Annotated in this window: 56 protein-coding genes and 1 pseudogene (2 of these 57 only partly in view); 35 read left to right on the top strand and 22 right to left on the bottom strand. The window is 72.6% G+C overall.

Annotation, left to right across the window (positions count from 1 at the left end):
* On the bottom strand, positions 1 to 314 hold the 5' end (the start) of the coding sequence (locus EV371_RS26095; protein WP_130464384.1) for an IclR family transcriptional regulator domain-containing protein. The gene continues 373 nt to the left of window position 1, outside the view; the window shows 314 of its 687 coding nt (coding positions 1–314); the start codon lies at positions 312 to 314; the stop codon falls past the left edge of the window.
* Positions 315 to 363: 49 nt separating this feature from the next.
* Here EV371_RS26095 and leuC point away from each other — a divergent pair, with 49 nt between their 5' ends.
* From leuC to EV371_RS26080, 3 genes are all read left to right on the top strand, one after another.
* Entirely contained in the window at positions 364 to 1,818 is a 1,455-nt protein-coding gene (gene leuC, locus EV371_RS26090) for a 3-isopropylmalate dehydratase large subunit (protein WP_130464383.1), read from the top strand.
* A gap of 14 nt (positions 1,819 to 1,832) precedes the next feature.
* A complete protein-coding gene (leuD, locus tag EV371_RS26085) occupies positions 1,833 to 2,420 on the top strand; it encodes a 3-isopropylmalate dehydratase small subunit (protein WP_130464382.1) in 588 nt (195 codons plus the stop codon).
* A 174-nt stretch (positions 2,421 to 2,594) separates the two neighbouring features.
* Positions 2,595 to 3,185, top strand: coding sequence for an HU family DNA-binding protein (locus EV371_RS26080; RefSeq protein WP_130464381.1), 591 nt, complete (start codon positions 2,595 to 2,597; stop codon positions 3,183 to 3,185).
* A gap of 337 nt (positions 3,186 to 3,522) precedes the next feature.
* Here EV371_RS26080 and EV371_RS26075 read toward each other — a convergent pair whose 3' ends face one another.
* The 5 genes from EV371_RS26075 to cofC all read right to left on the bottom strand — a co-directional run bounded on the left by EV371_RS26075 (position 3,523) and on the right by cofC (position 9,560).
* A complete protein-coding gene (locus tag EV371_RS26075; protein WP_130464380.1) occupies positions 3,523 to 4,485 on the bottom strand; it encodes a bifunctional NUDIX hydrolase/histidine phosphatase family protein in 963 nt (320 codons plus the stop codon).
* Positions 4,473 to 6,002 (bottom strand): CYTH and CHAD domain-containing protein, encoded by a 1,530-nt coding sequence (locus EV371_RS26070; protein ID WP_130464379.1) that lies wholly within the window; start codon positions 6,000 to 6,002, stop codon positions 4,473 to 4,475. Before EV371_RS26070 ends, EV371_RS26075 begins: the two co-directional genes overlap by 13 nt.
* A gap of 104 nt (positions 6,003 to 6,106) precedes the next feature.
* Positions 6,107 to 8,437 carry an RNA degradosome polyphosphate kinase gene (locus EV371_RS26065; protein WP_486484793.1) on the bottom strand — a complete coding sequence of 777 codons (2,331 nt, stop codon included), beginning with the start codon at positions 8,435 to 8,437 and terminating at the stop codon, positions 6,107 to 6,109.
* Between the two features lie 51 nt (positions 8,438 to 8,488).
* Positions 8,489 to 8,686: a cold-shock protein gene (locus tag EV371_RS26060; protein WP_207230610.1), complete on the bottom strand. Its 198-nt coding sequence runs from the start codon at positions 8,684 to 8,686 to the stop codon at positions 8,489 to 8,491.
* 178 nt (positions 8,687 to 8,864) lie between these two features.
* Positions 8,865 to 9,560 (bottom strand): 2-phospho-L-lactate guanylyltransferase, encoded by a 696-nt coding sequence (gene cofC, locus EV371_RS26055; RefSeq protein ID WP_486484792.1) that lies wholly within the window; start codon positions 9,558 to 9,560, stop codon positions 8,865 to 8,867.
* A gap of 245 nt (positions 9,561 to 9,805) precedes the next feature.
* On the opposite strand from cofC, the gene EV371_RS26050 reads away from it, so the two are divergent.
* From EV371_RS26050 to EV371_RS26025, 6 genes are all read left to right on the top strand, one after another.
* Complete coding sequence (locus tag EV371_RS26050; RefSeq protein WP_130464375.1) at positions 9,806 to 10,528, top strand: 1-acyl-sn-glycerol-3-phosphate acyltransferase; 723 nt, start codon at positions 9,806 to 9,808, stop codon at positions 10,526 to 10,528.
* A complete protein-coding gene (locus tag EV371_RS26045; RefSeq protein ID WP_130464374.1) occupies positions 10,525 to 11,523 on the top strand; it encodes an NAD(P)H-dependent glycerol-3-phosphate dehydrogenase in 999 nt (332 codons plus the stop codon). Before EV371_RS26050 ends, EV371_RS26045 begins: the two co-directional genes overlap by 4 nt.
* A gap of 72 nt (positions 11,524 to 11,595) precedes the next feature.
* Positions 11,596 to 12,717 (top strand): cystathionine gamma-lyase, encoded by a 1,122-nt coding sequence (locus EV371_RS26040; protein ID WP_130464373.1) that lies wholly within the window; start codon positions 11,596 to 11,598, stop codon positions 12,715 to 12,717.
* 196 nt (positions 12,718 to 12,913) lie between these two features.
* Positions 12,914 to 13,462, top strand: a complete 549-nt coding sequence (locus EV371_RS26035) for a hypothetical protein (protein WP_130464372.1) — start codon at positions 12,914 to 12,916, stop codon at positions 13,460 to 13,462.
* A gap of 91 nt (positions 13,463 to 13,553) precedes the next feature.
* Complete coding sequence (locus EV371_RS26030; RefSeq protein ID WP_130464371.1) at positions 13,554 to 14,630, top strand: ROK family protein; 1,077 nt, start codon at positions 13,554 to 13,556, stop codon at positions 14,628 to 14,630.
* A 176-nt stretch (positions 14,631 to 14,806) separates the two neighbouring features.
* Positions 14,807 to 15,652, top strand: coding sequence for a DUF998 domain-containing protein (locus EV371_RS26025; protein ID WP_130464370.1), 846 nt, complete (start codon positions 14,807 to 14,809; stop codon positions 15,650 to 15,652).
* Between the two features lie 19 nt (positions 15,653 to 15,671).
* On the opposite strand, the gene EV371_RS26020 is transcribed toward EV371_RS26025, so the two are convergent.
* The 3 genes from EV371_RS26020 to EV371_RS26010 form a co-directional block, all read right to left on the bottom strand.
* A complete protein-coding gene (locus tag EV371_RS26020) occupies positions 15,672 to 15,899 on the bottom strand; it encodes a DUF397 domain-containing protein (RefSeq protein WP_130464369.1) in 228 nt (75 codons plus the stop codon).
* A 1-nt stretch (position 15,900) separates the two neighbouring features.
* Positions 15,901 to 16,746: a Scr1 family TA system antitoxin-like transcriptional regulator gene (locus EV371_RS26015; RefSeq protein ID WP_130464368.1), complete on the bottom strand. Its 846-nt coding sequence runs from the start codon at positions 16,744 to 16,746 to the stop codon at positions 15,901 to 15,903.
* 246 nt (positions 16,747 to 16,992) lie between these two features.
* Positions 16,993 to 17,220 (bottom strand): hypothetical protein, encoded by a 228-nt coding sequence (locus tag EV371_RS26010; RefSeq protein WP_130464367.1) that lies wholly within the window; start codon positions 17,218 to 17,220, stop codon positions 16,993 to 16,995.
* 149 nt (positions 17,221 to 17,369) lie between these two features.
* Here EV371_RS26010 and EV371_RS26005 point away from each other — a divergent pair, with 149 nt between their 5' ends.
* The gene (locus EV371_RS26005; protein ID WP_207230609.1) at positions 17,370 to 17,612 is read left to right on the top strand and encodes a hypothetical protein; all 243 of its coding nucleotides are present in this window, start codon (positions 17,370 to 17,372) and stop codon (positions 17,610 to 17,612) included.
* 40 nt (positions 17,613 to 17,652) lie between these two features.
* Here EV371_RS26005 and EV371_RS26000 read toward each other — a convergent pair whose 3' ends face one another.
* Both EV371_RS26000 and EV371_RS25995 read right to left on the bottom strand, forming a co-directional pair.
* The gene (locus tag EV371_RS26000; protein WP_130464366.1) at positions 17,653 to 18,795 is read right to left on the bottom strand and encodes a tetratricopeptide repeat protein; all 1,143 of its coding nucleotides are present in this window, start codon (positions 18,793 to 18,795) and stop codon (positions 17,653 to 17,655) included.
* Positions 18,795 to 20,144 carry an AAA family ATPase gene (locus EV371_RS25995; RefSeq protein WP_130464365.1) on the bottom strand — a complete coding sequence of 450 codons (1,350 nt, stop codon included), beginning with the start codon at positions 20,142 to 20,144 and terminating at the stop codon, positions 18,795 to 18,797. The genes EV371_RS26000 and EV371_RS25995 overlap by 1 nt, the downstream gene beginning before the upstream one ends.
* Before the next feature lie 619 nt (positions 20,145 to 20,763).
* Here EV371_RS25995 and EV371_RS25985 point away from each other — a divergent pair.
* On the top strand, positions 20,764 to 21,858 hold the full coding sequence (locus tag EV371_RS25985) for a D-alanine--D-alanine ligase (protein ID WP_130464363.1): 1,095 nt from the start codon (positions 20,764 to 20,766) through the stop codon (positions 21,856 to 21,858).
* Positions 21,859 to 21,931: 73 nt separating this feature from the next.
* Here the strand turns inward: EV371_RS25985 and EV371_RS25980 are convergent, their stop codons facing one another.
* Positions 21,932 to 22,585, bottom strand: coding sequence for a DUF3515 family protein (locus EV371_RS25980; protein WP_130464362.1), 654 nt, complete (start codon positions 22,583 to 22,585; stop codon positions 21,932 to 21,934).
* Positions 22,586 to 22,819: an Lrp/AsnC ligand binding domain-containing protein gene (locus EV371_RS25975; protein WP_101370271.1), complete on the bottom strand. Its 234-nt coding sequence runs from the start codon at positions 22,817 to 22,819 to the stop codon at positions 22,586 to 22,588.
* A gap of 90 nt (positions 22,820 to 22,909) precedes the next feature.
* Here EV371_RS25975 and EV371_RS34645 point away from each other — a divergent pair, with 90 nt between their 5' ends.
* The 3 genes from EV371_RS34645 (at position 22,910) to EV371_RS25965 (ending at position 24,518) form a co-directional block, all read left to right on the top strand.
* Entirely contained in the window at positions 22,910 to 23,038 is a 129-nt protein-coding gene (locus EV371_RS34645; protein ID WP_486484791.1) for a hypothetical protein, read from the top strand.
* Positions 23,035 to 23,973: a thiamine-phosphate kinase gene (locus tag EV371_RS25970; protein ID WP_130464361.1), complete on the top strand. Its 939-nt coding sequence runs from the start codon at positions 23,035 to 23,037 to the stop codon at positions 23,971 to 23,973. The genes EV371_RS34645 and EV371_RS25970 overlap by 4 nt, the downstream gene beginning before the upstream one ends.
* Positions 23,974 to 24,047: 74 nt before the next feature.
* Positions 24,048 to 24,518, top strand: a complete 471-nt coding sequence (locus EV371_RS25965) for a GNAT family N-acetyltransferase (protein WP_349338732.1) — start codon at positions 24,048 to 24,050, stop codon at positions 24,516 to 24,518.
* A 143-nt stretch (positions 24,519 to 24,661) separates the two neighbouring features.
* Here EV371_RS25965 and rpmB read toward each other — a convergent pair whose 3' ends face one another.
* Positions 24,662 to 24,853: a 50S ribosomal protein L28 gene (rpmB, locus tag EV371_RS25960; protein WP_101370273.1), complete on the bottom strand. Its 192-nt coding sequence runs from the start codon at positions 24,851 to 24,853 to the stop codon at positions 24,662 to 24,664.
* Positions 24,854 to 25,132: 279 nt separating this feature from the next.
* Here rpmB and EV371_RS25955 point away from each other — a divergent pair, with 279 nt between their 5' ends.
* Together EV371_RS25955 and recG are read left to right on the top strand one after the other, a co-directional pair.
* Entirely contained in the window at positions 25,133 to 26,770 is a 1,638-nt protein-coding gene (locus EV371_RS25955) for a DAK2 domain-containing protein (protein WP_130464360.1), read from the top strand.
* Between the two features lie 139 nt (positions 26,771 to 26,909).
* Positions 26,910 to 29,102, top strand: coding sequence for an ATP-dependent DNA helicase RecG (recG, locus tag EV371_RS25950; RefSeq protein ID WP_130466223.1), 2,193 nt, complete (start codon positions 26,910 to 26,912; stop codon positions 29,100 to 29,102).
* 97 nt (positions 29,103 to 29,199) lie between these two features.
* On the opposite strand, the gene EV371_RS25945 is transcribed toward recG, so the two are convergent.
* The gene (locus tag EV371_RS25945; RefSeq protein ID WP_130464359.1) at positions 29,200 to 30,330 is read right to left on the bottom strand and encodes a cell wall anchor protein; all 1,131 of its coding nucleotides are present in this window, start codon (positions 30,328 to 30,330) and stop codon (positions 29,200 to 29,202) included.
* A gap of 375 nt (positions 30,331 to 30,705) precedes the next feature.
* On the opposite strand from EV371_RS25945, the gene rsmD reads away from it, so the two are divergent.
* The 8 genes and pseudogenes from rsmD (at position 30,706) to mutM (ending at position 36,481) form a co-directional block, all read left to right on the top strand.
* Positions 30,706 to 31,287, top strand: a complete 582-nt coding sequence (gene rsmD / locus EV371_RS25940; protein ID WP_130464358.1) for a 16S rRNA (guanine(966)-N(2))-methyltransferase RsmD — start codon at positions 30,706 to 30,708, stop codon at positions 31,285 to 31,287.
* Positions 31,284 to 31,769 carry a pantetheine-phosphate adenylyltransferase gene (gene coaD, locus EV371_RS25935; protein WP_130464357.1) on the top strand — a complete coding sequence of 162 codons (486 nt, stop codon included), beginning with the start codon at positions 31,284 to 31,286 and terminating at the stop codon, positions 31,767 to 31,769. Before rsmD ends, coaD begins: the two co-directional genes overlap by 4 nt.
* 252 nt (positions 31,770 to 32,021) lie before the next feature.
* Positions 32,022 to 32,519 (top strand): ATP synthase subunit B family protein, encoded by a 498-nt coding sequence (locus tag EV371_RS25930; RefSeq protein WP_130464356.1) that lies wholly within the window; start codon positions 32,022 to 32,024, stop codon positions 32,517 to 32,519.
* A gap of 157 nt (positions 32,520 to 32,676) precedes the next feature.
* Positions 32,677 to 33,240 carry a YceD family protein gene (locus EV371_RS25925; RefSeq protein ID WP_130464355.1) on the top strand — a complete coding sequence of 188 codons (564 nt, stop codon included), beginning with the start codon at positions 32,677 to 32,679 and terminating at the stop codon, positions 33,238 to 33,240.
* 8 nt (positions 33,241 to 33,248) lie between these two features.
* Positions 33,249 to 33,422, top strand: a complete 174-nt coding sequence (gene rpmF / locus EV371_RS25920; RefSeq protein ID WP_089254967.1) for a 50S ribosomal protein L32 — start codon at positions 33,249 to 33,251, stop codon at positions 33,420 to 33,422.
* Between the two features lie 114 nt (positions 33,423 to 33,536).
* On the top strand, positions 33,537 to 34,514 hold the full coding sequence (locus EV371_RS25915) for a phosphate acetyl/acyltransferase (RefSeq protein WP_130466222.1): 978 nt from the start codon (positions 33,537 to 33,539) through the stop codon (positions 34,512 to 34,514).
* 181 nt (positions 34,515 to 34,695) lie between these two features.
* Positions 34,696 to 35,418: pseudogene (gene rnc / locus EV371_RS25910) on the top strand (ribonuclease III); the annotation flags it as partial.
* A 208-nt stretch (positions 35,419 to 35,626) separates the two neighbouring features.
* A complete protein-coding gene (gene mutM / locus EV371_RS25905; protein WP_130464354.1) occupies positions 35,627 to 36,481 on the top strand; it encodes a bifunctional DNA-formamidopyrimidine glycosylase/DNA-(apurinic or apyrimidinic site) lyase in 855 nt (284 codons plus the stop codon).
* A gap of 291 nt (positions 36,482 to 36,772) precedes the next feature.
* On the opposite strand, the gene EV371_RS25900 is transcribed toward mutM, so the two are convergent.
* Both EV371_RS25900 and EV371_RS25895 read right to left on the bottom strand, forming a co-directional pair.
* On the bottom strand, positions 36,773 to 37,576 hold the full coding sequence (locus EV371_RS25900) for an endo alpha-1,4 polygalactosaminidase (protein ID WP_486484790.1): 804 nt from the start codon (positions 37,574 to 37,576) through the stop codon (positions 36,773 to 36,775).
* A 183-nt stretch (positions 37,577 to 37,759) separates the two neighbouring features.
* On the bottom strand, positions 37,760 to 39,091 hold the full coding sequence (locus tag EV371_RS25895; RefSeq protein ID WP_130464353.1) for a CAP domain-containing protein: 1,332 nt from the start codon (positions 39,089 to 39,091) through the stop codon (positions 37,760 to 37,762).
* A gap of 416 nt (positions 39,092 to 39,507) precedes the next feature.
* On the opposite strand from EV371_RS25895, the gene EV371_RS25890 reads away from it, so the two are divergent.
* From EV371_RS25890 to EV371_RS25875, 4 genes are all read left to right on the top strand, one after another.
* Positions 39,508 to 39,702 (top strand): hypothetical protein, encoded by a 195-nt coding sequence (locus tag EV371_RS25890; RefSeq protein WP_101370286.1) that lies wholly within the window; start codon positions 39,508 to 39,510, stop codon positions 39,700 to 39,702.
* A gap of 393 nt (positions 39,703 to 40,095) precedes the next feature.
* Positions 40,096 to 43,674 (top strand): chromosome segregation protein SMC, encoded by a 3,579-nt coding sequence (gene smc, locus EV371_RS25885; RefSeq protein ID WP_130464352.1) that lies wholly within the window; start codon positions 40,096 to 40,098, stop codon positions 43,672 to 43,674.
* Positions 43,675 to 44,298: an HAD-IA family hydrolase gene (locus EV371_RS25880; RefSeq protein ID WP_130464351.1), complete on the top strand. Its 624-nt coding sequence runs from the start codon at positions 43,675 to 43,677 to the stop codon at positions 44,296 to 44,298.
* An 84-nt stretch (positions 44,299 to 44,382) separates the two neighbouring features.
* On the top strand, positions 44,383 to 44,814 hold the full coding sequence (locus tag EV371_RS25875; protein ID WP_165436835.1) for a protease inhibitor I42 family protein: 432 nt from the start codon (positions 44,383 to 44,385) through the stop codon (positions 44,812 to 44,814).
* A gap of 3 nt (positions 44,815 to 44,817) precedes the next feature.
* Here EV371_RS25875 and EV371_RS25870 read toward each other — a convergent pair whose 3' ends face one another.
* The 4 genes from EV371_RS25870 to EV371_RS25855 all read right to left on the bottom strand — a co-directional run bounded on the left by EV371_RS25870 (position 44,818) and on the right by EV371_RS25855 (position 47,679).
* Positions 44,818 to 45,195 carry a hypothetical protein gene (locus EV371_RS25870; protein WP_130464349.1) on the bottom strand — a complete coding sequence of 126 codons (378 nt, stop codon included), beginning with the start codon at positions 45,193 to 45,195 and terminating at the stop codon, positions 44,818 to 44,820.
* 11 nt (positions 45,196 to 45,206) lie between these two features.
* Positions 45,207 to 46,760 (bottom strand): hypothetical protein, encoded by a 1,554-nt coding sequence (locus EV371_RS25865; RefSeq protein ID WP_130464348.1) that lies wholly within the window; start codon positions 46,758 to 46,760, stop codon positions 45,207 to 45,209.
* Positions 46,760 to 47,062, bottom strand: a complete 303-nt coding sequence (locus EV371_RS25860; protein WP_130464347.1) for a type VII secretion target — start codon at positions 47,060 to 47,062, stop codon at positions 46,760 to 46,762. Before EV371_RS25860 ends, EV371_RS25865 begins: the two co-directional genes overlap by 1 nt.
* Positions 47,063 to 47,160: 98 nt before the next feature.
* A complete protein-coding gene (locus EV371_RS25855) occupies positions 47,161 to 47,679 on the bottom strand; it encodes a DinB family protein (protein ID WP_130464346.1) in 519 nt (172 codons plus the stop codon).
* A 395-nt stretch (positions 47,680 to 48,074) separates the two neighbouring features.
* On the opposite strand from EV371_RS25855, the gene EV371_RS25850 reads away from it, so the two are divergent.
* Entirely contained in the window at positions 48,075 to 48,944 is an 870-nt protein-coding gene (locus tag EV371_RS25850; RefSeq protein WP_130464345.1) for a Scr1 family TA system antitoxin-like transcriptional regulator, read from the top strand.
* Complete coding sequence (locus EV371_RS25845) at positions 48,944 to 49,153, top strand: DUF397 domain-containing protein (RefSeq protein ID WP_130464344.1); 210 nt, start codon at positions 48,944 to 48,946, stop codon at positions 49,151 to 49,153. The genes EV371_RS25850 and EV371_RS25845 overlap by 1 nt, the downstream gene beginning before the upstream one ends.
* A 35-nt stretch (positions 49,154 to 49,188) precedes the next feature.
* Here EV371_RS25845 and EV371_RS25840 read toward each other — a convergent pair whose 3' ends face one another.
* Positions 49,189 to 50,952 (bottom strand): DUF7800 domain-containing protein, encoded by a 1,764-nt coding sequence (locus tag EV371_RS25840; protein WP_130464343.1) that lies wholly within the window; start codon positions 50,950 to 50,952, stop codon positions 49,189 to 49,191.
* Between the two features lie 163 nt (positions 50,953 to 51,115).
* Here EV371_RS25840 and ftsY point away from each other — a divergent pair, with 163 nt between their 5' ends.
* From ftsY to EV371_RS25815, 5 genes are all read left to right on the top strand, one after another.
* A complete protein-coding gene (ftsY, locus tag EV371_RS25835; protein WP_130464342.1) occupies positions 51,116 to 52,342 on the top strand; it encodes a signal recognition particle-docking protein FtsY in 1,227 nt (408 codons plus the stop codon).
* A gap of 89 nt (positions 52,343 to 52,431) precedes the next feature.
* Positions 52,432 to 53,220 (top strand): aminoglycoside phosphotransferase family protein, encoded by a 789-nt coding sequence (locus tag EV371_RS25830; protein WP_101370291.1) that lies wholly within the window; start codon positions 52,432 to 52,434, stop codon positions 53,218 to 53,220.
* A 169-nt stretch (positions 53,221 to 53,389) separates the two neighbouring features.
* Entirely contained in the window at positions 53,390 to 54,787 is a 1,398-nt protein-coding gene (locus EV371_RS25825; protein ID WP_130464341.1) for an ammonium transporter, read from the top strand.
* Positions 54,788 to 54,812: 25 nt separating this feature from the next.
* On the top strand, positions 54,813 to 55,151 hold the full coding sequence (locus EV371_RS25820; RefSeq protein WP_196205300.1) for a P-II family nitrogen regulator: 339 nt from the start codon (positions 54,813 to 54,815) through the stop codon (positions 55,149 to 55,151).
* 14 nt (positions 55,152 to 55,165) lie between these two features.
* Positions 55,166 to 56,112 carry the 5' end (the start) of a [protein-PII] uridylyltransferase gene (locus EV371_RS25815; protein ID WP_349338720.1) on the top strand. Its footprint extends 1,540 nt past the window's final position, so only the first 947 of its 2,487 coding nucleotides appear in the window; the start codon lies at positions 55,166 to 55,168; the stop codon falls past the right edge of the window.

Here is a 56,112-nt window from a genome sequence, read left to right as displayed (position 1 = left end):
ATCCGCTCGTCGGCGCGGCGCAGGTAGAGTTGGGCGCTCTCGCCGGTCGCGTCCCGGAGCGCCGACAGCAGCGGCTCGGCTGCGGTCAGCAGCACGTCGGGGGCGGCGTTCGCCAACTCACCGAGGCGCGGCCCGGGGCGCCAGCGTCCGTGGGTGTCCCGGACCAGCATCCGGTGGATCTCCAGGGCCTGGGCCAGGCGATGGGCCGTGGCCCGGGGCAGCTTGGTGCGATCGACGAGTTCGGCCAGGCTGGCGCCGTCTACGCAGGCGGCCAGGATGACCACCGCCTTGTCGAGAACGCCGACACCGCTCATACTGTGTCCCACAAGCCGAAACCTACCTCCCAGAATTTAGGATGTCCAGATGGTGGGAGTCACTCCAGAGCCGTCCTCGCCCAGGACCTTGGCCGAGAAGGTCTGGGATGCTCACGTGGTGCGATCCGCTGACGGTGAGCCGGATCTGCTCTATATCGACCTACACCTGCTCCATGAGGTGACCAGCCCGCAGGCCTTCGACGGGCTGCGGATGGCGAACCGCAAGGTCCGTCGGCCCGATCTCACGCTCGCGACCGAGGACCACAACACCCCGACCGGCTACGACGACCCGTCGTTCCGGTCCCGGCGAGGTGACCTGCTCACCATCGCCGACCCGACCTCGCGGACCCAGATCGAGACGCTGCGCCGCAACTGCGCGGAGTTCGGCGTCAAGCTGCACCCGCTCGGCGACGAGAACCAGGGCATCGTGCACGTGATCGGGCCGCAGCTCGGGCTGACCCAGCCGGGGCTGACCATCGTCTGCGGCGACTCGCACACGGCCACCCACGGCGCGTTCGGTGCGCTGGCCTTCGGAATCGGGACCAGTGAGGTCGAACACGTCCTGGCGACCCAGACCCTGCCGCAGATCCGCCCGAAGACCATGGCGGTGACCGTGACCGGCGAGCTGGCCCCCGGGGTCACCGCCAAGGATCTGGTGCTGGCGCTGATCGCCCAGGTCGGCACCGGTGGCGGTCGTGGCCACATCGTGGAGTACCGGGGCGAGGCGATCAGCCGACTCTCCATGGAGGGCCGGATGACCATCGCCAACATGTCCATCGAGTGGGGCGCCAAGGCCGGGATGATCGCGCCGGACGAGACCACCTTCGCCTACCTCAAGGGGCGGCCGAACGCCCCGCAGGGGGCGGACTGGGACGCCGCCGTCGAATACTGGCGGAGCCTGCCGACCGACCCGGGCGCGAGCTTCGACAGCGAGGTCGTGCTGGACGCCAGCCGGATCAGTCCGTTCGTCACCTGGGGCACCAATCCCGGGCAGGGCACCGCGCTCGACGCTGCCGTGCCGGACCCGGAGGACTTCGTCACCGACGCCGAGCAGACGGCCGCCCGGCGGGCCCTGGAGTACATGGACCTCAAGCCCGGCACCCGGCTCCGGGACGTACCGGTGGACGTGGTCTTCGTCGGCTCCTGCACCAACGGCCGGTTGGAGGACCTCCGGGCCGCCGCCGACGTGCTGCGCGGGCACCGGGTGGCCGACGGGGTACGGATGCTCGTCGTGCCCGGGTCGGCGGCGGTCCGCGAGGCGGCCGAGCGGGAGGGGCTGGACCAGGTCTTCACCTCTGCCGGCGCCGAGTGGCGGTTCGCCGGCTGCTCGATGTGCCTCGGCATGAACCCGGACACCCTCAAGCCGGGCCAGCGCTCGGCCTCGACCTCCAACCGCAACTTCGAGGGCCGGCAGGGCCGGGGTGGGCGTACCCACCTGGTCTCGCCACCGGTCGCCGCCGCCACCGCCGTGGTCGGCCGACTGGCCGCGCCGGCCGACCTGTGAAGGGCTGACCCGAGATGGAAAAGTTCACCGTGCACACCGGTACGGCGGTCCCGCTGCGCCGGTCCAACGTGGATACCGATCAGATCATCCCCGCGGTGTACCTCAAGCGGGTGACCCGGACGGGCTTCGCCGACGGCCTCTTCAGCGCCTGGCGGGAGGACCCGGCATTCGTACTCAACGATTCTTCATATTCCGAGGCGTCGATTCTGGTGGCCGGCCCCGAGTTCGGCACGGGCTCCTCCCGGGAGCACGCCGTGTGGGCGCTGCGCGACTGGGGGTTCCGGTCCGTCATCGCCCCCCGGTTCGGGGACATCTTCCGGGGGAACGCGCTCAAGGAAGGTCTCCTGCCGGTCGAGCTTGAATTGAAGGCCGTCGAGGCTTTGTGGGAGTTGGCGGAGTCCGACCCGACCGCCCCGATCACGGTCGACCTGACCGCCCGAGAGGTCCGGGCCGGGGACGACACCTGGTCCTTCCCGATGGACGACTTCAGCCGCTGGCGGCTGATGGAGGGCTTGGACGACATTGGACTGACCCTCCGGCACGAGGCGGACATCACCGAGTACGAGGGCCGGAGATCACCCTTCCGGCCCGTGGTCGCATAGGTCGAACCGCCGACCGCACAGTCGATTTCGCCCCCGCCGGTTCGTCCGGCGGGGGCGAATCCGTTGCGACACAATGGGTTTTTTCGAGCAGATGTTTGTGTCCCGGTGGCACAGGGCATACCGTGCGCGCAGAATGGCTCGCGTTGAGTCCAGTTGCACATTGGGAGGGAAGTCGTGAACAAGGCCGAGCTCATCGAGGCTCTCGCCGCTCGTCTGGGAGACCGGAAGACGGCGACGTCGGCGCTCGACGCGGTCCTCGCCGAGGTCCAGGCGGCGGTCACCAAGGGCGATCGGGTGGCCATCACCGGGTTCGGGGTGTTCGAAAAGCGCGTGCGCGGTGCTCGAACAGCCCGCAACCCCCGTACCGGTGAATCGGTGAAGGTGAAGAAGACATCGGTTCCGGCCTTCCGGCCGGGCGCCGGGTTCAAGGAGATGGTGGCGAGCGGCAAGGCCCCGAAGAACACCGTGGCGGCGAAGAAGGCCACCACGGGTACGACGGCCAAGTCGACCACCGCGAAGAAGACGACGACCAAGAAGGCGGCACCCGCCAAGGCGACCGCCACCAAGGCGGCGGCGAAGAAGGCGGCACCGGCGAAGAAGGCCACCGGCGTCAAGAAGGCCACCACAGCCAAGAAGACGACGACGGCGAAGAAGACGGCGGCAGCCAAGAGCACGTCCACCCGGGCCACGGCGAGCAAGAAGGCCACCACGGCCAAGAAGGCTCCGGCCAAGAAGGCTCCGGCCAAGAAGGCCGCCAAGCGCTGATCCGGGTACGGTCAGGGCGCCTCCGGCTCGTCCGGGGGCGCCCTTCACGTTGCCCCGGACGGGAATCCCGACAGGTCCCCGAACGGAAGCCCCCCGAACGGGGCGTTAACCCCGCTCAGCGGCCCTTGGACGGCCTGAAGGCCCGGCTCGGACCCGACTGGGGGCCCCGGGGGCGGTCGTCCCGGCAGAATCCAGCGGAGCGGGAGACGGTCCCGGCGCGAGTCACGCGGTCAGGGTCGGGTCACGCGGTCACGACCCGGGTCACGCGGTCAGGGTCGGGTCACGCGGTCAGGGTCCGGGTCGGGGGCCACGTTCTCCCGACCGCTGACGGGTCGCCTCAGGGTGCGACGGTGGGCAACCGGTCCGCGCCGTCGAGCCGGCTCGCGGCGACCGGCCGGTCGCCGCTGAAGGCGAGCAGCCAGCCGGTGCCCTTCCCGGTCCGGAAATCCCGCGCCGACGCGGGAAGGACGACCGCCGGTCCGTTCGCATCGCTCCGGGCGGACGATGCGGCGGCCAGCCGGGTCAGCGCCTGCGGGATCACCTTGCCCTGGCTACAGACCACCGCCGGTTCCCCGGCCCGGGCCAGTTCGAACAGGGCTCCGGCGGCGGCCAGCGCGTTCTCCTCGGCGTCCTGCCCCGGCCTCGGCTCGTCATACGCGGAATCCACCTCGACCGGCAGGTCCAGCAGCTCGGCGAGGGGTTGCAGCGTCTGCACGCAGCGCCGGGGCGCCGCCGAACGCAGGCGTACCGGGCGGATCAGCGCGAGCAGTCCGGCCAACTCCCGGGCCTGGGCCAGACCCGAGTCGTCCAGCGGGCGGGCGGTGTCCGGACCGGACCAGGTGCCCCGGCTGCCCGCCGGTGCGTGCCGGACCAGTCCGAGCACCACGCTGACCGGGGGCAGGGCGGCGAACTCCGCCAGCACCCCGACGTCGTGCGGATAGCTGACCAGTCGGGCGGCCTCGGGCGGTGGCAGCCAGCGGACGTCGTCGACCTCGGTGTCCGGCTGGAAACCGCCGCTGCCGACCGCCCGCATGGACCAGAACTCGACCGTCTTCGGCGTACCGTCGCGCATCCGGTAGTGCACCGGCGAGAGCCGTACCTGAGGCACGGCGCGTACGTCCGCCTCCTCGGCCACCTCCCGCACCGCGGCGGTCAGCGGATGTTCCCCCGGATCCAGCTTGCCCTTTGGCAGCGACCAGTCGTCGTAGCGGGGACGGTGCACCACGCACACCCGGACGCCGTCCTCGCCGTGGCGCCAGACCACGCCACCGGCCGCCCGGACCGGTGTCACCCCAGCCATGCCGTCCGCCGTCTTCCACTCGCCCGGCGCCACGCGTCCGGGAAGGCAGCCCGGGCGGCGCGGACGGCGGCCCGTTCCCGTTCCACCAACCGGCCGGCGGTGACCGCGACGGCGTGGTCGCCCTTCGTCTGTTCCGCGATCGAGAGCCAGGTCTGCGCGGCGACCACCGCGTCCTGGTGCTCGCCGAGCAGGTCCTGCACCTTCGCCAGCGCCTTGGCCAGTTTCGCCGCGTCGCCGCCGAGCACCCCGGCGACGGCGTCGACGGCGTACCGGGCCCGCTTGCCGTTGACGCGTACCGCGTGCCACCGCTCGTCCGGGAGGTCGGGGTCGAGGTCGGCTGCGCCGTCGGTCTCGTCGTCGCCGTCGGTCAGCCGGTGCCAGGGTCGGGCGACCAGCCGGGGCAGCACCTCGGCGGCGGGTCGGTCGGCCCTGGCGGTCAGCTGCGGCGCCCGGGCGGCGTCGACCAGCGCCTCGACCAGGGCGTGGTAGCGCGCCGAGCCCAGCGCCTCGTCGACGGCGGTGAGCGCCGCGGCGTGCCGGTCGGCGAGCACCGTGTCGATCCGTCGCACCGCCGCCGGGTCGAGCGGACTGAGCGGGTCGGCCCCCGCCGTCCGGGACAGCCGGGCGGACAGCACTTCCGCGTCGCGGGCCTGCCCCAGCACCCCCGCCAGCCACTTCAGCTCGTCCCGCAGCGGCCTGGCCCACGCCGTGCGGACCAGCGGCCGGAAGGTCCGCAGGTCGCTGCGGAGTCGTCGGCAGCCGACCCGCATCTGGTGTACGGCGGTGTCGTCGTCGCCCACCGGCGCCCGCAACCGGACCAGCGGATCGTGCGCGAGCAGCCGGTTGACGTTCCGGCGGACCGCCACGGCCACCACGTCACCGGCGCTGGGCCGCTCCGGCAGCTCACCCGGCGGCACCAGGTCGGGCGGGGCCTCGGCCGTCGCACCGAGGGCCCGGACGTGCTTCGGGGTGAAGTCACCGGCCCGGGCGCCGGCCCCGGTCAGCGCCGACTCCACCGCGTCGAGCAGTTCCCGTCCGCCGTCCCTGCGCTCCACCTCGATCTCGCGGAACGTCGACCGGACCCGCTTGCCGTCGCGTACCTGCACCGAGTCGTCGGCGAGTTCCGCCAGTACCCGGTCGGCACGGTCGCGCAGCTCGTACGCCCGCCGGACGGTGCGGACCACCGTGGCCGGTCGGAGTTCCACGCCCCGGGTGTACACGGTGACCAGCGCCACCAGGTCGGCCGGGACGCTCTTCGGCCGGCCCGCCCGGGAGATCTCGTGCCGCAGGCCGGGACCGCCGGCCGGGAGCTTGACCGTCCAGGGCAGCTCGTCGCCCCTGCGGTGCCGCAACGACACCCCGGACCGGGCCAGCCGCAGGTCGTTGGTGTCGAGGTAGGTCGCGGTGAGCGTCACCGGAGGCAGTTCGACCACCCGTACGCCGTCCGGCACGACTCCGGTGAGGTCGGGCAGGGCGAACTCCGGGTCGACGTCGTACTTCCGCTCCTCCTCCAGCATCGGCCAAGCCTAGTCCGGAATGTCGGCTCGGCCGACGGCCCGCCGCCGGCTGCGGGTCACCGGGCGGGTCACCGGGCGGGTCACCGGGCGGGTCACCGGGCGGGTCACTTGGCGCCGGTGACCCGGCGCAGCAGCGACTCCTGGAGGTTCACCAGCCGTGCGCCCGGAGTGCCCGCGTGCCTGGTCCAGCAGCCGTCCCCGGCCAGCTCGAACGCCGAGACCTCCGGGCTCATCGCGGTGGTCAGCAACGCGTCCAGGTCGGCCCGGGCGGCCGGGTCGGTCACCTGGACCAGCGCCTCCACCCGGCGGTCCAGGTTGCGGTGCATCAGGTCGGCCGACCCGATCCAGAACTCGACGCCGCCGTCCGATCCGGCGGCTGAGCCGCCATCGGGTCCGGCGGCCGAGCCGCCGTCTGCGGTGACCCCGCTGCCGAACCGGAACACCCGGGAGTGTTCCAGGAAGCGGCCGAGGATCGAGCGCACCCGGATGTGCTCCGACAGCCCCGGCACACCCGGTCGCAGCGTGCACATTCCCCGGATCAGCAGGTCGACACGCACCCCGGCCCGGGACGCCCGGTAGAGCGCGTCCACGATCGCCTCGTCGACCAGCGCGTTCACCTTGAACTGGACCAGGGCCGGCAGGCCCGCCCGGGCCCGGTCGATCTCGCCCTCGATCCGCTCGATCAGGCCGCGCCGGATGCCCTGCGGCGCCACCAGCAGCCGCCGGTACGACGTCTGCCGGCTGTACCCGGTCAGCACGTTGAACAGGTCGGTGAGGTCGGCCCCGATCTCCGGGTCGGCGGTGAGCATGCCGAAGTCCTCGTAGAGCCGGGCGGTCTTCGGGTGGTAGTTGCCGGTGCCGATGTGGCAGTACCGCCGGATCCGGTTGCCCTCCTGCCGGACCACCAGCGCGGTCTTGCAGTGCGTCTTGAGCCCGACCAGGCCGTAGACCACGTGGCAGCCGGCCCGTTCCAGCACCCGGGCCCAGCCGATGTTGGCCACCTCGTCGAACCGGGCCTTGATCTCCACCAGCACCACCACCTGTTTGCCGGCGGCGGCGGCGTCGATCAGCGCGTCGACGATCGGGGAGTCCCCGCTGGTGCGGTAGAGGGTCTGCTTGATGGCCAGCACGTTCGGGTCGGCGGCGGCCTGCTCGATGAACCGCTGCACGCTGGTCGAGAAGGAGTGGTACGGATGGTGCACCAGGATGTCGCCGTCGCGCAGTGTGGCGAAGACGCTGCGCGGCACCTCACCCTCAGCGAGCCGGGGATGGGTGGCCGGCACGAACGGCGGATCCTTCAGCTCGGGCCGGTTGGACTCGTTGTAGACCTGCCAGAGCGCGGTCAGGTCGAGCAGCCCCGGCACCAGCAGCACGTCCTGGCTGTCCATGTCCAGTTCCCTGACCAGCAGGTCGAGGACGCGGTCGGAGACGGAGGCGGCCACCTCCAGGCGTACCGGCGGGCCGAAGCGGCGCCGGGCGAGTTCCCGCTCCAGGGCCTGCAGCAGGTCCTCGTCCCGGTCCTCGTCGACCTCCACCTCGGCGTTGCGGGTGACCCGGAACAGGTGGCACTCCACCACCTGCATGCCGGAGAAGAGCTGGTCGAGGTGGGCCGCGATCAGGTCCTCCAACGGCAGGAACCGCTGACCTGGCACGTCCCGCTCGACCCGGACGAACCTGGGTACGTTGTTCGGCACCTTCACCCGGGCGAAGAGTTCCGAGCCGCCGTCGGAGTCACGCACCACCACCGCCAGGTTGAGCGACCGGCTGGAGATGTACGGAAACGGGTGCGCCGGGTCGACGGCGAGCGGGGTGAGCACCGGAAAAATCTGCTCCCGGAAGTACCTGCGCAGCCGCTGCCGCTCCGGTGTGGGCAGGTCGTCCCAGTGCAGCAGCGCGATGTTCTCGGTGGCCAGCTTCGGCATCACCTCCTCGACGAAGCACGCCGACTGCCGGGCGACCAGTTCGGCGGCGCGTTCGGAGACCAGTTCGAGCTGGGTGCTCAGCGGCATCTGGTCGCCGCCCCGGACCGGCAGCCCGGCCTGTAGCCGCCGCTTCAGCCCGGCGACCCGGACCATGTAGAACTCGTCCAGGTTGTTGGCGAAGATGGCGAGGAACTTGGCCCGCTCCAGCAGCGGGGTGTCCGGGTCCTCGGCCAGGGCCAGCACCCGGGCGTTGAAATCCAGCCAGGACAGCTCCCGGTTGAGGAACCGGTCCGGCGGCAGCGGCGCGTCCGGTTCCCCCGCCGGCTCGCGCGCGGCGCGCCCCGGCGGTCCGGACCGGCTCGGCTGTCGGGATTCGCCCGTGCCGTCCGTTGTCGCCGTCGACCGTGCGTCTGCGGGTGTCGACCGTGCGTCTGCCGGCGTCGACCGTGCGTCAGGGCCGGATGGGGGCTGGTGTGCGGGGCGGGTGCGTGGGGACGGCGGCGGGCTCACCACCCCATCATTCCCCGGCGGCGGTGAACCAAAAATGAACTTTGACCGAGCGGATCAGGGGAAGGTCGGCAGTGTGATCCGGACCAGCCGCCCGGCGTCGTCGTGCTCCAGCCGGACCCGCTGGCCCAGCCGGAGCAGCCGCAGGCCGGAGGCGTCGAACGCGGTCGCCGGAAACGTGACCCGGGAGCCGTCGTCCAGCAGCAGCGTGCCGGTCCGGGTCTCCGGGTCGTAGTCGGCCACCGTGCCCTGCATGCCCAGCACCGTACACCGGACGGCGGGGCGGTGGGGCGGGCCGAGGGCGACGGCACGGTACCGCCACGCAGGTCGTGGCTGTGCGCTCGGCAGTGCCCGTGACCCGGTCCCTGTCCGCCGGCGCCGACCGTCGGGTCACCGCGGCCGCGTGCTCGGCAGGCCGGCGCCGACCGTCGGGTCACCGCGGCCGCGTGCTCGGCAGGCCGGCGCCGACCGTCGGGTCACCGCGGCCGCGTGCTCGGCAGGCCGGCGCCGACCGTCGGGTCACCGCCGCGGTGTGCCGGCCGAGTCCGAGCGCGACCGCGGCACGCAGGTCGGCCGGGGTGTCGACGTCGCGGCGCAGCGTCGGCCAGGCGCCGGTCAGCGGGCGGGCACCGGAGGCCGTGTGCGCCGCCGCCGAGCCCGGGCCGAACCGGGGATCCAGGTCGGCCCCCGGTGCGGCGGTGAGCAGCACCGTTCCGGTGCCGGGGGCGTCCGCGACGAACCGGCGTACGCCGGGCGGCCCGGCCGCGGCCCGCAGCGCCTCGGCCAACTCGGCCGGGCGCAGTGCCGGCAGGTCGGCGGTGAGCGCCGCCACCGGGCCACCGGAGGCCGCTGCCGCGCCCCGGGTGAACGCGGGGTTCAGCCCGGCGGCCGGCGGCTCCGCCACGATCCGGGCGCCGAGCCGGCCCAGGGCCCGGGTGGCCTCCGGGTCGTTGGTCACCACCAGCAGTTCCCGGACGGCCGGGCAGCCGAGTACGGCCTCGGCGGTGTCCTCGGCCAGGGCGAGGGCGAGCAGCTCGTGCGGTACGCCGTCGAGCGCACCGCGCAGCCGGCTCTTCGCCGACCCGAGGCGCTTGACCGGCACCACCACGGTCCAGTTCCGCTCCGCCACGTGGCAATCCTGCCAGTTGGCCGTCGTCGACCCTGCGAGTGGCATACCCGCCATCGGGATACCCCTGGCTGGCCGTAGCCAGGACGAGCAGGCATGATTTCGGCTGCGGGCGGCGGCACCCCGGGCCCGGGTCGGTGACGGGCCGGACGGGGTGGGCACCGGCGGTGTCACCTCGCCACCCGAGCCAGGACGCCCACACGGCGCCCCGGCCGGGCCGCGCCAGGGTCGGACGACGAGGAGGCACAGTGACACGGCGCAGGCTGGGATTCTGGCGACGGTTCGCCGTCTCGGTGGTCAAGCCGGTGCTGACCGTCTGGACACGGCGCGACTGGCGCGGCATGGCGCACATCCCGTCGTCCGGTGGCGTGATCATCGTGCCGAACCACCTCTCCCACTTCGACCCGCTCGTCTCGGCGCACTTCATCTACGACTCCGGCCGCTGGCCCAGCTACCTGGGCAAGGCGAGCGTCTTCAAGGTGCCGGTGCTCGGCAGGATCCTGCTGAAGTGCCACCAGATCCCGGTGGAGCGCGGCACCGTCGACGCGGCCAGGTCGCTGGAGGCCCTGGACCGGGCGATCCGCTCCGGCGCCGCTGTGGTGATCTATCCCGAGGGCACCACCACCCGCGAGCCCGAGCTGTGGCCGATGCGTGGCAAGACCGGCGCCGCCCGGCTCGCCCTGGCCACCGGCGCCCCGGTGGTGCCGGTGGTGATGTGGGGACCACAGCGGATCTTCGACCCGCGGACGAAGAAGGTCAGCCTCCGACCGCGTACCCCGGTGACGGTGGTCGCCGGTCCGCCGGTGGACCTGAGCCGTTGGGCCGACGCGGCGCCGAGCAAGGCCGTACTGGACGAGATGACCGACGCCATCATGCTGCGGCTGCGTGACATGCTGGCCGAGATCCGGGGCGGGACGCCACCACCGCTCTGGTCGGCGCAGCCGAACCGGCGTACCGAGGAATCGGCATGAGAAGCCACGTGGCGGTGCTCGGCGCCGGCTCCTGGGGTACGGCCTTCGCCAAGGTGCTCGCCGACGCGGGCCGGAACGTGGTGGTCTGGGCCCGCCGACCGGCGGTGGCCGAGGCGATCCGGAACACCCGGACCAACCCCGACTACCTGCCTCGGCTGCGGCTGCCGGCGGCGGTACGCCCCACCGTCGACGCCGCCGAGGCGATCACCGGCGCCGACCTGGTGGTGCTGGCGGTGCCCTCGCAGACGCTGCGCGGCAACCTGGCCGAGTGGGCCCGGCACCTGGAACCCGACTCGTCGTTGGTCTCGCTGATGAAGGGGATCGAGCTCGGCACCACCAAGCGGATGAGCGAGGTGATCGTGGAGGCCGCCGGGGTGGCGGCGGACCGGGTCGTGGTGGTCTCCGGCCCCAACCTGGCCGCCGAGATCGCCGCCGAGCAGCCCGCCGCGACCGTGGTCGCCTGCACCGACACCGACCGGGCGACCCTGGTGCAGGCGTCGGTCAACACGCCGTACCTGCGGCCGTACACCAACGACGACGTGATCGGCTGCGAGCTGGGCGGCGCGGTCAAGAACGTGATCGCGTTGGCGTACGGCATCACCACCGCGATGGGGCTGGGTGACAACACCCGGGCCACCCTGATCACCCGGGGGTTGGCCGAGACCGCCCGGCTCGGGGTGGCGCTCGGCGCCGACCCGCTCACCTTCGCCGGGCTGGCCGGCCTCGGCGACCTGGTAGCCACCTGCTCATCGCCGCTGTCCCGCAACCGCACCTTCGGCGAGCGCCTGGGCCGGGGCGAAACCCTGGAGCAGGCACAGGCGGCGACCCGGCAGACCGCCGAAGGGGTGAAGAGCTGCCTGGCGATCCGGGACCTGTCCCGGGCACGCGGGGTGGAGATGCCGATCACCGAGCAGGTCGAGCGGGTCTGTCACGAGCGTGCCGACCCGCACGCCGCGATGGCCGCCCTGATGAGCCGCAAGCCGAAACCGGAGTGACCCGCAAGCCGAAACCGGAGTGACCCGCAAGCCGAGACCGGAGTGACCCGAACCGAGCCGCGGAAGGACACGATGCCCGACCAGTCGAACTACGGCGACGGCACCCGCAGCGTGCACGCCGGCCTACCGGAGCCGACGCCGGGGGAGCCGTTCCTGCCCGGGCCGGTCTTCGCCGGCCCCTACCATCTCGACCCGGCGATCGGCCCGGAGGCGACCCCGAACGGGTACGGCCGGCCGGACAACCCGACCCGGCGCGGGCTGGAGGCGGCCATCGGTGAGCTGGAAGGCGGTGACTGTCTCGCCTTCGCCAGCGGGCAGGCCGCGATCACCGCCGTACTCCTTGCGGTGCTCCGGCCCGGCGATACCGTACTGCTGCCGGCCGACGGGTACTTCACGGTGCGGGCGTTCGCCGCCGAGACGCTGCGCGGGATCGGCGTACGCGTCGAGTTCGTGCCGACCGCCGGCCCGTACCCGGCGTTCGACGGCGTACGTCTGGTGCTGGTCGAGACGCCGGCCAACCCGGGCCTGGACGTCTGCGACATCGCCGAGCTGGCGGCCGGGGCGCGAGCCGCCGGTGCGCTGCTGGCGGTCGACAACACCACCGCGACACCGCTCGGCCAGCGACCGCTGGAACTCGGCGCCGACCTCGTGGTCGCGTCCGGCACCAAGGCGCTGACCGGGCACTCCGACCTGCTGCTCGGGTACGTCGCCAGCCGGAACGCCGAGCTGCTGGAGACGATCCGGGGCTGGCGGACCAGCACCGGCTCGATTCCCGGTGCCTTCGACGCGTGGCTGGCACACCGGTCACTGGCCACGCTGGACCTGCGGCTGGCCCGGCAGAGCGCGAACGCGGCGGCGGTGGCGGCGGCGCTGCGGGCCCGCTCCGACGTCTCCGGCGTACGTTGGCCAGGGCTCGCCGACGACCCGGCGTACCCGATCGCCAGCCGACAGTTGCGGCGGGTGCCGGGGATCGTCGCCGTCGACCTCGGCGACGCCGACCGGGTGACCCGGTTCCTGACCGCCAGTCGGCTGGTCTTCGCGGCGACCTCCTTCGGCGGCCTGCACACCAGCGCCGACCGGCGGGCTCAGTGGGGCGACGACGTCTCCGCCGGATTCGTGCGACTCTCCTGCGGGGTCGAGGACGCCGCCGACCTGGTCGCCGACCTGACCGCTGCGCTCGACGCGGCCGGTTGACCGCTGGGTCCGGCGTGGCCGGTTGACCGCTGCGCTCGGCGTGGCCGGTTGACCGCTGCGCTCGGCGTGGCCGGTTGCCCGCTGGCTCGATGCGGTCGGCTGCACGTGGCGCTCGCCTCGCCGGCCGCGCCGGGGCGAGCCGGAACCGGGGTACGCTGCGGCGACTCGTTCCGGTATGCGGACAATACTGCGGATCATGCCGGGCCTGGTCACGACCGGCCTGCTGGCAGCCGGATGCACCGGGCCGGGGCCGGCCATCGCGACCGCGACGCCTACGCCGACCGCGACGCCCACCGCCGGGTCGCCGGGGACGGTACCGGTGTCGGGCGGTGCCCGGACGGTCCTCTCCTGTGCGCACGTGGTCGATCGGGTCGACGCGCCACCGGACGGCTGGCCGGCGCTGGCCGGCGCGGTGGCGATGACGCCGCACCGGCTGGAGCCGTCCCCGACCGGCGACGCCGGGCCGGCCCGGCTCTTCGCCAAGACCGGCCTGGCGGTCCGGGCGGACTCCCGCGTCGACCTGGCGGTGCGGGCGAACCAGGTCGGCCGGCTCTGGATCGGCTGGGGGAGTCCGGCGCGGCCCGACCGGGCGCTGCACTTCCCGGGTTGCCCCGGCGAGTCCGGCTGGCTGGTCTTTGCCGGTGGCGTCTGGCTCGACGTGCCCGCCTGTGTGCCGGTGACCGTCCGGTCGGCCGGACGCGAGGAGCGGGTCCGGATGCGGGTCGGCGCAGACTGTCCGGAGTGACCGTGGCGGACCGCCGCCCGGGCCGGAATCGGCGATTATCCTCGGGATGGCAGGTGGCTGTGCAGCGTCCACCCGCACCGGGAGGCACACCATGGCGACTTCGGAAGTACCGGTCGTGGTCGGGCTCGACAACGGCGGTAACAGCAACAACGCCACCGTGCTGGACGTTACCGGGCGGTTCCTGGTCGACGAGCTGGTCGAGATCCCGTGCCGGGTGCTGGAGGGCCCGGAGGCGGCGGTCGAGGCGCTGGCGGCGTCGATGGCGCAGGTGCTGGCGCTCACCGGCATCCGGCCCGAGCGGGTCCGGGCCGTCGGGCTGGACACCCCGGGGCCGGCCAGCGCCACCGGGGTCATCTCGTCGCGGGGCTCGACGAACTTCTCCCAGCCGGCCTGGCGCGGCTACGACATCCGTGGTGCCCTTGAACGCAGGCTCGGCCTGCCGGTCGCCTACCACAACGACGGCAACGCGGCCGCGCTCTACGCTCACCACTCCTACTTCGGCACCGACGCGCCCCAGCGGTCGTCGGTCTCCGCCATCGTCGGCACCGGTCTCGGCGGTGGTGTGGTCGTCCGGGGGCAGGTGGTCACCGGCACGGCCGGGATGGCCGGCGAACTCGGGCACGTACACATCCCGATGTTCGGCCTGCTCGCCGAGGGGCAGCCGACGCCGGTCTGCAACTGCGGGTTCGTCGGGGACGTGGAGAGCGTCGCCTCGCTGACCGGCATCCGGCGCAACCTGCTGCCGTACTGGCTGGGCCGGTACGCCGGGCACCCGCTCGCCGAGCTCGACCCGGTGAGCGCCGCCAGGCAGGTCCGGTCGTACGGGGTGGACGGCGACCCGATGGCGCTGCGGATCTTCGAGCAGCAGGCGATGGCCCTGGGTCGGCTCTTCACCATCGTCGCCAACTTCACCGACCCGGACGGGTACTTCGTCGGCGGTGGCGTGGTGGAGGCGACTCCGGAGTTTCGGGACTGGTTCCTGGCCACCGTCCGGGAGCACACCACGCTCCGGGCCGAGCAGGCGGAGCGGGCCCGGTTCGCGTTGGTGCCGGATCTCGACATGGCCGGGGCCCGTGGTGCCGCCATCGCCGCGCTCAAACTGCTGGACGGGCCGGCCAGCCCGGTCGTCCGCGGCGATGAGAACGCACGGCCGGACCCCGCGTCCTAGGGTTCGGCTCAGGGCTGGGCGGGTGGAGCAGGCCGGGCCGGCCGTGTCGATGGTGCCGGCGGTACGGCCGGCGGTAGGGATGGCCCGACCCTGACCGACTCAGGGTCGCGGAACCCCGGGACCGGTCCGGGATCTTGCCGGATACGCGGTGGCGGCGGGGCGACGACGCTGGTCACATGATGTCCAGACCCCTACCTCAGCCGTGGACCGCCCGACCGTTGACCCTGGTCGCGGCGCTCGGCCTGTGCCTGACGGCGGCCCTGGGCGTCGCGGCGCACCTCGCCCCCGACCCCGGGATGAGTCCGCTCTCGCTCACCATCAGCGACTACGCGGTGTCGAACAACGGTTGGCCGATGAACCTGGCGATCCTGGTCCTCGGCGTCACCTCGCTGGCGGTACCACTGGCGTTGCGGGCCGCCCGGGTCGGAGTGGGACGTCTCGCCGAGGCGCTGCTGCTGGTCTGGTGCCTGGGGTTGATCGCCTCGGCGCTGGTACCGACCGACCCGATCGGGCAGGTCGAGCTGAGTACCCAGGGCTACGTGCACCGGTACGTCTCGGTCGCCGCCTTCGTCGCACTGCCGGTCGCGACGCTGCTGGCGATCCGCCGGCTCGCCGCCGACGTGCGCTGGCGGGACGCCGTACGCAGGTTGCGGGCGCTGGCGTTGACCAGCGTGCTCGGGCTGCTGGCGCTCTACTACGTCGCGTTCCCCGGCGGTCGGGTGATGATGGGCCTGGTCGAACGGATCCTGGTGCTGGTCGAGTTGGCGCTGCTCGCCGTCCTGGTGACCCGGCTGCACCGGGTGGCCGGCAGCCGGTCCCCCGGCGGTGCCGGCCCGGGAGGAGCCCCGCTCCGGCGTCCCGATCGGCTCGAGGTCGGCTTCGCGTCGGTAGCGATGGTCCCCGACCAGCGATGCGCCCTGACCCGCCACGCCCCCTGCCCGCCGACCCGGACCGGCGGAACAGGGGGCGTGGGGCACCGGAGCTGGGCGGGCCGAGCATTGCCGGGGGACGCAGCTCGGTGACCGCCGACCTCCACCCTGGTCAGGGGAGAACGGGGGAGGTGGGCAGCGCGGTGGTGAATGCGGTCCAGGCGGCCGGTGCGAAGATCAGTACCGGGCCGGTGGCGTCCTTGGAGTCGCGTACGGCCACGACGTCGTCGGCGGCCCCGGCGAGCAGGGCGAACTCGACGCAGGCGCCCTGGTCGCCGCTGCGGCTGCTCTTGCGCCAGGGGGCCCGGCCGAGCAGATGGTCGGTCGTCTCCGGTGACATGTCACAGTCCTTTCAGGAGGCGGTTGATGGTGTCGCGGCTTTCCGCGGGACTCAACGCGACGGCCCGCAGGTGTTCCATGATCTTCGCGCAGGTGCGCAGGTCGTGCGGCCGGTCCAGGATCAGCTGACCGGCGACGGTCTCCACCGAGGCGAGCGTCGGGTCCTCCGGGTCGGCGAACTCGAGGATGTGCAGCGAACCACGGGTGCCTCGGTGGTAGCCCGCCTTGAGCGGGATGACCTGGATGGTCACGTTCGGCAGCTCGGACATCTTGAGCAGGCTCTTCAACTGTGCCGCCATCACGGCCTCGCCGCCGACCGGCCGGAGCAGGGCGCCCTCGTCGACGATGGCGTCGAAGATCGGCGGGTCGGCCTCCTTCAGCCGTTCCTGCCGGCCGATCCGGATCTGCACCCGCTGCTCCACCTCCTCGTCTCCGAGGGTGTGCGGGCCGCCGCGCATGATCGCCCGGATGTACTCCGTGGTCTGGAGCAGACCCGGCACGACCGACGGCTCGAAGTTCGCGATCGCCGTGGCCTCGGCCTCGACCGCGATGAAGTCGATGGTGCGGCGGTCCAGGATGTACGAGTAGGAGACCCACCAGCCCGGCTTCCGGGCCTCCTTGGCGAGTTGCACCATGTCCTCGAGTTCGCTCTCCGGCCGCTTGTAGAGGGTGAGCAGGGCGCGTACCGAGGCCGGGCTGACCATCGTCTGCGCGTTCTCGTAGCGGGAGAGCGTGCTACGGGTGCTGTTGATCTCGTCGGCGGCCTGTTCGAGGGTGAGCCCGGCCGCCTCGCGGGCATGGCGTAGGGCTATGCCGAGGCGGCGGGCGCGGAACGACTTCGGAGCCATGCATCGATCCTGTCACATGGAACCGGGAATGCGTGCATGAGAGAAGGTACGTGAGAGTTGCATTCACGCGTTCACAACTGGCAATCTGTCATCACGTCCTCACCGCCGGTGGTCGTGTCGACGGTGGCTGTGGGTGACCGAAGGGGAATGAGGCGCACGGCGATCGGACCTTCCCGTACCCGATCGCCGTGTTCCTCCCGCCAACAAGCGGGACCTGGAGGTGACAGTTAGCGCTTCCCATGGCTGTCAGCCGGGGATTCCTGGCTCGGACCGCACGAGACCGCCGTCCTGGGAGGAGGAGGTGATCGCGTGTCTTACGTCGTCGGCGCCAGCACGCTCACGTGCTGCCGTGGCGAGGATCGTCCTCGCGGCGTTCGGGTCGCGGCAGGCGGTGTGTCCGCAGGCGTGGCAGCGGAAGACCATCGCGATCGCGGCCTCGGCGGCCTTGCGGCCCAGCCGGTGGGTATACCGCACCGTCTCGTCCCCGCCTCGCGGCGTCTCAGCCGCATCCGACAGTTTTGCCCGCGGTGGAGCCGACGCCATGGCGAACACCGGAGGCGGCTCGCCGTGGCATCTGACCGGCACGGACCTCGGAGTGGTCGCGGGCGGCGAAGCCACCCGGGATGGCGGCCGGGACGGTCAAGGTGACCCGGTACCTCGTGGTGCTCACCGACGTGCGGCCATTGACCAAGGAGGGCCGGGACGAGCGGATCGAGCCGGAGCGGCGCCGCCAGGTCGTCGGCGCCACCAGCCGGGAGGCCGCCGACCGGATCGCCACCGCCTTCGCGGCGCTCGGCATGGTGCGGGCGGGACGACAGCGGGTCAAGGTACTCGCGGTCGGCCGCCGACGATCCCCCGGCGGCTGAGCCGCCACCGAGCCACGGGTCAGCCGCCCGGAGCCACGGGTCAGCCGTCCGAGGTGAGGCGGCGGAGCCGGAACCAACAGCGCCGGACCAGCAGCGCGACCTCGACGGCCGCCCGGCTGCGCCACCGGACGATCAGGGTAAGCAGCGGTACGACCACCGCCGCCGTGCCGACGACCACGACCGGGACCGGCGGGTGGGGGCCGAGCGTGAAGAGCAGCATGCCCAGCAGCAGCGCGACGAGCCGCAGCGGCGCGGTGACGAAGGCGAACCGGTAGCGGTTGGCCAGGATCAGCGCGCGGATCGGGGCCGTCAGCCGGTTGAACCGCCAGCGCAGCAGCGCGAGGACGGCAGCCGCGCCGGCCAGTGCCACCAGCACCCCGCCGGCCGCAGCGAGCGGTCGGGACCCGATCGCCTCCTGCGACGTCCCGACCAGGAAGGCGACGACCAGGAGCAGGGCGCAGCCGAGATCGGTCAGCAGCCAGAGCGCCCGCCGGGCATTGTCGGTGGCGGCCCGGATCGCGACCGGATCGGTGGGTACCGTCCGGAGCATCCCGGCCATGGCTGGCGAGGCGCGTACCGCCCGTCCCCGATCACTGTCCAGGGTGGCCAGTCCGTGCAACGCCTGCGGGTCGTCGGGGGCGAGCCGCAGCGCCTCCAGGTACGCCGCCCGCGCCCGACCGAACTCGGCCATCCGGCGCTGCACCTTCCCCTCGGTGACGTGCGCCGAGACACTCTCGGGGTCGAGTTCCCTGGCCCGCCGGGTCGCGCCCAGCGCGGCGAGGACCGTCCGGGTACCGCGACCGCGTAGCAGCGCCTCGGCCCGGGCGAGTTCGTTGCGGGCGTCGTCCGGATCGAGGGTACGGGCCAGCTCGGCGGCGGCGAGTGCCTCGGGAATCCGGCCCAGCTGGCGCAGCGCCAGGGAGCGGTTGCGCTGCACCCATGGACTGTCCGGGGTGGCCTGGGCCGCCAGGTCGAGCACGGTCAGCATGTCCGTCCAGCGGCGTTCCTGCTGGTAGCAGTAGCCGAGTACCTGCAGGGCCTGGCTGTCGTTCGGGTCGGCCCGCAGCGCCTCGGCGATCAGCGGATAGGCGGCCCTGACCCGGCCGACCTGGGCGAGTTGCAACGCCCGCACCAGAGGCGAGTTGCCGGCCGCCACACCCCGGTCGGCTCCGGCGGCGGCCATCAGAGCATCTTTCGCTGCTTCAGATAGCCGACCAGGTCGTCGTACACGCCGCCCTCGTTGGCGAACATCGCCACGTTGCGGGCGGTGGCGAACCACGGCTTGGTGGATGGGCGCACGTCCTTCAGCGCCCGGTCGAAGTCGCGCTGCTCGATCATCCGTACCTCGCCGCGCCGGATCGAGTCGGCCATCGCGTACTCGGCGGCCGACTCGCACAGGTGCGCCAGGTCGGCGCCGGAGAAGTCGTCGGTGGCGGCGACGATCCGGCGTACGTCGATGTTGGCGATCGGGCGGTCCCGCAGGTGGTACTCCAGGATCGAGGTACGGGCCGGCGCGTCCGGCGGGAGTACCAGGACCACCCGGTCGAGGCGGCCGGGCCGGCGTAGCGCGGGGTCCACGTCCCAGGGCGTGTTGGTGGCGGCCAGTACGAAGACGCCCTCGTTGTTGCCCTCCACCCCGTCGAGTTCGGCGAGCAGCTGGTTGCCGATCGTCCGCATCCCGCTGGAGGTCACCTTGGAGCGCTTGTGCCCGAGCGCGTCGACCTCGTCGAGGAAGAGGACGCAGGGCGCGCTGCGTCGGGCCGTCTGGAACAGCTCGTGCAGGTTGCGCTCGGAGTTGCCGATCCACATGTCCAGCACGTCCACGATGGAGAGCGAGATGAACTTGGCCCCCATCTCGCCGGCGATCGCCTTGGCCAGGAACGTCTTGCCGCAACCGGGCGGGCCGTAGAGCATCAGGCCGCCGCGCAGGCTCTTGCCGTACAGCTTGCGTAGTTCCGGGTTGCGCAGTGGGCCGAGGAACGCCAGCTCCAGCCGCTCCTTGACCTCGGTCATCCCGCCGACGTCGCCGAGCCGGATGGTGGAGACCTCGACGTCGAACATCCGGTCGGCGTCCCCGGTCACCGGCTCGGGCTGGTCACCGGCGGGTGAGAAGCGCGGCGGCACCACGTCGGCGAGTTCCCGCTCGTAGGCCGCGAGCGGATCGTCACCCTGCTGGCTCGGCCCGTCCGGCTGGCCCGGCCCGCCCGGTTGCGGTGGCTCCGGTGTGGCTCCGGTGCCGCCTGCCGGGACGGCGGCGGCCTTCGGGCCGGTCGCCGGGGCTGACGCCGACGTATCGGGCGCGGGTGCACCGGTGGCGGTCGAGGATGCGCCGACGCCCAGGGCTCGCTGCATCAGGGCCTGTGCCTGCGGATCGGCCGGATTGCGGGCGAGTGCCTGCCCGACGTGCGCGATCGCCTCGGCGGGGCGTCCGGCGTCGAGGAGCAGCCCGGCGAGGTGCAGTCGCAGCGGCACGTCCGCCGGGTTCGCGTTCAGCGCCGCGGTCAGGCTGTCGATGATCGAATCGGAACTCACAAGACGAGCAGCCTAGACGGCGCGGCACGCTGACGACACCCGCAACTCCGGTCCCGGCGACCCCTCTGGTTTCGGTACGCCACCGGTTACCCCTTGTGCTCGGCGTGCTCACTCCGGTAGAGGTTTCCCGGGCCTGAAAAGGGGTGTGGACCCGGGAGGTGGCCACGCAGAGTAGGGTCACCCGGTGAGCGCACGAGGAGCGACGGCAGCGCGCCACTGGGCCTTTCGCTGGGCGGGCGCCGTGGACCAGGATGAAATGCTGGCACGGTTCCGACCGGGGCCCGGCACTGATCCCGTTAGGTCCGACCGTCGGCGACGCCGGTCCGGGTGCGGTGGCTCGCCGACCCGGCCTGCATCACCGACCGGATCGGCCGGATCGGCTGGACCGGCCGCGGCGACCCCGAACGCCCCGGAGTGGGTGCCGGCCGGCGACGGCGTCGACCGGCGGTGACGCAACAAGCAGCAGCGACACTACGAGCAGCAGCGACACAACGAGCAGCGGCGACACAACGAGCAGCGGCGACACAACGAGCAGCAGCGACGAGAACGACCAGCAGCGACGAGAACGACCAGCGGTGACGCTAACGAGCAGCGGTGACGCGAACGAAAGGTGACCGGAGTGACCACCCCAGGCAAGACCCGCGTGGCCGTCGTCTTCGGCGGGCGGAGTACGGAACACGCGATCTCCTGCGTCAGCGCCGGCAGCATCCTCGGCGCGCTCGACCCGGACGAGTACGACGTGATCCCGGTGGGCATCACCAGGGCCGGTCAGTGGGTGCTGACCGACGGTGACCCGGCCCAGTTCGCCATCACCGAGCGGCGGCTGCCGGAGATCACCGCCGCCGCAGGATCCACCGTGGTGTTGCCGGCCGACCCGACCGGCGATGGTCTGATGGTGCTGGATCCGGCACAGGGGCCGCAGGCGCTCGCCGGAGTCGACGTCGTCTTCCCGGCGCTGCACGGCGCGTACGGTGAGGACGGCACCATCCAGGGGCTGCTGGAGATGGCCGGCGTCCCGTACGTCGGTGCCAACGTCTTCGCCTCGGCGGCGGCGATGGACAAGGAGTTCACCAAGAAGCTGGCGGTCGCCGAGGGCATCCCGGTGGGGCCGTACGCGGTGCTGCGCAGCGGGGTCAGCCTGACCGAGGAGGACAGGGATCGGCTCGGGCTGCCGGTCTTCGTCAAGCCCTCCCGGGCGGGTTCGTCGGTCGGGATCAGCAAGGTCTCCGACTGGGCGGATCTCGACGACGCCGTCGCGCTGGCCCGGCAGGTCGACCCGAAGGTGCTGGTCGAGGCCGCGATCGTCGGCCGGGAAATCGAGTGCGGGGTGCTGGAGGCCGAAGCGGGTGGCGGCCCGGAGGCGTCACTGCTGGCCGAGATCCGGGTGGTCGAGCACGACTTCTACGACTTCGAGGCGAAGTACCTCGACGCCAGCGACTACGACATCCCGGCCGACCTGCCGGACCGGGTCACCCGGCAGGTGCAGGAGTACGCCTGCCGCACGTTCACCGCGCTGGACTGCGCCGGACTGGCCCGGGTCGACTTCTTCGTCACCCCTGAACTGGACGTCTATCTCAACGAGATCAACACGATGCCGGGGTTCACACCCACCTCGATGTTCCCGCAGATGTGGGCGGCGACCGGCTTGGAGTATCCCAAGCTGGTGAGCCGGCTGATCCGGACCGCGCTGCGTCGAGGCACCGGCCTGCATTGACAGACGTTCGTTCGCTGGCCGTCCGGGGGCGGTCGGCCCGCTCGGAATCTGCGCGGCGCCGGTGGGATGGTGGTCAGTTCTCGCAGCCGGTCGGCACGTTCGGCACCGACGGCACGGAGGCGACCAGGGAGTCCGACACCGGTGCCGCCCACTGCACCGTCTGCTCCTGCCCGGCCGGCACGCTGAGCCGGACCGGTACCTCGCGGTCCACGGTGGTCAGTACCAGGTCGCCGTCGCGGTGTTCGGTGAGCCAGCAGACGTTGTTGACCATCCACAGGTCGGGCACGTCCGGGATGGGCGGCTCGGCCACGCCGCAGGCCAGGGTGACGGCCGGGTCGCCGAATGCGGCGTTCTGCTCCGGGCCGGCGGTGACCGGCCGCTGGCCGGCACCGCGCAGGGTGGCGGGCAACCGGGACAGCAGCGCCCGGCAGACCGTGGCCGGCCGTTCGGCCAGGACCGGGGCGGCCATCTGCACCGGCGTGGTCACCTGCGGCGCGGCGGCGGTCGGCGTCGAGGCGGGCCGCTCTACCGAGCCCGGCCGGAGCTGGCCGAAGATCAGCACCGCGACGAGGGCGGTCAGCGGCAGGGCGACCACCGTCGCCCAGATCGCCGCCTGCCGGGTGGTCCGGTCCGCCCGGGGCTTGGCCGGCCGGTCCGCCGGATCGATCGCCGCCTCCGGTTTCCTCTGCTGCCCGTCCGGCCGGTCGGGCGTCGTGCTCCGTGCCATCTACAACCGGACCACGGAACAGGTCAGCGTGCGGGTGATCCCGGGCACCAACTGCACCTTACTGACGATCATCTTGCCCAGCTCGTCGACGGTGTGCGCCTCGGTGAGCACGACGACGTCGTACGGCCCGGTGACGGCGTCGACCCGGACCACTCCGGGAATATCCGAGATGTGCGCGGCCACGTCACGTGCCCTTCCGACCTCAGTCTGGATGAGGATGTACGCCTGGACCACGACCCGCCTCCCGTCCGCCGCAGTGCGGCTCGACCGTGAAAATACCGTACGGAGCAGGTCGGATCCCGATCGGTGGTCGGAGGAGGCACGATGAGCGATCGAATCGGTCGGTCCGGTGCGGGTGCGGTGCCGGGTCCGGAGGCATCCGGGGACAGGTGGCCGGCGCCGACGATCGACCCGGCCGGGCCGGCTGTCGAGCGTGCCGGGAGGTCGGTGTGAGCGTCGCACGGGCCGGTGAGTTCGGCCTGATCGCCCGGGTCACCGCCCGGCTGGGCGCCGGGCACGCCACGCTGCTCGGACCGGGCGACGACGCGGCGGTGGTGCACGCCCCCGACGGCCGGGTGGTCGCCTCCACGGACGTACTGGTCGAGGGGCGGCACTTCCGCCGAGACTGGGCGACCGCGGTGGACATCGGGCATCGGGCCGCCGCGGCGAACCTGGCCGACGTGGCCGCGATGGGCGCGGTGCCGACCGCGCTGCTCGTCGCGCTCTGCATGCCGCCCGACCTGGAGGCGCGGTGGGCGGAGGAGTTGGCCGACGGTCTGGCGGCGGAGGCGGCCCGGGTCGGGGCGAGTGTGGTCGGCGGGGACATGTCGGCCAGTCCCACCCTGACCATCGCGGTGACCGCCCTCGGCGACCTGGGCGGGCAGCCCCCGGTGGTACGCAGCGGGGCGCGGGCCGGCGACGTCGTCGCGCTCGCCGGTCGGCTCGGCTACGCCGCCGCCGGCTACACCGTGCTGTCGCGGGGGTTCCGCACCCCGAAGGTACTGGTCGAGGCGTACCGGCGGCCGGAGGTGCCGTACGGGGCAGGGCCGTCGGCGGCCCGGTTCGGCGCCACGGCCATGATCGACGTCTCGGACGGGTTGCTGGCCGATCTGGGGCACGTGGCGACGGCCAGCCGGGTCGGCATCGACCTGCTCGGCGGCGCCTTCGAGGTGCCGGAGCAGATGCGGGACGCCGCGCACGCGCTCGGGGTGGATCCGCTGGCCTGGGTACTCGGCGGTGGTGACGACCACGCGCTGGTGGCGACGTTCCCGGAGGACCTGCCGCTGCCGGGCGGCTTCCGGCTGATCGGTCACGTGGTGCACGGTGCCGGGGTGACCGTCGACGGGCGGGCCTACAAGGGGTCGAGTGGTTGGGACCACTTCCGCTGACCAGGGACATCAGGAGGGTCTTCGTGCCCGGGGCCGATCCGTACGGTGCGGGCCGGGGTCGTACCCTTCACCGGGTGAGTGAGCTTGACATCCGCGTCGTCCCCTACGACTCCCCGGTCGCGCAGCGGTTGGTCGTCTCCGCGATGGCGGATCTGGTCCAGCGGTACGGCGGTGACGAGGGCGACGAGACCCCGGTGGCGGCGAGCGAGTTCGAGCCGCCGGTCGGGGCGTTCCTGGTGGCGTACCTGGACGGAGTCCCGGTCGGCTGCGCCGGGTGGCGTACCCACGGCGGCACCGTCGATGTCGCCGAACTCAAGCGGCTGTACGTCTCTCCGGCGGTTCGCGGTCGCGGCGTCGCCCGGCGGGTGCTCTGGGCGATCGAGGGCTCGGCCCGGGAGTACGGGCGCCGCCGGCTGATCCTGGAGTGCGGCGACCGGCAGCCCGAGGCGATCGCCCTCTACCAGGGCAGCGGCTACGAGCGGATCCCGGACTTCGGCTACTACCGGGACGAGCCGGGGGTGCTCTCGTTCGGCCGCTCGCTCTGACCCGGCCCGTCCGGTCGGCACCCGTCAGCGGGCGGTGTGGCGGGTGCGATTGCGGGTGCGGACAGCGATAGCCGCCGGAGGGATCCTCCGGCGGCTATCCGTGCTTGCGGTTGCCCAGGCTCAGGGCTCTCGGTTGCCCGGGCTCAGGCGCGGGCGACCTTGCCGGCCTTGATGCACGAGGTGCAGACCTTGAGCTTGCGGGTCGTGCCGCCACCCGCCGGGGTACGCACCGACTGGATGTTCGGGTTCCAGCGACGGTTGGTCCGCCGGTGCGAGTGGGACACGTTGTGGCCGAAGCCCGGCCCCTTGCCACAGATGTCGCACACGCTAGCCACGGGATACTCCTGGGATTGATCGTCGTCAGGTTGCCGGCGGGGTGCTGGCCGGGCAACCTGGCCAGGGTACCCGATGGCCGGGCCCCCGAGCGAATCGGCTCCGCCGGTCCTGACCGGCCGGATGCCACTCGCCGCGCTGCCGGATGCCACGTCGCCGGCCGCCACACTGCCGGCCGCCACGCCGACGCGCTGCCGGATGCCGGGTCGCCGCGCCGACCGCCGGCGGTGACCGTCGGCGGTGCCAGCGGGGCGTCAGAGTACGCCAGTAGGCTTCTTGCCGTGCCGGAGACCCTCGACGCCGCTGCCCTGCACCGGTGGTGTGCCGGCGGATTGGCCGCGCTCAAGCGGCACCAGGACGAGATCAACCAGCTCAACGTCTATCCGGTCCCCGACGGCGACACCGGCACCAACCTGGTGCTCACGATGACCTCCGCCGAGCAGGCGCTCCGGCTGGACCGGGACGACCCGGGCGCACCGGGACGGCCGGCGCACGCCCGGGTGCTCCGGCTGCTGGCCCGGGGCGCACTGCTGGGTGCCCGGGGCAACTCGGGAGTGATCGTCTCGCAGATCCTGCGCGGCCTGGCCGACGCGCTCGGCGACATCCCGGCGGTCCGGGGTCGGGCGTTCGCCGTGGCACTGCGGGCGGCCGGCGAGGCGGCGTACTCCGCGGTGGCCGAGCCGGTGGAGGGGACGATGCTCAGCGTCGTCACCGCCGCGGCGACCGCGGCCGTACGGGCCGACACCGACGATCTCGCGGCGGTGACCGGGGCCGCCGCGACCGCCGCCGACGAGGCGCTGGCGCGTACCCCGGAGCAGTTGCCGGCGCTGGCCCGGGCCGGCGTCGTCGACGCGGGCGGACGTGGGCTCTGCGTCCTGCTGGACGCGCTGGTCGAGGTGGTCACCGGCGTCGCACCGGACCGGCCGGAGTCCGCGCCGGCACCGCCGCGCCGGCCGCTGGTGGCCGCCCGGGAGACCGGCTCGACCGAGTACGCCTACGAGGTGCAGTTCCTGCTCGACGCCGACCCTCCGGCGGTACGCCGGCTCCGGGCCGAACTCGCCCGGCTGGGCGACTCGCTGGTGGTGGTCGGGGACGGCGCGGACCCCACCGGCGTGTCGACCTGGAACGTGCACGTACACGTCAACGACGTCGGGGCGGCGATTGAGGCCGGCGTGCTGGCGGGCCGGCCGTACCAGATCTCGGTCACCCGCTTCGAGGACCAGTTCCCGGCCGCGGCCGCCCCGGCCGAACCGGTCCGGTCGGACGCACCGGAGCGGGCGGTGGTGGTGGCGGCGTCCGGTCCCGGCCTGGCCGCGATCTTCCTGGCCGAGCGGGCAACCGTGCTGGACGGCAACCCGTCGGCCGGAGAGCTGCTCGCGGCGGTCCGGTCGACCGGCGCGTCCCGGGTGGTGGTGCTGCCGAACGATCCGAACACCCTGGGTGTGGCCCGGGTGGCGGCCGACGAGGCGCAGGCGTTCGGGATATCGGTGAGCGTGGTGCCGACCCGCTCCCCGGTGCAGGCGCTGGCCGCGCTCGCGGTCCGGGATCCGGCCCGCCGGTTCGCCGACGACGTGATCGCGATGGCGGAGGCGGCCGGCGCCTGCCGGTACGCCGAGGTCTGCCACGCCTCCCGGGAGGCGCTGACGGTCGCCGGCCGCTGCCGTCCGGGTGACGTGCTCGGGCTGGTGGACGGCGAGGTGCACCTGATCGGCGAAGACCTGGTGCACACCTGCGTGGCGCTGCTCGACCGGATGCTCGGCGGCGGCGGCGAACTGGTCACCCTGCTGCTGGGCGCCGACGCCCCGGAGGAGCTGACCGAGGTCCTCCGAACCCACCTGGCCCGGCGCTGGCCCTTCGTGGAGGTGCAGCACTACTCCGGCGGCCAGCCGTTCTATCCGTTGCTGGTGGGAGTCGAATGAGGCTGTCCGGGAAGCCGGCCGAGGGTGCGGGAAAACGTCGGAGGTGGGTGCTGGTGGAGAGCCGGATGACAGCGCTCGTGGGGGATCGATGACGCCGAACCGACCGACCTCGACCGGGCCGGAGCCGACCCTGACCGACATGCGGACGCCGCTGCGCAAGCTGGTCGGCGAGAAGACGGCGAAGGCCCTCGGCAGCCACCTCGACCTGCACACCGCCGGCGACCTGCTCTACCACTTCCCCCGCCGCTACGACGAGCGGGGCGAGCACACCGACATCCGCTCGCTGGAGGTGGGAGAGCAGGTCACCGTGCTCGGCCAGGTGCAGCGTACGGCGGTCCGGCCGATGCGCCAGCGCCGGGGAAACCTCCTGGAGGTGACCGTCGGGGACGGCTCCGGCGGCGTACTGACGCTCACCTTCTTCGGCAACCAGGTGTGGCGGGAGCGGGACCTGAAACCCGGCCGATGGGGCATGTTCGCCGGCAAGGTCACCGAGTTCCGGGGCAAGCGCCAGCTCAACGGACCGGAGTACGTCCTGCTCGGCGATGGCAGCGGCGGCGAGCCCGGTGCCGGCGGCGAACTGGGCGAGGAGGTCGAGGAGTTCGCCGGGGCGCTGATCCCGGTCTATCCGGCCGCCGCGGCGGTGCCGACCTGGGTGATCGCCCGCTGTGTCCGGGTGGTGCTGGACACCGTGACACCGCCGGAGGACCCGCTGCCGGCGACGCTGCGGGCCACCCGCAACCTGGTCGGGCTGGCCACCGCGCTGCGCGAGATCCACCGACCGGCGAGCAGGGAGGAGCTGTACCGGGCCCGGCACCGGTTGAAGTGGGACGAGGCGTTCGCCCTGCAACTGACCCTGGTGCAGCGCAAGCACCGGGCGGCGGCCTGGCCGGCCCGGCCCCGGCCGCGCCGCGAGGGCGGGCTGCTGACCGCGTTCGACGCCCGGCTGCCGTACGAGCTGACCGCCGGGCAGCGCGCGGTCGGCGAGGCGGTCGCCGCGGACCTGGGTACCGCACATCCGATGCACCGGCTGCTCCAGGGCGAGGTCGGCTCCGGCAAGACCGTCTGCGCGCTGCGCGCGATGCTCCAGGTGGTCGACGCGGGCGGCCAGGCCGCGCTGCTGGCCCCGACCGAGGTACTCGCCGCGCAGCACTACCGGGGCATGCTCGACCTGCTCGGCCCGCTCGGCCGGGCCGGTGAGCTGGACGGTGACCCGGACGGCACCCGGCTGGCCCTGGTCACCGGGTCGCTCGGCGCGGCGGCCCGACGGCGTGCCCTGGAGGCCGTCGCCGCCGGGGAGGCCGGCATCGTGGTCGGCACCCACGCCCTGCTCTACGAGGGCGTCGACTTCGCCGACCTCGGCCTGGTGGTGGTGGACGAGCAGCACCGGTTCGGGGTCGAGCAGCGGGACGCGCTGCGGGCCAAGGCCGAGCAGCCGCCGCACGTGCTGGTGATGACCGCGACACCCATCCCGCGCACCGTGGCGATGACCGTCTACGGCGACCTGGAGATCTCCACCCTCTCCCAGTTGCCGCGCGGCCGGTCGCCGATCGCCTCGCACGTCGTACCGGCGGCGGAGAAGCCGGCGTACCTGGACCGGGCCTGGCGCCGGTTGCGCGAGGAGGTGGCCGCCGGCCACCAGGCGTACGTGGTCTGCCCGCGCATCGGTGACCAGGCGGCGACCGCCGAGGAGGTCGGCGCGGTCGGCGAGGACGGCCGGCGTCCCCCGCTGGCGGTGGCCGAGGTGGCACCGCTGCTCGCCGAGGGTCCGCTGCACGGGCTGCGGATCGGCGTACTGCACGGCCGGCTGCCGGCCGACGAGAAGGACTCGGTGATGCGGACCTTCGCCGCCGGTGAGCTCGACGTGCTGGTGGCGACCACGGTGATCGAGGTCGGCGTCGACGTGCCGAACGCCACCGTGATGATCGTGCTCGACGCGGACCGGTTCGGCGTGTCCCAACTGCACCAGTTGCGGGGCCGGGTCGGCCGAGGTTCGGCCGCCGGGCTCTGCCTGCTGGTCACCGAGGCCGTCGAGGGTACGCCGGCCCGGGAGCGGCTCGATGCGGTCGCCTCCACCACCGACGGGTTCCGGCTGGCCGAACTCGACCTGGAGCAGCGCCGGGAGGGGGACGTGCTCGGGGCGACCCAGTCGGGGCGGCGCTCGCACCTGCGGCTGCTCTCGCTGCTCAAGGACGCCACGCTGATCGGGGACGCCCGGGTCGAGGCGATCGCCCTGGTCGAGGAGGATCCGGAGCTGGACCGGCATCCGGCGCTGGCCGCCTCGGTCGCCGCCCTGGTCGACGAGGAGCGCGCGGAGTACCTGGAGAAGGGATGACCCCGCGGCGTACGCCGGAAAGACGCTGAGGGCGCGTCGACCATTTCCGGTCGACGCGCCCTCAGGCGGTTGGTTCAGTTGCTGCGGTCGCTCCCGATCAGGCGGTGAAGGTCACCCGACGGCGGCGAGCCACGAAGTAGAGCACCACACCGGCGACGAGCAGCAGCACGGCACCGGCCGCGATGCCACCGGCAGCGGCACCGGTCAGCGGCAGCTCACCCTCGCCACCGCCACCACCGCTCTCGCAGTCCTCCGGCTTCTCCCAGGCGAGCGGCTTGCCCTCCTGGCCGTCGATGCTGGGCGTGACGGTCAGCCCCTCCTCCGCCGGGAACGAGACGGTCTCGACCTTGCCCGGCTCGACGGTGACGGTCTTCGCCTCGCCCTTGCTCGGGGTCAGCGTCACGGTGAAGGACTTGCCATCCTCCGGGTTGTCGATCTCGAAGAGGAACTCGTCACAGGTCATGGCGTAGCTCAGGGCCGGCTCACCGGGCTCGACGCAGTCCTCGGCCGCCGGCGGGGTGTCCTTGTAGAGGGGCTCCTTCTGGCCCTCCTCGGTCACCGTGATCTTGCCCGCGTTGGCCGCCGGCACCGTTACCGACTTCTCCTCGCCGGCGGCGACGGTGACCTTCTCCTCGAAGCCCTCGGTGCCCTTGACGGTGAACTTGGCGGGCGCGGTCGCGTTAGGACCGTTCTGGAGCCTGACCACGACGCTGCCGTCGCACTCGGAGGCGACGGTGGCAGCCGGGTTCGGGGTGGCCGGGGGCTCCTCCTGCTCCTTCTCACAGGTGCCCGCGAACGTGACCTGGGCGCCGGCCCACTTGTTTTCCTCGTACTTGTTGTCCCACTTCGCCTTCATCCGCATGGCGACACCGGTGGTCTCGCCGGGAAGGCTCTGCTTGAACTCGAGGTTCTTGTTCACCTCGTACGGGTAGTTCTTGCCCTGGGTGACCTCGATGCCCGGGATGGTGAGCTCGGACGAGGTAGCACCGACGAACTTCTGGGCCTCGACCTTGGCGAACTTGAACTTCTGGACTCCGCGCGGGGCGACGCTGCGGACGGTCCAGGTGACGTCCCATTCGCCGGTGGTGGTGTTGCACACACCCGCGACCTTGACCTCGCTGTGATGGGCGCTCGCGGGGGCGGCGACAGCTAGCGCCGCGGTCATGCCGAGGAAGGCGGCCCCGAGGATGGCGAGCGGCCGCCGGAGCGGCAGCTTAGGACGGATCACGCGTACTCCTGAGAGATGAGGGCGTCACGGTACGACGCGGGTGGGAGGCGAGCGGGGGTGCCATGGGGTGGCGCTCTGCCTGCGGGAGTTGCCTCCCCGACGTCGTAGGCCGGCAAGGCGCAGCCGACACAGCGCACGACATTAGCGATTGGCGTGGTACAGGAACACCCTTCAGGGTTCCCTAACGATGATGTTGTCAATTCGAGATTATTGATTTACGGGCGGTAGTGAACCTATTTCACTCGGTGTGCACGCCGTGCCTGTTTGTCCGTTGCCGCTCGTCCGAAGTGCGTCGTGACCCGCCCGAACAGGCACGAACGACGGGTCGCGTAGCGTCGCTGTCATGCAGATGGCGTGCATGCGGGAGGCGTCGGGATGACCCGGATCGTGGCGGGTGTGCTCGGCGGGCGCCGCATCGCCGCCCCGCCCGGCGGGCGGACCCGGCCGACCAGCGACCGGGTCCGGGAGGCGCTGTTCAGCGCGATCGAGTCGGCCACCGAGCTGGCGGGGGCGCGTTTCGTCGACCTCTACGCCGGCTCCGGCGCGGTCGGGCTGGAGGCGCTGTCCCGGGGTGCCGCGCAGGTGTTGCTTGTCGAGTCCGATCCCCGGGCCGCCCGGACCATCCGGGAGAACCTCGGCACGCTGCGGTCGACTCCGGCCAGCCCGGTGGCCGGCACCGCCCGGCTCGTCACCGGCAAGGTCGCCCAGGTGCTCGGTACCCCGCCCGAGGGTGGCCCCTACGACGTGGTCTTCGCCGACCCGCCGTACTCGGTACCGGATTCGGAGCTGGCGGCGGTGCAGGCCGCGCTGCGCGACCAGGGCTGGCTGGCCCCGGAGGCCCTGCTGGTGATCGAGCGGTCCACCCGGACCGGACCGGTCGACTGGGTGCCAGGGATCACCGCGCAGCGCAGCCGCCGCTACGGCGAGACCACTCTTTGGTACGGTCGCCGATCGTGAGACGTGCGGTCTGTCCCGGCTCCTTCGATCCGGTCACCAACGGTCACCTCGACATCATCGGCCGGGCGAGCCGGCTCTTCGACGAGGTGATCGTCGGCGTGCTGATCAACGAGTCGAAGCGCGGGCTGTTCACCGTCGACGAGCGGATCGAGATGCTCCGCGAGGTGACCGGCTCCTACGACAACGTGCGGGTGGAGTCGTTCCAGGGCCTGCTGGTCGACTTCTGCCGGACCCAGCGGGCCGCCGTCGTGGTACGCGGACTGCGCGCGGTCAGCGACTTCGACTACGAGCTGCAGATGGCCCAGATGAACATCGGGCTGGCCGGTGTGGAGACGCTGTTCATGCCCACCAGCCCGCTGCACTCGTTCCTGTCGTCGAGTCTGGTCAAGGACGTGGCGAAGTGGGGCGGCGACGTCTCGCCGCACGTACCCGACGTGGTCCGTGAGCGGCTGCGGGAGCGGCTGCACCGTCCCGGCTCCTGACCGCTCGACGCCTCCGGCCCACCGGTCCGCTCCGGTGGCCGGTCGGCGCCGGTCTGCCGTCCGGTGGTCGCCGCCGAACCGCCGAACCGGTGACCAGCGGCGCTCCGCTCCAGCTCGGGCCACCTGCGACGCGCCGGTCCTCGGGCGATAGCCGATCGGGTACGGGCCGCACCGCATCATTGGTTGAGCAGTAATCCGGTCCGACGCCCCATCATGTATGTCGACCGAAGTAACGACGGGAGTGAGGTACCGGTGGACCCGCTCGATCGCATAGACGAGATCATCGGCATGGTGGAGACGGCGCGATCCGTCCCGATGTCCCGCAACAACGCCATGGTCGACCGCGCCGAGATGATCGGCGCACTTGAGGAACTGCGCGTCGAGCTGCCTGTCGAACTGCGCCGGGCGGCGGCGCTGCTGGAAGAGCGCGACAAGATCATGGACGCCGGAAAGCGCGAGGCGGACCGGATCATCAGCGAGGGCGAGGCGGAGCACGCCCGGCTGGTCTCGGTCAACGAGATCACCGTCTCCGCCGAGCACGAGGGCGCCCGGATCATCGCGGAGGCCCGGGCCGAGGCCCAGCGGCTCCGCGAGGAGGTCGACGACTACGTCGACACCGCGCTGGCCAACTTCGAGCAGTTCCTGACCCGGGCGCTCGCCTCCATCGAGCGCGGGCGGGACAAGATGCACGCGCTGCGGGAGATCGGCACATTCGGGGGAGAGGAGAACGAGCGTCCCCTGCCGTTCTGAGCGCACTGTCCGGATCGCCGCCCGTCCAGGCGGCGATCCGGAGCGCCGACCGGGCGCGACCGGTACCGTCGAGGCCGGCCGACTCGCCCCGGTTCGACGCTAAGCCCGCTGCTCAGGTAACCTGTTACGTCGGCCTCGCACAGGCCGGAGTCTGACTATGCCCAAACATCTGCCGACCCATCTCAACCCCAGGTCGCCGCTGGTCCTCGACACGAGGGAGCTGCCGCGCCGACCTGGAGTGTTGCGTACGGTCAATCGGACGGTGGCGGCACCGGCGGACCTCGGCGTGGAGCTGATCGGCGTGCCGGAGGGCGCCGACCTGAACCTCGACCTGAGGCTCGAGTCGGTGTCCGAGGGCGTACTCGTCTCGGGGACCGTCACCGGTCCGATCGAGGGCGAGTGTGGCCGTTGCCTGCGCCGGATCACGGACTCGCTGGTCGTCCCGATCCAGGAGCTGTACGCCTACGAGCACAGCACCACGGACGAGACCACCGAAGAGGACGAGGTGGGCCGGATGCAGGGCGACCTGATCGACCTGGAACCGGCACTGCGGGACGCGGTGGTGCTCGCACTGCCGACCAACCCGGTGTGCCGGGAGGACTGCCCAGGGCTGTGCCCCGAGTGCGGGGTGCATCGGGACGAGCTGCCGGCTGAGCACAGCCACCAGCTGGTCGACCCGCGCTGGGCGGGCCTGTCGCAACTGACCCGTCAAGAGGAGTAGGAAGAACCGTGGCCGTCCCCAAGCGCAAGATGTCGCGCAGCAACACCCGGTCCCGCCGGGCGCAGTGGAAGACCACGGCGGTCGCGACCGTGGCCTGCCCGCAGTGCAAGTCGCCGAAGCTGCCGCACGCGGCCTGCAGCGTCTGTGGCACCTACAACGGCCGCCAGGTCATCGAGGTCTGACCTGCTGGACACCGAGTGACGCCACCGACCTCCGGTCGGACGGCGCACCCGCCCCGGCGATTGCCCGGTGCACCGGCTCCCGCCGCCGACCGCCCCTGGACGGCCGGCGTACCCGTGGAGCCGGGCACCGTGCGGATCGCCGTCGACCTCCTCGGCGGGGACGAAGCTCCCGCCGTCGTGGTTGACGGCGCTCTGCGGGCGTTCCGCGCTGATCCTGACCTTCACCTCCTGCTCGTCGGCCCCGCCGAGGTCGCCGACGGGCTGATCGCCGTGCTCCGCCCCGCCGAGCGGTCCCGGGTCGCCGTGCGGGCGGTCCGGGACGTTGCCGCGATGAACGGAGACCCGGCCGCGACCGTCCGCTCCGACAACACCATCCAGGCCGCGGTGTCGGCCGTGGCCGAGGGTGCGGCCGACGCGGTGGTCTCGGCCGGTGCGACCGGCGCGACCGTCACGGCCGCGGTGCTCGGCTTCGGCCGCTGGCCCGGCGTACGCCGACCGGCGCTGGTCGCCACCCTGCCCGCCCTGGACGGTCCGGTGGTCCTGCTCGACGTCGGCGGCTCCCTGGAGGCCGGGCCGGGCACGCTGGCCCGGCACGCCGTCCTCGGTGCCGCCTACGCGGCGGTCACCCACCGGGTGCCGCAGCCCCGGGTCGGCCTGCTCTCCATCGGTACCGAGCCGGGCAAGGGCGACCGGATCCGCCGGGCCGCCGACCCGGCCCTGGCCGCGCAGGATCTGCCGCCCGGTGCCCGCTACGTGGGTCTGGTCGAGGGTTACGACGTGGCGTTCGGCAACCGCGCCGACGTCGTGGTCACCGACGGGTTCACCGGAAACGTCCTGCTCAAAGGGATCGAGGGCGCGTACGCGATGGCCGGTGGCCCGCCCGCCAGCGGCGGCCCGCCGCGCGCCGCCACCCTGCTCGGGGTCTCCGGCGCGGTGGTGGTCTGCCACGGCGCGGCCCGGGGCGAGGACGTCGCCTCGGGCATCGCACTCGCCGCCCACCTGCACCGCCGCCACACCATCCCGGCGGTGTCCGCGCTGCTCGTCGGGTCCGCGGTGGTCGGTCGGGCCACCGGCACCGGAGTGTCGGCATGAGTGCAGACACGAGCCTGCGCAGGGCCGAACCCCGGTCCCGACCCCGGCCCCGGCACGTCCACCGGTGGGCGGGACAGACGCTGTGGACGAGCGGGGGAGACGCTGTGGGCGAGCGTAGAGAGCGAATCAGCCAGCCGAGCCGCCTGGGTCGTGGCGGTGGCGGGTGAAGCGAGGAGACGGCATGACCAAGGACAAGCGGCGACGGCCGCCGATCACCCACCTGGAGGCGGCGTTCGGGGTCGCTCTCGACCCGGACCTGCTGGAGCGGGCCCTCACGCACCGGTCGTTCGCGTACGAGAACGGCGGCCTGCCGACCAACGAACGGCTGGAGTTCCTCGGCGACTCGGTGCTCGGCGTGGTGATCACCACCGCGTTGTTCCACAACCATCCCGACCTGCCCGAGGGACAGCTGGCGAAGCTGCGGGCCAGCGTGGTCAACATGCGGGCGCTGGCCGATGTCGCCCGGCGGCTCGGCCCGGCCGGACTCGGGCCGTACCTGCTGTTGGGCAAGGGCGAGGAGAGCACCGGGGGGCGGGACAAGGCGAGCATTCTCGCCGACACCCTGGAGGCGCTGCTCGGCGCGATCTACCTCCAGTACGGCCTGGACACCGTCGCCATCGTCATCCACCGGCTGTTCGACCCGCTGATGGCGGAGTCGGCCGGACGGGGGGCCGCGCTGGACTGGAAGACCAGCCTCCAGGAGCTGACCGCCGCGCTGGGACTCGGCGTCCCGGAGTACCGGATCGACGAGGCCGGGCCCGACCACGCCAAGACCTTCACCGCCTGGGTGGTGGTGGCCGGCCGGAAGTACGGCGGTGCCGACGGCCGCAGCAAGAAGGAGGCGGAGCAGCGGGCCGCCGAGGCGGCCTGGCGGACCCTCTCCGAGCAGCAGAACGAGCCGGCCGCCCCCGTCGTCGACCCGGTCGCCGCCACCGCACCCGACGGCACCGTCCCGGCGGCCGGCGGTACCGTTCCGGCAGTCGACGGGAGGGTTCCGGCGCCCGACGGAGCTGTCCCGGCGGCCGACGGTACCGGGCCGGCGCCGGATGGCCGCGTCCCGGCCAGCCCCGGCACGGTCGGCGACGCCGGCTCGAACTGAATGAAGGTGGTCCATGCCTGAGCTGCCCGAGGTGGAGACTGTCCGCGAGGGGCTGTCGCGCTGGGTGACGAATCGGCGGATCGCGGCGGTCGAGGTACGCCACCCGCGCGCCGTACGCCGGCACCTGCCCGGCGCCGCACACTTCGCCGCGGTACTCGCCGGACGGACGATCCTGGGCGCCCGCCGTCGCGGGAAGTACCTGTGGTTGCCGCTGGACAGCGGTGACGCGATCCTCGGGCACCTGGGGATGTCCGGGCAACTGCTGGTCCGGCCGACCGAGGCGGCCGACGAGATCCACCTGCGGATCCGGTTCACCTTCGACGACGGCGGTACCGACCTCCGCTTCGTCGACCAGCGCACCTTCGGCGGCCTGGCGGTCTCCGAGGGCGGCGCGACCCTGCCGGCCGAGATCGCACACATCGCCCGCGACCCGATGGATCCGGAGTTCTCCGACGCCGACTTCGTGGCCGCGATCCGGCGGCGGCGTACCGAGGTCAAGCGGGCGCTGCTCGACCAGACCCTGATCTCCGGGGTCGGCAACATCTACGCCGACGAGGCGCTGTGGCGGTCCCGCCTGCACGGCGCCCGCCCGACGGAGGCGCTCACCGGCCCGGCGGTCACCCGCCTGCTCGGCCATGTCCGGGACGTGCTCGCCGAGGCGGTCCGGGAGGGTGGCACCAGCTTCGACGCGCTCTATGTCAACGTCAACGGCGAGAGCGGCTACTTCGACCGCGAACTGAACGTGTACGGCCGGGAGGGCCTGCCCTGCCGGCGCTGCGGCACGCCGATCCGCCGTGAGGCGTTCATGAACAGGTCCTCGTTCAGCTGCCCGCGCTGCCAGCCCCGGCCCCGGGCCGCCCGCCCGTGATCCGGCGGGCCGGTCGGTGTGCCGACCGGCCCGCCAGTGGAGGGTCAGCTCAGGGTTCCAACCGGACGTGGAACGCCTGGTTGCCGCCGACGCCGCTGAGGTGGTCCGCCGGGCGTCAGGGCGGACCGACCACACCGGCTGTGGCCCCGCCTGCTCGCCGCCACCTTGGCGGGTCGGGACGGCCTGGCCTGTCGGATGGTGCGGGAACTGGGAGCGGACCCGTCGGCGGTGGCCACGGCGGCGACCGCTGCGGGTGGATCCGGCCACCCGTGAGCTACCCGGCCGGTGATGTCAGTGCGGGCAGATGTCGCGGCGCGGGCCGAGGTTCCGGTCCTTGCCGATCGAGCTGAACCCATACCCGAGGGCGGTGCGGCAGTAGTCGGCGGTCGAACCCTCGTACTCGACATGGAACACCGGTTTGCCGGCGTCGACGAACGGGAGGAGCCGGTCGCAGGACTTCCGCCGGAAACACTCCTCGTTGACCGCGAAGTCGAAGTACGGCTCCAGCGCCAACACCTGGTCGAGGTCGTTGACCAGGCCGGGAGAGAGGCCGACCTGGCGGATCAGCGCGGCGACCGCCCGGTTGAACCGGAACTGGTCGTCGAAGGTCAGCGGGAACCCGGTCTCGGCGGTGTAGCCGTCCATCCCGAACGGAAGTACGGCAACGAATCCCTTTCCCCGGCAGACCCGGAACCGGTCGGCGAGGACCGGTTCGAGGCTCGACCACTGCCGGATGTCCAACCATCGCCCGGCCGGGGCGCCCTCCGGCTGGCCGGGCACCCGGGCCGGCCGGCCGAGGATCTCGGCCGGGAACCGCTGCTCGTCTGGGCGGACCCTGTGGAGGATTCCGACCTCGACGGTACACATCAACCGCCGTCCGTCGGCGCGCAGCCGGCGGGACTCCTCCAGGGTGGTACGAAAGACGTCGAGCGCGTACACCTGGGCGTCGACGGTGGGGTCGAGGGCGCCGCTGAGCTGCCACTGCCAGGTCGAGGCCACCCCGCCCGGCCACGGCGGCACCGAGGCGGACCGGTTCGGCAGGAGCCGGCAGCCGGAGGTCGCCGCCACCAGGCCGAGGACGACGAGCAGGTGCACCGCACGGCGTATCCGACCGCTCCTTGCCCCGGCGCCGACCGGTCCCGGTGGCCGCCGTCCTGGGCGGAGCCGCCACCGGATCGGGCCGTCACGGCCCGGCACGTCAACGAGCTGCGGTGGTCACCAGCCGCGCACCCCCTTCGAACTGGCCAACGAGCCAGTTCGCGTGGCGGGCACGGTCGGTCAGGCGACCGCGCCGAACATCTGGGTCCAGTAGAGCCGGCCGTCAGACCCGGTGGCCACCCCCACCCCCATCGCCCTGGCGTCGCAGTTGAGGATGTTGGCCCGGTGCCCCGAGCTGTTCATCCAGCCGTCCATCACGGCGGCAGCGTTCTCGTAGCCCATGGCGACGTTCTCCCCGATCGGCCGGTCGTAGCCGGCCCGGCGGGCACGTTCCACGAAGTCGCTGCCGTCGCTGCCGGTGTGCGACATGTTGGTGTGCTCACCCTGGTCCTGGCTGTGCAGCTGGGCCGCCTCGGCCAGGTCGCTGTTCACCACCACCGCGGCGCAGCCGTTGGCGGCGCGTTCCCGGTTGACGATCGCGAGCACCTGCGTCTGCTGACTGCTTCCCGCCGTGCCAGCGGCGGATCCCGATCCCGCCCGCGTACGCCGCGCGGCCGGGCTGGTCGTCCGGGGTGGCTTCGGTGCGGTGGTGGTGGCCCTGGGCCTCCGGGGCGGCGGGGTGGCGCTCGGCGTCGGGGTGCTGGCCCGCTCGGGGGTCGCGGTCGGCTCCGGCGTCGCCGGTTCCGTGGCCTCCTCGGGACCGGCCGCCTCGACCGCCGGCCGGCCGCCCCGGTCACCGGCCGGTGCGTCGGCGAGGCTCGGTGGCAGCAGGGCGGCACCGACGCCGAAGGCGCCGAGCAGCGCGGTCACCGCGAGGCCCAGGCCGACCGGGCCGCGCAGCGGGGTCGGCCGACGGTGCCGGCCGGAGCTGCCCCGGCCGGAGCCGCCCCTGTCCGAGCCCGCCCGGCCCGAGGCCCCGCCGCCCGCCCTGCCGCCCAGTCCGTGGTCGTCGGAACGTATCCGGCGCCCCCGGCCGCCGTCGGCATCCCGACCGAGGTCGAACGCGCCGAGGTCCGCCGGCTCGTCCGCCCACCGGGCGGCGGCCTGCTGCCGCCGCCCAATCGGCTCGTCGACCGGGCCGAGGCCGGCCCGGCGCCAGCGTTCGGCGACCTCGTCCACCCAGCCCGGCTCCGGATGCTGGTCCGGCCAGCCGGGTTCGGGACGTTGGTCCGACCAGTCAAGGTCAGGGCGCTGGTCCGACCAGTCAAGGTCGGGACGTTGGTCCGACCAGTCAAGGTCGGGGCGCTGATCCGGCCAGTCCGGCTCGGAATGCTGATCCGACCAGTCCGGGTCGGGGTGGAGGCGCGGGTCCGCCGGGCCTGAGGGCTGGGACGAACGGGACGGATCATCCCGATCGGCGGCGCGGGCGGCCGGGTGGGCGGCACCGTTGTCGGCCCGGTCGGGCCAGTCGTCGCCGTCCCCCCAGCCGGGCTGCTCGGTCCACCCCTGCACGCTGCGCCTCCGTTTGCTGTCGGATCTCGGTTATCGCCTGCTCGCCGACCGTGCGGACGCTACGCGGGGCCACCGGCTGGGGCAACGCGGCTAAGGAAGATATAAGGGGGGACCCGCCGGCGGGATCGTGGCTGGCCAGGGGCGATGCGGATGCGGACATCGACGCTGGATAGACTCCTGTGGTCCGGACCGCGACCTGGTTCGTGCCTGCGCGCAAGCCCTCGCCCCGGCGGGTGGTTGACAGCACAGGTGGCCTGTGCCCGGTGGAACTTGACTCAGCCGGGACATCGGCACACTATGTAAGTGTCGCCAGTCGCGCCCGACCATGCCCGCGTTTTGCCCTGCGGGCGGGTAGTCGCGTACGAGTTGGGCGCGCGTTGGCCGGCCTTTCCGGCAGCGCATTACAAGGAGACGATATGGCGAAGGCCCTCTACGGCCACGTTGGTGCGGCGCCCGACCGGCGCCTTCTCGACGAGGTCACCCGACTGCGTGCCAGGGTTCAGGCACTGGAGTTCGAGACGACGCGGTTGCGTGCCGAGAACGATCGGCTCGCGGCGGCGGTCGCCGAGGCAGACGACCTGCTGCGGCTGGCCGAGCCCGCGCTGACCTGAGCTCCGGGCGTCGGGCAACCGGCGCCCTGCCTGACAACTGAATCGCACCCAGAAAAAGCGCGCCGACACACCTGTGGCGGCGCGCAGTTCTGTTCCGGGGTACGCGCACAGTTCTGTTCCGGGGGTACGCCTGCCTGTTCCGGGGTTCGGCTACTTTCAGATGGTCTCCACTGACCCGATACGCTGCTCGGTGCGTGCCGCGTCGCGCGGGACGACCGGCTCCGGGTTACCCTGCGGGTTGACCAGGCTCCCACGGCCGGGAGCAGAATCTCCGCCGAGCCGGGTGCGGCCGCGCGGCTGACGACCAGGTCGCCGGCGGTGCCGGACCGGGAGCGGGACGGACCGGGAAGCGCTGAGCCTGCCCGGCGGTCGCGCCGGACGAGGATCGGGAACGTGTATCTCAAGAGCCTGACGGTGAAGGGCTTCAAGTCCTTCGCCTCCAGCACGACCTTCAAGCTGGAGCCGGGGATCACCTGCGTGGTGGGCCCGAACGGCTCGGGCAAGTCCAACGTCGTCGACGCGATCGCCTGGGTGCTCGGCGAGCACAGCGCGAAGGCGCTGCGCGGCGGCAAGATGGAGGACGTGATCTTCGCCGGCACCGCCGGCCGGGCACCGCTGGGCCGGGCCGAGGTCACCCTGACGATCGACAACACCGACGGTGCGCTGCCGATCGACTACACCGAGGTGTCGATCACCCGCCGGATGTTCCGGTCCGGCGAGAGCGAGTACGAGATCAACGGCGACTCCTGCCGGCTCCTCGACATCCAGGAACTCCTCTCCGACTCCGGCATCGGCCGGGAGATGCACGTCATCGTCGGGCAGGGCCAGCTCGACGCCGTACTGCACGCGAAGCCGGAGGACCGGCGGGCCTTCATCGAGGAGGCGGCGGGCGTACTCAAGCATCGCAAGCGCAAGGAGAAGGCCCTGCGCAAGCTCGACGCGATGCAGGTCAACCTGAACCGGCTGACCGACCTCACCGCCGAGCTGCGCCGCCAGCTCAAGCCGCTGGGCCGGCAGGCCGAGGTGGCCCGCCGCGCCCAGGGGATCCAGGCCGACCTGCGCGACGCCCGGCTGCGGCTGCTCGCCGACGACCTGGCCACGCTCCGCTCGACCCTGGACAAGGAGATCGCCGACGAGGCGGCCCTGCGGCAGCGCCGCGAGCAGGTGGAACGGGAGCACGCCGAGGTGCAGTCCCGGCTCGCCGAGCTGGAGGAGGCGCTCGCTTCCGACGCCCCGCTGCTCGCCCGGGCCCAGGACACCTGGTACAAGCTCTCCGCGCTCACCGAGCGGTTCCGCTCCACCGAGCAGTTGGCCCGGGAGCGGCTGCGGCACCTGAGCACCACCCCGGACGACGAGCGCCCCGGCCGGGACCCCGAGCGGCTAGAGGCCGAGGCCGAGGAGGTCCGGGCGCAGGAGGAGGAGCTGCGCGCCGCCCTCACCGAGGACCAGATCCGGCTTGCCGAGGCGGTGGAGAGCCGCCAGCAGCTCGAACGCCAGCTCGCCGAGGCCGAACGCGCGCTGGTGACGGCCGCGAAGGCGATCGCCGACCGGCGGGAGGGGCTGGCCAAGCTGACCGGGCAGGTCAACTCGGCGCGGGCGCGTACCGGGTCGGCGGCGGAGGAGATCGAACGGCTCGCCGCCGCGCACGCCGACGCGCAACTGCGGGCCGAGCAGACCCAGAACGAGCTGGACGCCGTCGCCGAGCAGTCCTCGGAGGCGGATCGGGACAACGCCGAGCTGGACGCCCGGCACGCCGAGGCGGTCGCCGCGCAGGAGGAGGCGGCGGCCCGGGTGCGTACCCTCTCCGACGCCGAACGGGCCGCGGAGAAGGACGCGGCGACCTGGAAGGCCCGGGAAGAGGCGCTGGCGATGGGGCTGCGTCGCAAGGACGGCGCGGGTGCGCTGCTGGGGCGCGCCGATCAGGTGCCGGGGCTGCTGGGCAGCCTGGCCGGGATGCTGACCGTCGCGCCCGGGCACGAGGCGGCGCTCGCCGCCGCGCTCGGCTCGCTGGCCGACTCGGTCGCGGTCGCCGGGGTGGACGAGGCGGCCGAGGCGATGCGGTGGCTCAAGATCCAGGACGCCGGTCGGGCCGAGCTGCTGGTCGGCGGGCAGGCCGGGCCGGGCATGATCGGCTCGCCGGAGGCGCTCCGCCCCGCCCTGCCGACCGGTGCGCGCTGGGCGCCGGACCTGGTCGGCTGCCCCGACGAGGTACGCCCGGCGGTGCACCGGGCGCTGCGCGACGTCGTACTCGTCGACACCCTCCAGGACGCGACCAAGCTCGTCGCCGGCAGCCCCGAACTGCGCGCGGTGACCGCCGACGGTGACGTGGTCGGCGGGTACGCGGCGGCCGGCGGCTCGGCCAAGGCGCCGAGCTTCCTGGAGGTGCAGGCCGCGGTCGAGGAGGCCCGGGCCAACCGGGTGACCGCCGAGCAGACCATAGCCGAACTGCGGGAACAGCTCGGCGAGGCCCGCGACGAGGTGGCGGAGCGCAAGCGGGAGGTGGCCGCCGCCGCGGCGGTGAAGCGGGACGCGGAGGGGCAGCGCAACGCCGCCGCCCGCCGACTGGCCGAGCTGGGCGCGGCGGCCCGGTCCGCCAGGGCCGAGATGGAGCGGTTGGCCGAGTCGCGGGACCGCGCCGAGCAGGCCCGGGAGCGGGATCTCGCCGGCCTGGCCGAGTTGGAGGAGCGGCTCCGGCTCGCCGAGGCCACCCCGGTCGACGCCGACCCGTCCACCGAGGAGCGGGACGAACTGGCGGCGTACCTGCCGCAGGCCCGGCAGAACGAGATGGAGGTCCGGCTCGCGGTGCGTACCGCCGAGGAGCGGGTCGCCTCGATCGCCGGTCGGGCCGATTCGCTGGCCCGGCAGGCCGCCGCCGAGCGGGCCGCCCGGGAGCGGGCCGCCGCCCGGCGGGCCGCCCGGGCCCGGGGCGCCGGCATCGCCCGGGCCGTCGAGTTCGGCGCCCGGGGGGCGCTGACCCGGCTCGCGGTGTCGCTGGCCGCGGCCGAGCGGACCCGGGACGAGGTCGCGGCGGCCCGGTCCGCCCGGGAGGCCGAACTCCAGGAGGTACGCGGCGCGGCCAAGCGGCTCGGTGCCGACCTGGAGCGGCTGACCAGCGCGGTACACCGGGACGAGGTGGCCCGGGCCGAGCAGCGGCTGCGGATCGAGCAGCTGGAGGCGAAGGCGGCCGAGGACTTCGGGCTGGACGTGGAGACGCTGGTCGCCGAGTACGGCCCGCAGCGGCCGGTCCCGCCCAGCCAGGCCGAGATCCTGGCTGCCGAGAAGGACGACCGGCCGGCGCCGGAGCCGGTGCCGTTCGAGCGGCCGGTGCAGGAGAAGCGGGCCGCCAAGGCGGAACGCGAGCTGGCCCTGCTCGGCAAGGTCAACCCGCTCGCCCTGGAGGAGTTCGCCGCCCTGGAGGAGCGCTACAAGTTCCTCTCCGAGCAGCTCGAGGACCTCAAGGCGACCCGTCGGGACCTGCTCACCGTGGTCAAGGACGTCGACGACCGGATCCTGGAGGTATTCGCCAGCGCGTACCAGGACACCGCCCGGGAGTTCGAACAGGTCTTCACCGTGCTTTTCCCCGGTGGCGAGGGGCGGTTGGTGCTCACCGACCCGGAGGACCTGCTCACCACCGGCGTCGAAGTCGAAGCCCGCCCGCCGGGCAAGAAGATCAAGCGGCTGTCGCTGCTCTCCGGCGGGGAGCGGTCGCTGACCGCCGTCGCCATGCTGGTGGCGATCTTCCGGGCCCGACCCAGCCCGTTCTACATCATGGACGAGGTCGAGGCGGCGCTGGACGACGTCAATCTGGGCCGGCTGATCACCCTGATGGCCCAGTTGCGGGAGAAGAGCCAGCTCATCGTCGTCACCCACCAGAAGCGGACGATGGAGGTCGCCGACGCCCTGTACGGCGTGACGATGCGCAGCGGGGTGACCCAGGTGATCAGCCAGCGGCTCGGCGACGAGGAGGACTGAATGGCCCGGCGGGAACGCCCGACCGCCCTGCTGGTGGATCTCGACGGGGTGCTGCGACGGTGGGATCCGGCCGCCAGCGCCGCGGTCGAGCGCCGGTACGGGCTGCCGGCCGGTGCGCTCTACGACACCGCGATGCGCTGGTCACTGCTGCAACCGGCGGTGACCGGGCAGCTCAGCCACGCCGACTGGCTGGCCGGGATCGCCGAGGCGCTCGCCGAGCCGGCCGGCGGGCCGGACCGGGCGCGGGCGGCGGTGCGGGAGTGGCAGGCCGACCGGGGGACGGTGGACCCGGACGTACTCGGCTTCGTCCGCCAGGTACGGGCCGCCGGGATGCGGGTCGGGCTGGCCAGCAACGCCACCGACCTGCTCGATTCCGACCTGGCGCTGCTCAACCTGACCGACGAGGTGGACGTGGTGGTCAACTCCTCGAAGCTGGGCGTGGCCAAGCCGTCCAGGGAGTACTTCGAGCAGGCCTGCCTGGCCGTCGGTGTCCCGCCGGCCCAGGTGCTCTTCGTCGACGACTCGGACCGTTCGGTCCGGGGTGCCCGGGTGGCCGGGCTGTCGGCGTACCGGTGGAGCGGGCCGGCGGACCTGCGTTACCTGCGCGCCGCGCTGGCTCGGTGAGCGGCCCTGGCGGGCGGGCACACCCCCGGTGGCGGCTGCCCGGTATCGTCGTCCGCTGTGGCCTCGCCTAAGCGTCCTGTGCTTGTGCTCGTCGGTGTCGCCCTCGCCCTGATCCTGGTGGTCGGCCTGGCCACGATCGTCGGGCTGACGATCCGACACAATGCGCGGTACGGGACCGTCCTGGACCAGCAGGCGACATCCGCCACAGTGGAGCCTGGGGACCGTCTCTCGATCCGGGTCCCGGACCGGGGCGCCTCGGTCGGCGACAACTGGAGCGCCACCGCCGAGCCGGCTGACGTGTTGGCACTGGTCGAGGACGAGCTGATCTTCGACAGCTTGACGGACCGGATCTTCGGACCGGCGGACGGAGGCGGCGGTGGGAACCGCTACTTCCTCTTCGACGCCCGGCGCTTCGGACAGGTCACCGTCACTCTCACGAACTGCTTCCAGGGCTGCGCGACCGAGCGGACCAGGGCGGCGTCGGAGACGGTCACCTGGACAGTGACGGTCTCCTGAGTTTCACCGGGCCTCCCGGCGGCGGGCCGCCACCACCAGGGCGACGTTCTCCAGCCAGCGGGCCACCGTCTCGTCATGGTCGGGCCCGCGCTCCGATACCTCGACGCTGTTCGCGGCGGTCAGCCAGGTCGCGGCGAGCGCTGCCTGCTCCGGGTTCGGCAGCGGCTCCGGCAGGGTACCGGCGTAGTCGGCGCCACCCCGCCGGACCACCTCGGCCAGGAAGGTCAGCGACCGGGGCTGGGTGCCGAGCCGGTCCGCCGCCAGCCCGGCGGCTACGGTCACCTCCCCGCCCGGCGCCCGGCCGACCTGCAGCCGGGCCGCCAACTCCGCAGGTACGTCGATGTGCCGCAGTTCGTCCTCGTCAGTCCTCGGGTAGGTCAACGCAGCACTCCTCACCTGGGCAGCCGGACGCTGGTGAACTCGATCGGTACTCCCTTGCCGATGGAGCCGAGCCGACCGTCGACAAAGTCGTCCTCATCGACCCAGACGGTGTAGCCCCACGGGTTGTAGACCTGGAGCTTGTCGCCCTCGTGGCCGATGACCAGCATCTGATGCCCGCCACTGTCGTCGTGGCTGGAGAAGGGCACAGCGTGACCCTCGTCCACCGCCCGCTCGATCTCCGGCAGCACCGCGCGGCGCTCGTCGCTGTTGTCCACGTCCCGGTTCTCGTAGTCCGCGCCGGTGCGCGCGCCGATTTCCTGGTCGGCGATGGTCGCCGACTGGTCGTTGGTCATCCCGTCGCTGCCCAGCAGCGGCAGGTCCTGGAGCCAGGAGCGCTCGCCGTCATATATCCGGACCTGCTCGTCCCGGAGCCGCTCGGCGAACGCGGCACCGTTGTCGTACGCCGGGTCGCCCGGGTGGCCGCCGGTGGTGAGCTGCAGGGCGTAGAGCGGGTCCACGGCGGCCCGGGCGGTGACAGTGGAGGAGGCGACACAGGTCGGGTACTGCCCCTGGGTCCACTCCGCGCCGTCGAACGTCGTGGGCTGGTGTCCAGCGGTCAGGCTGCCCGCGCCCAGCGGGTTGAGATGTTCTCGCAGCCAGGCCGGGTCGGCGCCGTACGGGCTGATCAGCCGGTTGAAGTCGGTGATCCTGCTGATGTCGTAGCCGGCGGCCAGGGCGCGCATCAGGTAGGCCCGGTGCTCCGGGCTGCCCGCCGAGGCGAGCAGTTGCGCCATCCGGACCCGGTCCGGCTGGCTCATCGCGGCGAGGCGGTCGGCCGACCGGTCGGCCATCGCGGCGGAGAGGATGGCCGAATCGACGCCCTCGCCGGTGCTGCCGGCGTCGACCAGGAGCAGTTCGTCCAGGGCGGACAGTGGCGAGTCGGCCAACCGCCGCAACCGGGCCTGTGACGCGAGGTCGTGGAAGGCACTGCTCGCCTCGCGGGATGCCTCCGCGACACCGGTGTGCGCCCCGACCCGCTCCGCCATCCCGCCCTTGGCCAACTGGTGCGCCCGGTGCATCGTGTCACCGTCGTAGTTGAGCGGGTCGATGAAGGGGCCGGCTGTGATCTCCTCGGTCAGCTCGTACGCCTCGCGCAGCGGAGCCAGGGCGGCGCTGTCCCGCGACTTCCCGCCCTCGACGGCGGCGGCCAGTCCGCGCAGGCCCTGCGCGACCTTGCCCAGCACCTCGACGCCGCGCTCGAGTCCGCGTTCGGCGGCGGCGAGCGCCTGCCCGGCCGCGACATGGGTGTCGCCGGCCCAGATCGCGGGCAGCTTCTGCCGCCGCAGTCGGCCGACCGCCAGCAGCGCGGCGTCGAGGCGTTGCTCCGCCCTGGCGTAGTCGGTGGCGAGTTCGTCCAGGGTGGACGGCGTGCCGCCCGGTCCGGCCACCTGCAGGGCGTCCCGGAGGGAGTAGTGCAGGGCGCCGGAGCTCCAGATGCCGTCCTGCCCCTCGATGTCGTGCTGAAGGTCCTTCAGTCTGGGCAGTGGGGTGTTGCCGTCAGCCATCAACGTGCCCCGCCCAGCCGGGTTCGGGCCTTCTCATCGGACCGGTCGTAGTTGTCGGCCGCCTGCTCCATCGCCTCGGCGAGCTGGCGCAGCGCCTCGGCGAGACAGCCCAGCTCATTACGCCACGCCTTGGCGACGCTCTGGTAGCCGTCGCAACTGCCGTACTGGTCGAAGACGAAGCCCAGCGCTGTGCGGCCCTCGGTGTTTCCGGTGGCCTGGACCGCCTCGCCGACCACTTCCGCCGCATCGTCACGGAGTTGTTTCGCCGCCGTCCGCAACGCGGCGGTGTCCACCCGAACCATCTGCCAGCCTTCCCTCGCCTCTGTCCGGCACCCTATTGGTTCAGGGTGGACTCCGAAGCCCGGTGAGCCGTGGCTGTGGATAACTCCGGTTGGTCGACCTATTCGCCGGTCGTACCGTCGATCCGTTCCCGGATCAGGTCGGCGTGGCCGTTGTGCCGGGCGTACTCCTCGATCATGTGAAGGTAGACCCAGCGCAGGCTGATGTCGTTGCCGCGCGAGCTGACGAAGGTGTCATTCAGGTCGCGGCCGGCGACGGCCTGCCGGCCGAGTTCGACCTCCTCGCGGAAGACGGCGAACTCGGCCTGCGGGTCCGCGTCGGCGACGGCCTCCAGGTCGCGGTCCGGCTGCTCCGGGGTGCTGTATAGAAGTGGTATGTCCAGCCGGGCGAACTGCTGGCGGAACCAGTACCGCTCGACGTCGGCGCAGTGCCGTACCAGGCCGAGCAGGGTCAGCCCAGAGGGTTCGACGCTGGCGGTACGGAGCTGTTCGGCGGTCAGCCCGGCGCACTTGGTCAATAGCGTCTGGCGGTGGAAGTCGAGCCAGCCTTCCAGCATGGTGCGCTCGTCGGCGACGAGGGGTGCGCGCTGCCGGTCGACGTCGGGGGCGGTCCAGGTCATCGGAAAATGATCGCATGCCCGCCCACCCCACGCCGCCGCCACCAGCAGCGCCCGTGGCCCGACATCCGTGGCCCGGCGCCAAGATTCTTGGAGAACTGTGCTTCGCACGGCGCCACAGTTCTCCAAGAATCATGGGCGGCATTCTCTTGCGGGTTGCGGGTAGCCGGCGTTGGGCGGTTTGTGGTATTTCTTTTTGCGGGCTGGTAAGGCGGGTCCGGTCCGACCCGCAGATGAGGCCCGGTGGCCGGGACAGCGCCCGGAAACCTTTACCTGTCGGCTTCACAGCCAAGCCGTTGTTAGTCGCTCGGTGACGTCCGTCGCGCACGTCACCACGCTTCCCTGCGCCCAGACGTGGGAGCAACGGTTCCCGGGCGCCCGTCGACAGGAGACGACCAATGCACTCATCGCATCCGAGCAAGGTCTCGACACTGCGCGGCCAGCTCCTCGGCCAGCAGTTACGCGCATTGCGCGAGGAGATCGGACTGTCCCTGGAGGAGGCGGCCAGCTATCTCAACCGGGACCGGTCGGCGCTCGGCCGGTTCGAACGGGCCGAGTGGCCGTTCCCGCGCCCCGACGTGCGGCTGCTGCTCGACTTCTACGGCGTGGTCGACAAGGAGGTCCGGGATCACTTCATCCGGCTCAGCGAGGAGGTCGGCCGCCGCCACGAGTGGGAGACCGAGTTCGAGGACGCGATCTACGACAAGTCCTTCGTCGACCTCCCCTGGCTTGAGGAGCACGCCGAGGCCATCCGGACGTTTGACGCAACCTACGTGCCTGGCCTGCTCCAGACCCCGGGCTACGCTGGTGCGATTCTCCGTGAGGTGGAGCGTGACCAGCCGAGCGCCGAGCGGATTGATCGGTGGGTCGCGATGCGACTGGCTCGGCAGGGTGTGTTGACCGGCGTCAAGCCGACCCGGTTGACGTGCATTCTCACCGAGGCGGTGCTCAGGGCCCGGATCGGCGGCGACCAGGTGATGCGGGGGCAACTCGACCATCTGGTCCAGTTGGGCCGACAGCGGCACATCGAGTTGCGAGTGCTGCCGCTCGCTCTTGGCGGTGGGGCGGGAGCGTATGGCCCGTTCCAGCTTTTCGAGCTGGTCAAGCCGTTCCCACCAGTGGCCTATGTAGAACACCTCGGCGGCCGGCTCTTCCTGGAATGGCCCAGATCAACCCGCTTCGTCCAAGCGTACGATCGGCTACGAGAGACCGCACTCACACCGAGTGAGTCGACAGAGCTGATGACGGCGATCGCGGAGGAGATCTGATGGACGACCTGACCGGCGTGAAGTGGCACATCAGCAGCCGCAGCAGCGGTGCCGGCGGAAACTGTGTCGAGGCCGGGCCGTTGGCCGACGGGAGCGGTCGGGTGGCGGTGCGGCACAGTAAGACGCCGGATGGTGCGGTGATCGTCTACACCCGGGCGGAGTGGGACGCCTTCCTGGCGGGTGCGAAGGACGGCGAGTTCGACTTCTGATGCGCCCAGCCCTCGTCGACTGGCGGCTACGTCTGTCAGTCGGTGAGGGTACGCCGGGCGATCGTGTGCAAAGTCCCGTCCCGCACGGTGCCCTCGATGGTCACCTCGGCGGTGCGGCCCTCGTGCCGGAGCGTGCTGACGGCGTTGCCGAAGTACGGGCCGTCCAGCTTGCGCCAGCGCACCGGCGGCCGCTTGACCCCTGCCGTCCGGGCCAGCGCCCGGGCCGCCACCGACGGGCCGCGCCACCAGCCGAGCCGGAGCAGCGGTCGCATCGGCCCGGGGATCTGGTTGTGGATCGGCGAGCAGGTCAACTGGTGCACCGGGGTGGTGACCGCCTCGCCAGGGAACCGGGCCCGGGCCACGTACGAGTGGTGCACGTCGCCGGAGAGCACGCTGATCGACGCCGGTGGCGGGTACGCCGGTCCGGTACCCACCCGGTCGCCCGGCTGCCCGGTCGATCCGCTGCCGAGCCGGACGAAGACCTGGGCGAGCGCGTCGAACGACCGACGGAACGCCGCCCAGTGTTCCAGGTCGAACGCCCGGCGCAGCCGTTCGGCGAACGCCGCCACCCGGGGCCGTCCGGAGTCGGCCAGCCGCTCGTTCCAGGACTCCAGGTGGTGGATGCCGGGCGGCAGCAGCCAGGGCAGTGACGAACCGACCACCAGGTGGTCGTACTCGCCGTGCACCTGGTCGGTGAACCAGGCCCACTCGGTCGGCGGCAGCATCGCCCGGTGTGTCGGGTCGAGCACCCGGCTGCACCGGTTGTCCAGCACCACCAGGCGGGTACGGCCGATGTCGAGCGAGTAGCTCCACTGGTAGCGGCCGGGGACGGCGGCCTGGGCCGGTGACTCGCCCCGGCCCAGCGCGGCGTCGAAGCCGGTCGCCTCGGCGTCGACCCGCGCGCCGAACTCGCGCAGTACCGACGTGGCGTCCTCGGCGGCGACGACCTTGGCGTAGACCGGGTCGGTGGCGATCTCGTCCGGTTCGAGGTTGCCCAGGTGCTGGTAGACCCAGTACGACGCGAGCCCGCTGGAGATCCGCTCCGACCACCAGGGCTGGCGGTGCGTCTCGGTGCGCCACGGGGTCGAGGTGTTCCAGTCGTCGATGATCTCGTGGTCGTCGAAGATCATCACGCTCGGCACGGTGGAGAGGAGCCAGCGGATCTCCGGATCCCGCCACGACTCCAGGTACAGCTTGGTGTACTCGTCGAAGCTGACCACCTGGTCGACCGGGGCGTCGGCACTCCGGCCGCGGCGGCGGCGCAGCAGCTTGCGTACCGTCGGAGAGGTCTCGTCGGCGTAGACCTGGTCCCCGAGGAGCACGAGCAGGTCCGGCCAGCCGTCGGCGGCGTCCGCGGCCCCGCCGGGCCCGCCCGCCCCACCGCCGCCGACCGACGCCAACAACCGCCGGGAGTACGCGTCGAGCGCGTCCGGCGGCAGCCTCCGCGCGGTGGCGTGCTGGGTGGTCTCCCGGCAGGAGCCGAAGACCAGCCGGGCCCCGAGGTCGCCGGCCGGACGGGTCCGGATCACGCTCGGCGGGAACCTGGTCCCGGGCTCCGGCCAGACCTGCTCGCCGTCCAGGAAGACCCGGTAGGGCGCGGCGGTGCCCGCGGCAAGCCCGGTCACCACGACCAGCGCGTAGTGGTGGTCGAAGGCGGTGAAGGTGGCCGCCTCGCCGGCCGCGCCGTCCGGGGTCTCGACCCGGACCAGGGCCGGGCCGCTGGTCTCCACCCAGACGGTGGCGGAGGTGCCGACCACCCGGCGCAGGACCGGGCCGATCAGGAGCCGGGCGGTGGGCATGCGACGACCTCCGAGCGAGGTGAGGGGATGGCGGACGGAATCCTCCTACCCGGGTGCCTGCGGTGCGTACCGGGGTTTTCGCGGCGAGCCTACTCGGCTGTAACACCCCGGCACAGGTGCGGCGGCCGCGCCAAGCCGCCCGACGTCTGACAGGATCGCCCATATGGACAACCTCGTCGTCATGCTGGTCGTGGCCGGCGTGCTGGTGCTCCTCCTGGTGGGCCTGGCGATCGGTCTGGTGGTGACCCGCAGGGGTGGTCGGGCCGCCCCGCCGCTGCCGCCGATCCCGCCCGCGCCGCCGGTACCACCGGTGCCACCCACCCCCACGGCGGCACCGCCGACGGACGTGCTGACCCCGCCCGCCGAGGCGCCACCGGCCCCGACCGAGGTCGAGGTGCCACCGGCGCCCACCGAGGTCGAGGCGCCGGTGGTGGTGGAGCGGCCGGAGCCGACCGCCGGGCGGCTGGTCCGGTTACGGGCCCGGCTCTCCCGGTCGCAGAACGTCTTCGGCAAGGGCCTGCTCAGCCTGCTCGCCCGGGACCACCTCGACGAGGAGGTCTGGGAGGAGATCGAGGACAGCCTGATCGGCGCGGACGTCGGGGTCGAGGCGACCCGGGAGATCGTCGACCGGCTGCGGGAGCGGACGGCGGTGCTCGGCACCCGTACCGCGACCGAGCTGCGGGCGCTGCTCGCCGACGAGCTGGTGGGGGTACTGGACCCGACGCTGGACCGGTCGCTGCGGGCGACCCGGGACGGCGACACCCCGGCGGTGCTGCTGGTGGTCGGGGTGAACGGCGCCGGCAAGACCACCACCTGCGGCAAGGTGGCCCGGGTGCTGATCGCCGACGGCCGTACGGTGCTGCTCGGTGCGGCCGACACGTTCCGGGCCGCCGCCGCCGAGCAGCTCACCACCTGGGCCGGCCGGGTCGGCGCCGAGGTGGTCCGGGGTCCGGAGGGGGCGGACCCGGCCAGCGTCGCCTTCGACGCGGTGCAGCGGGGCATCGAGGTCTCCGTCGACACCGTGCTGATCGACACCGCCGGCCGGCTGCAGAACAAGGTCGGCCTGATGGACGAGCTGGGCAAGATCAAGCGGGTGGTCTCCCGGCACGGCCCGGTGGACGAGACGCTGCTGGTGCTGGACGCCACCACCGGACAGAACGGCCTGGAGCAGGCCCGGGTCTTCACCGAGGTGGTGGACGTCACCGGGGTGGTGTTGACCAAGCTCGACGGCACCGCCAAGGGCGGCATCGTGATCGCCGTACAGCGCAAACTCGGCATTCCGGTGAAGCTGGTGGGGCTGGGAGAGGGGCCGGACGACCTGGCGCCCTTCGATCCGGCGCAGTTCGTCGACGCGCTCCTCGGCACCGAGCCGCTTGGCGTGGACGCGTAATCTCGGGGGACTGATCGCAAACCCCGCCCCGTTCCCGGGCGCGGGCCTGGTGACGCTGTTCCAGCGCCGCTCCTTCAGGAGAGACGTACGTGACTTCGCAGGAGATCCCGCTGCATGGCGGGAACGTCAGCACCGTCGTGCGGGTGGGCGACACGGTCCGGCGCAACGCCGGCCCGTGGACCCCTTCGGTGCACGCCCTGCTCCGGCACCTGGAATACGTCGGATTCACCGGTTCGCCCCGGGCGCTCGGGATGGACTCGCGCAACCGCGAGGTGCTGTCGTATCTGGAGGGGGAGTGCGGGGAGTATCCGCTCGCCCCGCACTGGGTCACCGACGAGGCGCTGGTCACCGTCGCCACCATGCTGCGGATGTTCCACGACGCGCAATATGGTTTCCAGCCGCCGCCGAACGCGGTCTGGCGGTCGTTCGGGCCACCGCCGCCGGACACCGAGGTGATCTGCCACCACGACGCCGCCCCGCACAACGTGATCTGGCGGCCGGACGGCACCCTGGCGCTGATCGACTTCGACCTCGCCTCACCCGGCGCCCGGATCTACGACGTGGCGTACGCCGCCTGGACCTGGGTGCCGCTCTTCTCCGACCGGGACTCCTACACCCTCGGCTGGCAGCGGCCCAACCGCCCGCGCCGGCTGCGGCTCTTCGCCGACGCGTACGGGCTGATTCCCCGGGACCGGCACCGGCTGGTGCGCACCATCCGGAAGCGCATCGTGGACCACGTCGAGGGGATCCGCCGGATGGCCGCGGCCGGCGATCCGGCGTTCGTCCGAATCGTGCACAAGGGCCACCTTCGCCGCCCGATGCGTGACCTGCGGCTGCTCGACTACGAACGGCACACCCTGGAGTACGCGCTCCGGTAGCCCGTGGTGAGAACTTCTTCACACGTTGGAAACAACCCGTGACGGCTCGGAAACCGGGCGGGCACCACGCGTGAAACCTCCGGCCAGGAAGCTTCCGCGCAACCGGCGTACGGGCGATGCCGCCTTTCGTGGGCCGGGAGGGAGGGTAACCAAACTTTAGGAGGCCAGCGTGCCTGAAGCACCGACGATCGACACCGGCAACACCGTGTGGCTGCTGGTGTCGACTGCGCTCGTGCTGCTCATGACGCCCGGTCTGGCGCTGTTCTACGGCGGCCTGAACCGGTCCAAGGGCGTGCTCAACATGATGATGATGAGCTTCTCCGCGATCGGGCTCATCTCTGTTCTGTGGTGGTTCTACGGTTTCAGCGTGGCGTTCGGCACGGACGTGAACGGGTTCTGGGGCGACCCGGCGCAGTACCTCGGCACCAGGACGTTCCTGGCCGAGACGGACCTGTGGGGCGCGACCGCCGAGAACCCCAGCGGCATCGGCGTCCCGCTCTACGTCTTCATGGCGTTCCAGATGGTCTTCGCGGTGATCACCGTCGCGCTGATCAGCGGCGCCATCTCCGACCGGGCCAGGTTCGCCGGCTGGCTGCTCTTCGCCTTCGGCTGGGCGACCCTGGTCTACTTCCCGGTGGCGCACTGGGTGTGGGGCGGCGGCATCATCGGCGGTGACATCCACGCCCTCGACTTCGCCGGTGGCACCGCGGTGCACATCAACGCCGGCGCCGCCGCGCTCGGCGTGGCGCTGGTACTCGGCAGGCGGCTCGGCTGGCCCCGGGAGGTCATGAAGCCGCACAACATCCCGCTGGTGGCCCTCGGCGCCGGGCTGCTCTGGTTCGGTTGGTTCGGCTTCAACGCCGGTTCGGAGCTGACCGTCGACTCCGTCGCCGGCCTGGCCTTCATCAACACCCAGCTCGCCACCGCCGCCGCCGTACTCGGCTGGATCGTCGTCGAGTGGATCAAGGGTGGCAGGCCGACCCTGGTCGGCGCCTCCTCCGGCGCGATCGCCGGCCTGGTCGCGATCACCCCGGCCTGCGGGTTCATCGCCCCCTGGGCGGCGGTGCTCCTCGGCCTGGTCGCCGGTGCGGTCTGCGCGCTCGCGGTCGCCCTGAAGTACCGGCTCGGCTACGACGACTCCCTCGACGTGGTCGGCGTGCACTTCGTCGGCGGCTGGATCGGCTCGCTCTGGCTCGGCCTCTTCGCCACCAACGGCGTCAACAGCGCGATCACCGACGCGGTGGGCGCCTCCGACGGCCTCTTCTACGGCGGCGGGGCGACGCAGCTCGGCCGGCAGGCCCTGGCCGGCCTGATCGTCACCGTCTGGTCCTTCGGCATCGCCTGGCTGCTGGCCTTCGTGATCCAGAAGACCATCGGCTTCCGGGTCTCCGAGGAGGCCGAGATCGACAGCATCGACCTCGCGGAGCACGCGGAGAGCGGGTACGACCTCTCCACGGCCTCCGGCAGCGGCGGCGGTGCGTTCGCCATGGCCGGAATCGGCACGCCGAACAGCAGCACCCCGGCGGCCGAGCCCGCCGCCCCGGTCAGCGAGAAGGTCGCCGGCTAACGTTTCTGCGATGGAGGGGTTGGACATGAAGCTGGTGACTGCGGTCATCAAGCCGTACCAGCTGGACGCGGTCAAGGAGGCGCTGCACGCCCTGGGCGTGGCCGGCCTGACCGTCAGCGAGGTCCAGGGGTACGGACGGCAGAAGGGTCACACCGAGGTGTACCGGGGTGCCGAGTACACGGTCGAGTTCCTGCCGAAGATCAGGGTCGAGGTGCTGACCGACGAGATCGACGTCGACAAGGTGGTCGACGCGGTGGTCACCGCCGCCCGTACCGGCAAGATCGGTGACGGGAAGGTCTGGGTGACCGGGGTCGAGGACGTCATCCGGGTCCGTACCGGTGAGCGCGGCCTCGACGCGCTCTAGGGAGATCGCCGACGATGACCGGGGGATCCGCGCCGCCGACCGCCGGTCGGGTCGCGCCGGGACCCCTGGTCGTCCCCGGCATCGGCGCCGCCGCCCGCGACCGGCGGGCGGCGGCGCTGGACGGGTGGCTCACCGGACTGCTCGCGGCCGGGCTGCGCCGCGCCGGACGGGCGCGGCCCGAACGCACCGGTGCGGACCCGACGAGCGAGCACCCGCAGGGGGCGACCGCCGGACGGCGGGGCGGCGCCGGCCCGACCTCGGCCGAGGGGATCTCCCTGGTCGCCGTCGGTGGGCTCGGCCGGCGGCAGTGCGCGCCGCACGGCGACCTGGACCTGGTCCTGCTGCACTCCGGGACGCCCGGCGTGGACGAGCTGGCCGCCGCGATCTGGTACCCGGTCTGGGACGCCCGGCTCGGCCTGGACCACTCGGTGCGGACGGTCACCGAGGCGCTCTCCGTCGCACGCGACGACGTCAAGGTCGCGCTCGGCCTGCTGGACGCCCGGCACGTCGCCGGAGACCGGGACCTCTCCGCCCGGCTGATCGGCGCCGCCGCCGACCAGTGGCGGCGGACCGCCGTACGCGTGCTGCCGGCGCTGCGCGAGGTCACCGCGGCCCGCTGGCAGGCCCACGGCGAGCTGGCCTTCCTGCTGGAGGGCGACCTGAAGGAGGCGGCCGGCGGCCTGCGGGACGTGGCGCTGCTCCGGGCCATCGCCTTCGCCGGGATCAGCGACACGCTCCGCCCGGCGGTCCGGGCCGCGCACCTGCGGATGCTGGACACCCGGGACGCCCTGCACACCTCGGTCGGCCGCCGCGTCGACCGGTTGCTCGCCCAGGAGCGGGCCGCCGTGGCCGGCCTGCTCGGGCTGCGCCCGCCCCGCCGCGGCACCCTCGCCCCCGCCCCCCGACAGCTTCCCCCGGACGGTGTCGAGCCGGCCGACGGCATCGCCGGGTCCGCCGGCGG

Source organism: Plantactinospora sp. CNZ321 (assembly GCF_004217235.1).
This window is presented reverse-complemented; position numbering and strand designations above follow the sequence as displayed.

Coding starts and splice junctions, on each gene's coding strand:
- leuC (WP_130464383.1), top strand. CDS start 364: ATGGTGGGAGTCACTCCAGAGCCGTCCTCGCCCAGGACCTTGGCCGAG.
- leuD (WP_130464382.1), top strand. CDS start 1,833: ATGGAAAAGTTCACCGTGCACACCGGTACGGCGGTCCCGCTGCGCCGG.
- EV371_RS26075 (WP_130464380.1), bottom strand. CDS start 4,485: ATGGCTGGGGTGACACCGGTCCGGGCGGCCGGTGGCGTGGTCTGGCGC.
- EV371_RS26070 (WP_130464379.1), bottom strand. CDS start 6,002: ATGCTGGAGGAGGAGCGGAAGTACGACGTCGACCCGGAGTTCGCCCTG.
- EV371_RS26060 (WP_207230610.1), bottom strand. CDS start 8,686: ATGCAGGGCACGGTGGCCGACTACGACCCGGAGACCCGGACCGGCACG.
- EV371_RS26045 (WP_130464374.1), top strand. CDS start 10,525: ATGAGAAGCCACGTGGCGGTGCTCGGCGCCGGCTCCTGGGGTACGGCC.
- EV371_RS26040 (WP_130464373.1), top strand. CDS start 11,596: ATGCCCGACCAGTCGAACTACGGCGACGGCACCCGCAGCGTGCACGCC.
- EV371_RS26035 (WP_130464372.1), top strand. CDS start 12,914: ATGCCGGGCCTGGTCACGACCGGCCTGCTGGCAGCCGGATGCACCGGG.
- EV371_RS26030 (WP_130464371.1), top strand. CDS start 13,554: ATGGCGACTTCGGAAGTACCGGTCGTGGTCGGGCTCGACAACGGCGGT.
- EV371_RS26025 (WP_130464370.1), top strand. CDS start 14,807: ATGATGTCCAGACCCCTACCTCAGCCGTGGACCGCCCGACCGTTGACC.
- EV371_RS26020 (WP_130464369.1), bottom strand. CDS start 15,899: ATGTCACCGGAGACGACCGACCATCTGCTCGGCCGGGCCCCCTGGCGC.
- EV371_RS26015 (WP_130464368.1), bottom strand. CDS start 16,746: ATGGCTCCGAAGTCGTTCCGCGCCCGCCGCCTCGGCATAGCCCTACGC.
- EV371_RS26005 (WP_207230609.1), top strand. CDS start 17,370: ATGGCGGCCGGGACGGTCAAGGTGACCCGGTACCTCGTGGTGCTCACC.
- EV371_RS26000 (WP_130464366.1), bottom strand. CDS start 18,795: ATGGCCGCCGCCGGAGCCGACCGGGGTGTGGCGGCCGGCAACTCGCCT.
- EV371_RS25980 (WP_130464362.1), bottom strand. CDS start 22,585: ATGGCACGGAGCACGACGCCCGACCGGCCGGACGGGCAGCAGAGGAAA.
- EV371_RS34645 (WP_486484791.1), top strand. CDS start 22,910: ATGAGCGATCGAATCGGTCGGTCCGGTGCGGGTGCGGTGCCGGGTCCG.
- recG (WP_130466223.1), top strand. CDS start 26,910: ATGCGGACGCCGCTGCGCAAGCTGGTCGGCGAGAAGACGGCGAAGGCC.
- rsmD (WP_130464358.1), top strand. CDS start 30,706: ATGACCCGGATCGTGGCGGGTGTGCTCGGCGGGCGCCGCATCGCCGCC.
- EV371_RS25925 (WP_130464355.1), top strand. CDS start 32,677: ATGCCCAAACATCTGCCGACCCATCTCAACCCCAGGTCGCCGCTGGTC.
- mutM (WP_130464354.1), top strand. CDS start 35,627: ATGCCTGAGCTGCCCGAGGTGGAGACTGTCCGCGAGGGGCTGTCGCGC.
- EV371_RS25890 (WP_101370286.1), top strand. CDS start 39,508: ATGGCGAAGGCCCTCTACGGCCACGTTGGTGCGGCGCCCGACCGGCGC.
- EV371_RS25880 (WP_130464351.1), top strand. CDS start 43,675: ATGGCCCGGCGGGAACGCCCGACCGCCCTGCTGGTGGATCTCGACGGG.
- EV371_RS25865 (WP_130464348.1), bottom strand. CDS start 46,760: ATGGCTGACGGCAACACCCCACTGCCCAGACTGAAGGACCTTCAGCAC.
- EV371_RS25860 (WP_130464347.1), bottom strand. CDS start 47,062: ATGGTTCGGGTGGACACCGCCGCGTTGCGGACGGCGGCGAAACAACTC.
- EV371_RS25855 (WP_130464346.1), bottom strand. CDS start 47,679: ATGACCTGGACCGCCCCCGACGTCGACCGGCAGCGCGCACCCCTCGTC.
- EV371_RS25850 (WP_130464345.1), top strand. CDS start 48,075: ATGCACTCATCGCATCCGAGCAAGGTCTCGACACTGCGCGGCCAGCTC.
- EV371_RS25845 (WP_130464344.1), top strand. CDS start 48,944: ATGGACGACCTGACCGGCGTGAAGTGGCACATCAGCAGCCGCAGCAGC.
- EV371_RS25840 (WP_130464343.1), bottom strand. CDS start 50,952: ATGCCCACCGCCCGGCTCCTGATCGGCCCGGTCCTGCGCCGGGTGGTC.
- ftsY (WP_130464342.1), top strand. CDS start 51,116: ATGGACAACCTCGTCGTCATGCTGGTCGTGGCCGGCGTGCTGGTGCTC.
- EV371_RS25820 (WP_196205300.1), top strand. CDS start 54,813: ATGAAGCTGGTGACTGCGGTCATCAAGCCGTACCAGCTGGACGCGGTC.